The following is a 57671-nucleotide window of genomic DNA, read 5'->3' on the forward strand; positions in this document are numbered from 1 at the left end:
TCGCTTCGCTACACAATTTTAGCCAACCATTACTTAGCCTGTTATTTGGGCGTTAGCAGGCACCACTTAGTTCGAATTAATTATGTGGTTAGCTTTGCACTTCACATCAAAGGATTGGTGTTTGTTTCCCTTCCTTTTCGTGAAAATTATTTTAGTTTAATAAATTGCTAAGCATTCTATGTTATTGTTTATCAATCAAGTTTAGTGGGTAAGTGGCGCAGTAATTTAACTTCTCACTCCCACTAATTTAATTTTAGCGTTAGCCGTGGGTTTAGTGTTTTTAACTACCTGCTGCTAACAAGGTATTCAAACGGACACGTACAGTTTGCTCGCGCTCCGCGCAGTTTAGCAAAGTGTACTTAGCCGCTTAATATAAGCGTTAGAGGCTTTCGAAGTCGGAGCAAAATTTGGATCCTTATTATGAATTAGCATATGCTTTGGAATCAAAATCCTTATGTCTATTTGTAGGCACTGGATTTTCAATGCATATCACAAATGGAAAAGCACCTAACTGGTTAGAGTTACTCCAGAAATGCTGTAAAAAAATTGCAGATGGTGATGAATTATCGGAACAATTATTTCCTGATGGCAAACCCATAATGCCTTTAGAAGAATGCGCTAGTGTAATCAAAGTTAAAATGGATGTTCAAGGGAAATGCCTCCATACAGAAATATCTAAAATTATAAAAAAAGTAAAAGTTGGATCCAATGCCAAAGTAACTAAGGATTTTTTAAATAAATTTCCTTATTTAAAAGCTATAACAACAAACTATGATTTACTTTTTGAAAGCGAATTGCTTGATAAAGATATGTCTACCTCTTACTCAAGTGGTTATCCTGTTAGCAGACAACCAAAGGGAGTTGAGATCTACCATATGCATGGGTCTATCAAATACCCCTCTAAAATGGTAGTAACTGCGGAAGACTACTTCAGGTTTATTAATAAGCCAGATTATTTTTCAAGTAAAGTACAAACTTTAATTGAAGAAAATACAACAATCATAATGGGTTACTCTTTAGGTGATATAAATTTCAAGTCAATTCTTAACAAGCTACGTACAAACAGACAGCATGATATTAATAGGCAACACCTATTCTTCTTATCTAGATCCAAAGTTGATGGCCTTTTGAAAGATTATTATGATCGGACTTACGGTTTAAGAGTTATTGATGAAACTGATATCGATATATTTATTAAGAATATTTCTAAAAAGCATAAATTAATAAAAGATCGGGTTTCAAAATCTAGAGCTTTGTTAATTCCTGTTTTAGAAGGCACTCAAAAATTTACGGATTCTTATTTAAAGAAGAGAGAATCATTTTTCGAAATACTTTCAACACTTTCTTCAAATGGAATAATAGTTTCGCATTCGAATGTAGTAAATTTTCTTAAAGACGTACTGAAAAGGAAAAGAGGGTTTACCGGTGAAAGTGGTGCTTGGAACCAATATGTTCACCTAGCAAGCTGGTTAGTCCAATTAGGTGCGATTATGGATATTAGTGAGACCCCACTTGAAGAAATATATTTAGCTGCAGTTGAAAAGTCTTTTGATAACATGTCTAAAAGACAAGTTTTGGGACTGTCTTGGGAATCTTTTAATATTTGGAAGCAGGGGTGGCAGCATCTGACTTATCAAAATAGGGTTATGATCTGTAGCTATGTAAAAGACAAAAACCTGTCAGAAGATGTAGATGAAGTTATTGAACAATAGCCTCTAACAAGTTACTCAAACGGACGCTAAACTGTTGGCTAGCTTCGTTCCTCGCTATTTTAGCCAACAATTTCGCGCCGCTTAGTAAGGCGTTAGGTTACTAATATGCAGTGTCCATTTTGCACTTATCGGAGAAAGAAAAGCGATTCTAATCCTCATTGGCAATGTCCTAGTTGTGAAAAAGCATATAACAAAGTTCATACTAAAGATTTAAAAAACAATTCAAGGTTTGGAAGTAGCGTTACTTATAATGATAGGCTTAGTGATTTTATAACTAATTTTGTTCCGAATGTTAAAGGAATATTAACAATAGCCTTATCCATATTTTTTATATTTTGGGGCATTGAAGAGTTTCTAATAGAAGGCGTTTATTACACATCTAATTATTATCAGTATTTCCAAATGGTTCTAGGTAATGATTTATTTATACTTAGTGTTTTAGTGTTTTTCTTTCTATTTTTTATCGGTGCTGTTATTTTTATCGGGCGAAAAGTAATTGGTAGTGATTAAAACACGGTTAAGGTTTATGTAACCTAACAAGCTAATTAATAAGGACAAAAAACAGTTGGCTGTTTTCGTTCCTCAACATTTTAGCCAACAATTTTTTGCCCATTATTAGGGCGTTATGTTTAAATGGAGAATATTGAAATGGACGTTGTTACATCTGGTATGGGGGTATTCGCCGCCTTGTTTTATCTACTATTAATACTCTTATGGATTACAGTGCCTGTATTTGTTTTTTTAATATCCAAAAGGGTAAAACAGATGCTTACTGTTATAGAATCGTCTCAGTCTGAAATTAAAGAATTAAACGCAAGCATCAAGTATTTAAAACGTAAATATAATGAATCTAATGAGTAATTAAACATAACAAGCAATTCAACAGGACTAAAAACAGTGGGCTATCGCTTCGCTCATTTTAGCCCACAATTTTTAGCTCGTTAATTGGGCGTTAGCAGTACAAGGAAGTTATGAGCAAGCAAATCTGGGATATCACTCTTCAAGACTTATCAGATCATTCTGTTTGGCATTTTCCTATATGGAAAGACGATAGCTGTGATGAAACAATTATTTCCCCTGCAAATGAAAGTGATGCTTTAAACCCTAACTCAAACATCATCGTTAAAGCCCAATTTATTGATGCAGTCGGTTCTGAATTTGTAGGTTTTATATATTACGGTTTAACTGAAATTGGATATTCTCAACCATGTATGTTCGTAAAAAGTGAAATTGTAAATTTTTGGTTTGGTATTTCTAAACCAAACGAAGTTGGTTTAATTAAGCTTAACTTTCCAATAGTAGCCACATCAATTCCGGTTTATGGTTTAGAATCTAAATCAGTGAAGATTGATGGTTACGGTTATATAAATGAAGACTCTAGCACTTGCGTAATGCACTGCTAACAAGGCGTTCAAACGGACAAAAAACAGTTGGCTGTTTTCACTCCGTTCAACATTTTAGCCAACAATTTTTTGCCGCTTAACGTGGCGTTAGCATGAATACGCTTGATTTCGAGTCTTGCATTTCAATTTACTATTTAACCCATAAGGAAATACCGAATGTCAGAAACTATTAATGCTTTATCAAAAGAAATTGTTGATGTTTTAATAAAACATAACATTGTCCCTTCATCAACCGAGTACGATGCTGTTGAAAGTGTTTATGACGTCAGAGAGTTAATTGCTGAGCATGATTCAGATAAAATATTTGGCGTTTGGGTTGAAGACATTGGTACGGAAGATGACGCAGGAGAAGATTATGAAGAAATATTACAAATGTTCTCAAGTCGCTCAGATGGTAAAGTGACATTTGATAACTTACAGTCTCAAACTGATGGTGATAATGTCACACTCACTTTTTCCTTCAATGGACTTGAAAAAAAGTGGGAGTTTGAACAAGAATCTGATCATCTTAGCTCTGAATTTTTAAACAACCTTCTGAACATTCAAAAAGAAAATAATGATGGAATGTTTGTCTCTTTACTTAATGATGATATGCCAGAGTTTTACTTTGTTCCTAGCGAAGTCTTTGCCGTATTAACAAAGCACGAAGCCATCACTGTCCCATACGAATATTAGTGTTATTTCATGCTAACAAGCTATTAAACAAGGACAAAAAACAGTTTGCTGTTTTCGTTCCTCAACATTTTAGCAAACAATTTTTTGCCTGTTAATAGGGCGTTAGGTTAAATATGGATAATCTCCAAGTTTTATTATCAAATGTAACGATTTTGAGAACTGGACATGATGGTGGTCATTTATATTTAATGGGCAAAACTGATGTTCCTGCATACGGTAAAACGGATGCTTACTGTTATTTTGAGAGTAAAATCGCAGAGCGAGAATTCGAAAGCAATTGGAACAACTCTGATCTTGTTATCACTAGTTCAAGGTGGGAGTTTAATAAAGGTACAGGTTTAAGCCTTCATGAAATTTCGTGGTCTTTAACCTAACAAGGCGTTCAAACGGACAAAAAACAGTTGGCTGTTTCACTCCGTTCACAATTTTAGCCAACAATTTTTTGCCGCTTAACGTGGCGTTAGCAGGAAAAGGAATTATGCAGAAGTCTTCGATTATATTTGGTTTAATTATGTTTGTTACCGCATTTATCTTAACCTATTTCAAAATCTCTAAAGTTAATGGTACGGATATCGACTTAATATTGAACCTGCTAATAACATCAACTATTCTAGCGGTGCCGTCGGCTATTGCTTTCTTTTACGGAGTCAAGAAAAGCACTATAATCCCCACAATCAAACAAATAGTAATGGCAGTAGCATTTGCCTTTTTGCTCGGCAATACGACAGCTATGTTTTTTGGTTTAAGAGAAATTAGTTGGTTTTTATTTGCATTGGTAGTCATTATTCTTTCATATCTTGCGCCTATTCAATTTTTAAAACCAAAAGAGGCTGTTGGTGAATAACCTGCTAACAAGGCAATCAAACGGACACGTACAGTGTGCTCGCGCTCCGCGCAGTATAGCAAAGTGTACTTAGCCGCTTATCGCGGCGTTAGTTGCCGCAACTTGTTCGAGTAAATTTATTTATTTATTAAACGTGCGGTATTTCACATCAAAGGATTGGTGTTTTTCTCCTTCCTTTTTTTTTCAATTTTTAGTTTTTAAAAGTCGTTTTGTGTTCTTGGCTACACAGTTTTCGCCTTAGTTTTGCAAGGTAAAAACAATTAGCAAAAGGCGTAAACGGCTCAAAGTTCACGGTTTGTGGCAAAGTTGCGGGTTTGTATTTATTGCATCTTCCGCTTATCCCGTGAACATGGTAACTTACTGTTAGTTATGTGATTTAACGCGCAGCAACTAACAAGGCAATCAAACGGACAGTTGGCTCGGTTCCGCTTCGCTTCACATTTTAGCCAACAATACTTAGCCGCTTATTGTGGCGTTGGTATTTATTCGAGGCAAGGAGAGCTCAATGATTACATTTAAAAAACTATGGGATAATCACCCTACAAATACAGATATAGAAAACCCATGCACAACTAAAGGTAAGAAAAAATTTTCTAATCAATGCGCTATCCGTGTAGGCGTATCTTTAACAAAATGTGGAATAAAAACTACATCTATACCCGGAGCGACGCATTGTTGGCATGGACATGCAAAATCAGAGGGGCATGTAATAAGAGCTGAAGAATTGGCAAAAGGCTTAGATAAAATACAACTTTCAGGTTTAAGACCTGTGATCAAAATTGTTCCTAATGACTTCTCAAGTAAAATCAAAGGAAAAAAAGGGATAATATTCTTTAAAGACTATTGGCGAAGATCGCCATCAGGCAATAAAGAATCTTTTCGAAACCGTTCTGGTGATCACATTGATTTATGGAATGGAAGTAGTATGACGGATTCAACTTCTTGGGCCCGAATTAATCTTCGAATCGGTTCATTCGGATTGCACTCTATTACTGATGATTTTTCAGACTTTGAAGATTCAAAAGAAATATGGTTCTGGGAAACAATGCAATGAAGTATTTAACTGCATTAATATTTGGCTTTGTTTTTTTATTTGGTTTAAGTTTTTTAATCACACCATATCTTAACGAAATATATATTTATTATAACGATATACAGCCTGGACCTGATGGAGAAAGTGAGTTATTTAGCTTCTTTATGTATGTTCAATGGCCAGTGTTTTTCTTAATAGGACTTATCGTTGGCTACTTAATGCATATAAAATACCTATAAGAAATTAAACAAGGACAAAAACAGTTGGCTGTTTCACTCCGTTCACAATTTTAGCCAACAATTTTTTGCCGCTTAACGTGGCGTTAAGTTTCTCTAGTTGATGCGATCCATTGCCGCCTTATATACTTTTCCTTTATCGCGTTTTCCAACCGAGATCACGGTGACCGTAACTACACTATCATTTACTTCGTAAACTAACCGATAACCCGCTTGCCTAAGCTTAATTTTATATAATTCGTTACCGCCAGATAGCTTAGCGCTTTCAATATGTGGGTTGCTTAAAACATCGGTTAATTTTTTCTTAAACTGTGATTGAATTGTCGCACCTAACTTTTTCCACTCTTTAAGTGCAGACTTTTTAAATTCTAAATCATAGGTCATTTAAACTAACCTTTATACTTGCTTCGTTTTTGCGTTGTGCAACAATTGCAAGTAACTCTAAATCTTCAATATGATCCATCATAAACTCATAAGTCTCTGCTGGTATGCAATAAAATGCAGGTTCATTTCTATTCAATACAGCAATAGCTTCTCCGTGAGCACTCAATGCGACCTTCATAGGGTTTGCTTTAAGCTCACTAATACTTGCAGCTGCTTCAGTTAATATTCTAGTTGTCATGCTTTACTCAGTACGTTAAAGTGGTCTTTAATTAAGGCTAGTATAAACAACGAAACTTAACAAGTCACTCAAAAGGACAAATAACAGTTGGTTTTTGCTCCTTCGTCGCTTATTTTAACCAACTATTATTTGCCTCTTAGTGAGGCGTTGGCTGAATAAGGAGGCATCGGTGCTTATTATCAGAAAGTTTCAAAATGGTGATGAATTAGCTTTAAGAGAAATCTTTTTTAATACAATCCGAAACGTGAATATTAAAGACTATTCTGAAGTACAGGTTCAAGCTTGGGCTCCAGATGATTATAACCAATCTGAATGGTATAAACGTATTAGCTCTATTAATCCTTTTGTGGCTGTTTTAGATAGCGAAATTGTAGGTTATGCAGATATTCAAGATGATGGTTATATCGACCATTTTTTTTGTCATTGGAATCATCAAGGTAAAGGTATTGGTAAAGCCCTAATACACAAACTAATCGCTGCAGGGCAAAAGAAATGTATTAATCGTTTATATTCTCATGCAAGTATTACCGCAAAACCATTTTTTGAGCATTTCGGTTTCAAAGTGGTTAAAAAGCAACAAGTAAAAATTCGCGGTCAAGTGCTTACTAATTATGTACTGGAAAAATTTGTGTAAATTCAGCTATAAGAAATTAAACAAGGACAAATAACCGTTGGCTGTTTGCTCCTGCGTCGCTTATTTTAGCCAACAATTATTTGCCCATTAACGAGGGCGTTAGCTACTCCTCATTACTTTTGATTAAGGTGTTCGATTTTGGATATGAAAAAAATATTAATCTGTTTGTCTTTTATGATACCTAGTGTTGCATTTGGTTGTCCGTCATTAGAGGGGACTTGGTCATCTTCTATAGAAAAATTTGAAACCTTCAATAAACGATGGGCAAACATAGATAACAAAGCTTGGTCTTTTATGATCCAAACGCAAGGGCATGAAGTTATTACGTTCCAGAGCAACACAATGATGATTATTGCTACCCCTGAATTGGAACTCAAAATGGGTGAAAGAAAAATAAAGCGTGCACCTAAAGAAGAGCGTATAAACATCAATGTATTAGGCTGTACGGATAAGAATATCGTTTTGAAGTACGAAAGAAATGGTGTAGTAAAAATATCACAATTGCACTTTGAAAATGATGAAACCTTTTGGGAATATATGGGGGTTGCTGGTAGAAGCGGTAACGGACATATAAGAGAGTATTACACTAAAACTCAGTAAACGTAGCTATAAGCCAATAAAGCAGGTCTGCTAACAGTTTGCTCAGTTCCGCTTCGCTACACATTTTAGCAAACTATTAACAGCCCCTTATTGGGGAGTTAGCCCTTTTTCATAGTATGGAGACAAAATGAAATTTTTAGCATTAACCTCACTGTTATTCTCTTTTTCTTGTTTAGCGCAAGTACAAACAATCAATATTGGCGATTTTGATATTGAATATGAATTGTCAGGCTCAGGTAAACATATTGTTTTACTTGAAGCCGGAATGACACGTGACTTAAGTGACTGGGATACTATTATTCCAGATATATCAAAAATGGCACGAGTAATACGTTATTCAAGAGCTGGTAATGGAAACTCATCGAAAACCAATCAACAATTTAGTGCTGAGCAATATGTCAATCATACAAAAAGCTTACTAGACGCCTTAAAAATTAATGAACCCATTATTCATATTTCTCATTCATATGGTGGAATGTTAGCAAGAGCGTTTGCTGGTAAATATCCTAATTCAGTAAATGCTTTACTTTTAATAGACCCTTCCACGGAGCATGATTTAGATATAGTAAAAAAAATAGATCTCTCTAGAGCAATAAAAGAAACCAAATGGATGAAAAGTATAGGCATCAAAGATGGCATGGCTAATGAGTATTTAGATTATTGGGCAAAAAGACCAATGCCAAATTTCGATGAAATTGGTGATAAGCCATTAACAATAATTACTTCTATTAAAAAGTTTGAGAATCCAGTCGTACTGCAAATAACAGATTTAGGTAGAGAAAAAATGGCTAAAGCACTTAAGGTTTGGGCTGAAACTTTTCCACAAGGTAAAGCTGTTTTAACTAAAAAGAGTAATCACTTTATTCAAAAAGAAGAGCCTGAATTGGTTTTAAAAGAATTAGCTGAATTGATAGCTAAGTTGAAATAAAAGGTGTCCGTTTTATCGGGGGATAGATCATGTTGTGAATCGCAGGGCTATTATTGTTCTTTGAGCAGTTCACCTAATTCGATGGCTGCCTGACGCAATACTGATTCATACTCGAGTAACTCATCTAAACTTTTGCGGATAACCGGGGCATGAGTGAAAAGACAAGCAAACAACTTGCCGTCCTGATCTTTAATGGGTACCGCACAGGCAACCATACCATCGACAAATTCTTCGTTATCCGTTCCTAGCTCATTTGCCTCAATCTTTAATAGCTCGCTTTCTAATAACCCCGGCTCAGTCAATGTATTACGTGCCAACTTGTCCAGTGATAGTTTACTGACAATACGGTGACGACGCTCTTTGGGCAGAGAGCTTAAATAAAGTTTACCGCTGGCAGTACACCATACAGGCGTATGACTGCCGACAGGTAAATGGATCCGCAACGGCCAATTAGTTTGAACACGATCGTAATAGATCATATCAGTACCATCGGGAATCGAGATACCGCAAGTTTCACCAATGGTTTCCGCCAGGTTTTTTAATATAGCCTGACGCAACGCTTTAAAACGGCTGCTATGGAGCACCCCTAAAGCGATATTATGCATGCGGTCACCTGGAAGCAACAAGCCACGCATATTAATTTGTATATAATTATCAGCTTCAAGTTGCTGCAATAAACGATGTATACTCGGTTTTGGAATATCGAGTAAAAAGGCCAATTCAGCAGGTGACATAGGTCGCTCGGCACGAGAAATAGCCTCGATAATTTCGAGTACCCGAGTTATAGATGATCCTTTTTCTCTTCGCTGAGCTGTCATTTTATATCCTGTCATAAATTTCGTGTTCATTATAAGCAAGCCTGACATAGATAGGCAAGCAACAACAGTGTCAAGAACACTTCTCATAAATGATAAAGGCTAGCCTATCGATGATAAAGACTAGCCAATAGGAGCTCATGCACAACGCGCGAGCAATCTTAATTATGCTTGGTTAACTTAAGTTGGCATTGAAAACTGTGCACCTTCACGAACTCCGGCAGAAGGCCAACGCTGGGTAACCGTTTTACGTTTGGTGTAAAAGCGTACCGCATCTGGACCGTAGGCATGTAAATCACCAAACAAAGAACGCTTCCAACCACCAAAACTGTGATATGCAACAGGAACAGGCAGTGGCACGTTGATACCCACCATACCCACTTGTATGTTGTCAGAGAAATAACGCGCCGCTTCACCGTCACGGGTAAAGATACAAGTACCATTGCCATATTCGTGGGCATCAATTAAATCCATGGCTTCTTGCATTGTTTGTACCCTAACAACCTGTAATACCGGACCAAAAATCTCTTCTTTATAACTCACCATATCAGCCGTAACATTATCGATTAGCGTACCACCAACAAAGAAACCATCCGAATAACCTTCAACCTGTGGGTTTCGACCATCAACGACAATCGTTGCGCCCTGCTCCTGGGCATGATTAATATAACCAACCACTTTGTCACGATGTTGGGCGGTAATAACGGGGCCAAAATCATTGCTGCTTTCGCTAAATGCACCCACTTTAAGTCCTGCCATCGCCTTAGTCATTTTTTCAACTAAGGCATCACCAGCGACATCACCAACGGCAACAGCAACAGATAATGCCATGCAACGCTCACCAGAAGAGCCAAAGGCAGCACCCAGTAACTGATTAACTGCATTGTCCATATCAGCATCTGGCATCACGATGGCATGATTTTTAGCGCCACCTAATGCCTGACAACGTTTACCATTCGCGTTAGCGGTAGCATAAATATATTCAGCAATTGGTGTTGAGCCAACAAAGCTAACGGCTTTAACACGTTGATCAGACAACAACACATCAACTGCGACCTTGTCGCCATTAACTACATTCATCACACCATCGGGTAGTCCCGCTTCTTTTAATAACTGAGCAATAAATAATGTTGAGCTTGGATCGCGCTCTGACGGTTTCAAAATGAAACAATTACCACAAGCAATAGCCATTGGAAACATCCACAGTGGCACCATCGCAGGGAAATTAAATGGCGTGATACCAGCAACAACACCTAAAGGCTGAAATTCACTCCATGAATCAATATTTGGTCCAACATTTTTACTGTGCTCCCCTTTTAATAATTCTGGTGCGCCACAAGCATATTCAACATTCTCGATACCGCGTTGTAATTCGCCCGCAGCATCATGGGATATTTTACCGTGCTCTTCACCTATCATTTTGCAAATTTTATCGGCATTGGCTTCAAGCAATTCTTTAAAACGAAACATCACTCGCGCACGTTTGATCGGCGTCGTATTACGCCATGCAGGGAATGCAGCTTGAGCACAGCTAATTGCTTGCTCTACTGTTTCAACAGAAGCTAATGCCACTTGTCGAATCGCCTGACCCGTTGCTGGGTTAAATACATCTTGAGTGCGAGTAGCATCGGTGCTGATTTCACCGTTAATTAAGTGTCCAATAGTATTCATAAATAATTCCTAATATTAAAAAATAATAATTTAACTAGCAGGGTTTAATCCCACAGCCCTTGATAAATAGCGACCATATCGCTGATAGACGGTTCAATCGGGTTATTAGCTGGAGAGCCTGAAGCTAATGCTTGCTCGGCCATGGTTTGACAAACGTCGAAAAATTCATCGCGCTTAATACCAAATTGCTCTGGCGTTGGCACAGCTAATTCATCGTTCAATGCACGAAGTTCAATTAATAGTTTCTGATTAGCGATCTCATTGCTGTCTTGCGCGGTTGTGATACCCATAGCTCGCGCACAATCAGCATAGCGTTCTGCTGCCGCTGGCATTGAGTAAGCGGTAACACTTGGTAATAACATTGCATTTGAAAGGCCATGGGGCACATGAAAAAAAGCACCTATCGGGCGACTCATGCCATGCACTAAGGCCACTGATGCATTAGAAAACGCAACGCCAGCTAAGGTAGAACCAAGCATCATAGCTTCACGAGCACGTTGATCTTCACCATTGTGATAGGCTTTGCGCAAGTTTGGTCCAATCAATTTCATCGCAGCAATTGCCTGACTATCACTGTATGGATTGGCTTTTTTACTCACATAAGCTTCAATAGCATGGGTTAATGCATCAATGCCAGTATCGGCGGTTATTCTTGGCGGCAAACTGATGGTTAACTTATAATCCACCAACGCCGCAACGGGCATAAAACCAATGCCGACACAAAGCATTTTTTCATCAGTGGTTTCATCAGTGATGATGGTAAACCTTGTTACTTCAGAGCCAGTCCCAGCAGTGGTAGGTACTGCAATGACAGGCAAGCCTTGTTCCATGACCATGCGGGGAAAGCGATAATCTTGCATCACGCCGCCATGTTTGGCCAAAATCGCGATCGCCTTCGCACTATCAATCGGGCTTCCGCCACCTAGAGCAATAATACAGTCGTAATTACCCTTCTGTGCCTTTTCAACACCCGCTTGAATGGATTCTACCGTGGGCTCTGGCACAGTATCATCAAAGATAGGGGCAGAAATATTTTGTGCTCCTAAACTCATTTGAATACGACCGGCATATCCCAGTGCTACCATCATTTTGTCGGTAATGATCAAGGGGCGGTTGCAGCCAAGGCTAACTAATATATTAGGTATTTGCAGGATAGCATCTTCACCTACCTGCATAATACGTGGCAGAATAACTTGAGTAGACATATCAACTTCTCTCTATTTTTTAAACATAAGGGCTTGTGGTTTCTTCAATATCAAAGGTCTCACCACCACCCGCGAATTAGATTATTCTAACGATGACGAAAAACAGGTGCTCGCTTGGCGATAAACGCATGCATACCTTCTTTTTGCCCTTCTGTAGCAAAGGCTGCCTGAAATAACCGACGCTCATGACGCATTCCTTCAGTTAGGCTGGTCTCAAAGGCTACGTTTACCGCTTCTTTAGCCATACGTACCGCAGGACTGTTATACCCTGCAATAGTATGTGCTGCTTCTAGTGCGGTTTGTAACAGCTCTTTACCCGGCACAACTCTCGCTACTAGGCCAGCAGCTTTTGCTTCATGAACATCAATTGTTCGACCGGTTAAGACAAGGTCCATCGCCAGTGACTTACCGACTGCATTAGCCAAGCGTTGTGAGCCACCGATACCAGGTAAAATACCAAGCTTAATTTCTGGTTGTCCAAACTGGGCATCTTCAGAGGCAATGATAAAATCACACATCAACGCTAGCTCACAGCCCCCACCTAGCGCATAACCACTAACGGCAGCAATGATAGGTTTACTGATTGAACGCAATTCATCCCAGGGTGCAAAGATATCGTCACAATAAAATTCGGCGTAAGTCAGATTTGCCATTTCCTCAATATCTGCCCCAGCGGCAAATGCTCTAGCACTGCCGGTAATAACAATCGCGCCAATATTATCGTCGGCGTCAAAGGCCTTTAAGGTATCAACAACTTCTCTGGCAAGTTGTCTACTTAGGGCATTTAGGCTTTTAGGCCTATGAAGGGTGATCATACCTACCCGTTCACGGCGTTCGACCAATATGGTTTCCATCGCTGCTACCGTCGGTTGAGCGGCAATTACAGATTCGGCATTTTCTTTGCTTTCTCTACTTTGCTGCTCTGTGCTATCGGGTTTAGATTTAACACCTTTTTTACTGTTCATAATTCGATTCTCTCTTTTGGCATATGAAGGATTAAGTGGCAGAAGTGGCTTTGGAATGACTCTCTAGCTCACTATCACCCGAATTCTTTTGAGGTTGAGGGCTCGGCGCATACGCACCGTTGTTTGCCATCAATTCTGCTAAGATTGCCTCGCGGTGCTCGTTAAGCGCTGGGGACTTGAGCGGTACCTCGGGATCAATTTCTGATACTGAGCTCATCTTTATTGGGTTACCGGCCGTTCGTATTGCTCTCTCGTTTTCCCCTTTTACTTTAACGATCATGTTACGAGCTAGGAGTTGTGGGTGGGTAAATAATTTATCAATGCTATTTATCGGTGAGCAAGGTACTCCAGCTTCATTGAGGGCATCAATCCAATGCTGCATTGGCTCGCTGAGTGTTATTGCCTCAACATCTTTAACCAGTTGTTTACGGTTTTGCACACGTAAATCGTTGGTTAAGAATTGTTCTTCTAAGGCCATTTGAGGAGAGCCTAACGCATCCATCATGAGCAAGAATAACGTATCATTACCGGCACAGATCACGAACTTTCCATCCTTTGCGGCAAAGGTTTCAAAGGGTGCAAGCGATGGATGATTGTCACCGGTGCGTGTTGGCACAATCCCTTCCACGTCATATCTTGCTAGTGCCGTTTCCATCAACGCCGCCTGGCAATCTAGCATGCCTATATCGACTCGAGTTCCTTGAGCATCACGGGTTCGACTATAGAGTGCCGACAAGATACCAATAACACCAAAGAGTGCCGCACCTAAGTCACCAAAGCTGGTGCCAACGCGAGCAGGCTCTTCATCTGGCCAGCCCGTCAAACTCATCACCCCGCCCATGGCCTGTACCACCATATCGTAGCCTGGTAATTCACTAAATGGGCCGCTGTGACCAAAACCTGAAATCGACGTATAAATAATATGAGGATGCGTTTTTTCAAGGCGCTCAGGCCCGTAACCCAGACGTTCCATCACTCCAGGTCGAAAATTCTCTACCACCACATCACAACTGTCCAACAGGCGCTCTAGTAGTTCGCGGTCGCGTGGTGATTTAATATCCAGTGAAATACTTTCTTTACCACGATTGAAGCACATGAAATAGGCCGAATCAACGCCAACAAAAGGCCCAAATGCACGCGTATCATCGCCAGTGCCAAATCGTTCAATTTTAATAACCCGCGCACCAAGATCCGCCAAAACCATGGTGCAATAAGGTCCTGCTAGCACACGAGAGAAGTCCAACACGGTAACTCCAGACAAAGGGCCTGGCTTTTCATCTGTTTCACTTATTTGATTCATAATTGCTAATCCGAAGGTTGGTTAAAACTTACGAGCAGTCAAAATGAGACAGAACGTATCGAATTAACAACACTACAGAAAGTCACATAATGAGTCAATACGTATCAATATATACTTTAGTAGTAGGGTGTTATTAACAATAGATATAAGTGATATGGAAGACTGCACTATCAATCAAACAACAATATCGCTTATATTCAAACAGTTAGTAACATAAAGCCACTAAACCCAATTGACTAAGGCTAACTTACAGGATTTGTTCAAATGCAGTGGTACATATGATTCAAGAGAATAATTATTCAGCTTTAACACTCAGGAGCTAACTTTTATGAAGTATTTTGAAATCGGTTTATCGCTAATAAAAGTGTCATGAGTATTTTTATTAGCAAGGGATTTAGCAGACATGAGTACAATAGATTTAATACATAAGAAATCACGTAAATCGGTATTAATATAATGTCCGCTTTACGTATTTCAAATCAAATTTGAGTATTTATTTTTCAAGTTTCAAGATGAAGATTTAGAACACTTCATTATCTAATGTAGGGAAGATTTTGTCGGATCAGTTACCGTTAGATAAGCCAAGCGTAAGGTCCGCTATCGTCTCAAAGCAGTCATCGAACTAGCCCCTCGCTCTATCGCTTTGAGGAAATAGCCCCCTAAGTTTTCATTTTAATTTAGACTGCTATGTACAAAAAGGGGATATTATTCAGGCCTAATTTAGCTCCATCTGCTCAAGGTAACTTATGTTCAGTTTTATTAGCTTATTAGCTTTTTAAGCTTCTTTTTTAGTTTCTTAATTTTACTTTTTAAATCGTCATCTTCACCAACATTAATATTGGCAATATAGCTTTGGGCTTTATCTAACTCTTTATTGTGAATATAAAGTTGTACCAAACGATACTCTGCCCATGGCTTATATTGTTCATCGGCTAATGGTATCGCCTCAATAAGTGACTCAATGCCTAATTCAATTTCTTGTCTTGATTCGGCAGAAACCTTACCTTGTTGATATAAAGCACGACTTTTTTCTTCATTGTCTTTGGCATGTTTTATTGCAAGATTTAAATCAATACGGGCTTTTTTCCACGCTTCATCTTTAATATAAGCACTTGCTCTAGTCAAATATAATGCAGCGCTTTCAGGAAATTCTTTTAAACCTTCAAGCAACGTTTGCTCGGCTAAATCAGCTTTTTCAATTTGCCAATAAACATTGGCTAGTTGTTCATAACCTTGCTCTTTATTAAAGCTTTGCAGTTGCTTTGCATAGGTAAGCGCTTTATCTGTATCACCACCTGCAATGCTCGGCGCTCCTAAATGAAAACCAATCAAGGTATTTAACGCATCTTCATGAACGGGGTTTAATTTAATTGTTTTATCCATCGCTTCTAGAAAATCTTCGGCATAACCTAGCTTTGAAAAAATACTCGCTTTTTGTGCCATGATCACTGCGCTAACACCTAAGTAATAATTTACGTCAATGTTTTCGGTATGGTCATCGCGTAATTCTTCAAAATAATCAAACGCTTCTTCAGTTTTATCTTTTTGCAATAAAATTCTGCCACTTAATATTTTCCCTTCAATACTTTGCTTCTCTTCCAAGGACAGTTCATTAAAAGCAATTTTAGCAGCTTTTACATCATCATTTTCTAAAGCCGTAGCAACAAGGGTAGTATCTGCGTAGCTCGTAATGCTCATTGCTGCGGATAAAGCTAAAGCAATTAATTTTTTATTCATTTTACTTCCTGTAATTATTTTTATTATATAATTTATGCTATTTGCGTTATCTATATTGTACTTTTTTGGAATCTTTGGTTACTAACCAAATCACTCTGACCATAACAATATGAAGTGGTTCAATTATATTGGCCACAATTTAATAGTGTCTAACTCGCTTCAGGGACGGAAGCGAGATAAAAATTTATTCTAATGTCAGCTACCCTTGAAAATAGCTGACATAAAAATGGAGTTTGTTGTTCTAATTACTAAGACCGCTTTGTGGCAGCTACTGCCCTTAGCAATCATTCCAAGAACCCTTCAATTATTAAAATTCTTCAGAGATCACCTTCATGTCAAAAATGTGCCTTGAGTTCAATCGATGGACGCAACACACATGTTATTTAGGTCAACTGATAGCCAATAGGTGGCGTTAACTTTTCAGGAAATAACAGCAGAGCAGAGATTCTTAAGCTTCCTTTTTCATTTAAAACCCACATCCATTCACAACTAAAAATATAACTATTACTTTTGCATGGCGTTAGATCTTAAATCCCCAAAGCGGACATTGGAATTATTTAAGTTTTAAATAAATTTAGGGTATTAAGTCTATGGCGGTTTCGCCCCCATTGCGAGTTAACCTTCACTATTACCACATAGATCTAGATATTTTATCGTTTTTTGTTTTAATGCATACATTAGGTTCTCAATATTCTCACGCCTTCTTATCGCCTTGAATTCAACCGCTGGTGGCAATACATTGGATAAATTTAATTGTTGGTGTTGTACTTACTATTAACCTTCCATCATCTAACTACATTAGTCATTCGAATTAGTTGAGCAATCGTTGTTTAAATACTATTTGAATGAAATCTACAAATGCCTTCACTTTCGGCAAATTAAGTCTGTGTTTAGGATATAGCGCATATACATCTACATCTGTCATGCCCCAGTTTGGCATCAGCTGTACTAACTTGTTATTCGCTACTTCTTCCTCGCACATATAATCCGGAATAATTGCGATCCCTATCCCCTCCAAGATCATTTGTTTTAGTATCAAAAAATCATCAACAAGCACCCTCGGCTTAACTTTTAACTCCTGCTGCTTTTCTTTGGATGTTAATAATATACGACCGCTACCTTGAATACTGCTCATCAATAGAAAATCAGCATGGCTCAGTTGTTCTATTGATTTTATTTCTCCATGATGTTTCATATACTCTGGGCTAGCGAATATCTTTCTTCCCACCTTACCAAGTCGTTTAGCGACCAAACGTGAATCAGACAGTTCACCAATACGAATAACTAAATCATAACCTTCATCAATCAGATCAACATGACTATTTAATAAACTTAGCTGTAAGTTTATCGCTGAATGTTGACGCAAAAACTGCCCCAATACGGGTTTAATAATTTCATGGCCCATGCCAACTGAAACACCAATACGCAGTTGTCCTTTAATTTCGGTTAGGCTCTGAGTGATAGATACCTCGGCTAGCTCTATCTCCTGACTGATACGTCGGCAATGAGCCAGGTAATGATTTCCCGCTTCTGTAATATGCTGTGTTCGAGTCGTTCGCTCTAATAAAGTCACCCCTAATTGTTGCTCTAAACGTGAAATTTTTCGACTTAAATTTGCCTTAGGCATATTTAATCGCTCTGCTGCCAGCGTAAAACTACCTGCATCTATTACGGCGATAAATAACATCATGTCGTTGAGATCTCTTGTCTTTGCCACGAAACACCTATTGTTGTTTTAAATGGAATAATGATTTTAATTTATCGGTATTTATTAAACAATAGTTATTTCATAAAATGGTTTCATCAACTGAGAAAACAACAAAATAAACAAAATAAACAAAATAAACAAAATAAACAAAATAAACAAAAAAAGAGATCATAATTATGAACATAATATCAAGAAATTCAGTATCACTAGGCGGTTTTGCAGGTATTAAAGAGCACAGATTAGTAACTGATAGTCGTATTTTTGGCAACCGTAAAAAACCAGGAACTTCAGAAGGATTAGGCAATATGGTTTACCTAGCGGATGCTAAGTACAACCCTAATGGCAAGTCTGGCATGCATCCACATAGCGAAATTGATGTAATTTCAGTGATTATTGACGGTAGAGTCAGCCATGAAGGCTCAATGGAACATGGTAAAGATCTTGTCGCTGGAGATGTTCAGGTGCAACGTGCCGGTGGTGAAGGTTTTGAGCATAATGAAATCAATCCTGACAATCGAAAAAATAGAATGTTGCAAATATGGGCTTTGCCAGAAGTTAAAGGGCAGCCCGCTGCATATAAATCCTATACACCTAAATTGGATGGTGCTACGCGCATTTATGGCGGAAATAAAAGCCAATCAGAAACCTTTGATAGCCATACCTTAATTGACATAGTGCACTTAAAAGCTGGAAAAAGCCTTATCTTAGACCGTGGACAATTATCCTACGTAATTACAGGCGAAGCGGTAATTAGAGAACTTAAAAACACCAAAAAAAGTGGCTATTACAATGTCAAAGAAGGCGATTTGATCCGCAGTAGAGATGCAAAAATAACAGCCTTGGATAATTTACATATGCTACTGGTAAGTAAGCAAGGATAAAATCAGTCAGGATGTTATTGACCCCTGTCCTTAGTACACAAAGTGGGACACCCATACTTTATTGGTTAGCGATGACCATTTAGCTTTTTTAAAGTATGGGTGTCCTACTTTAGTTAATAATACCGTCTTCTATGAGGGGTCTTACTGGGGGGTGGGCTTAGTAACATCCTATTTTTAATAAACAAGTTGGTTACAGTGGTTTCTAATGCTTTGAATTTGTGGGATGAAAATTCAATTTAAAGTTATTGCATATTAATTCATAGTTTTACTTTCCCACAATACTTTTACATGGCGCTGCTAACAAGCGTTATTCTGAAATAAATAAAAGCTTTTTCGACGTAGCAGCGCTGAACTGATTGCGCTCCTTGCCATCAATGGCTCTGCACTTTACCGTTCATCCGAACCTATGCTTGCGCTCTAATTTGGGGGCGGCGTTTCAGTTAATTCAGAAAGAGATACACGGGTAACCAAAGGAACAAAGCCCTCACGACGAGAGTTTCCGTAGGTCATGTTGGCATTACTCTCTGATATGCAGTAATCAACGGTAAAGACAGGCACACCGAAATCAAGATAAACATGGTTTTGAGTGATTCTGCTGGCAGTAGAATATTCATCATTATGCCTTTCCCCTCCGGAAAGATCACCGGCATTGGAATCACCCCATTCAGCATCACCCTCACCATAAAACCAGGTATCTTCCAACGCGATAGCATCAATCATCGCCGCATAACGCACTGGGTCATGATCAAGTAGATAAGGCGCATTCTGAGCAATCACAATAAAATCGGAACGAATAGCTCGACCAGCAGCACCTATTTCTTCGATAAATAGCATCATTTCTTCTTCAGGATTTACACCTTCCTCTTGCGCATAAGCACGAACAGTATCATCATCATAGGCTTCTACCCAGTCTAAATAAATCCCATGAAATCCTGCATTTGCTAACTCGGCAACTATTCCGTCTGGTCCTAACCAAATATCTTTCCACTCATTCTGCCAGTATGCTACAGGATAGTTTCCAGTCCAGCCATCAGGGTCAATCGTAACCAAAAAGCTGGGAGAACCTGGAGCATTTTCCGTGGGAGCAACCCAGTCGGACTGCCAATAAGTACGATAATCTTCGGCCTCTCCGATATCGACATAGGCTAAAAGAATACGTTCATCACCGTTTGATTTACTTTCAAGCTGATTTACTAGGTAATCTGTGTCGTAGGAAAATCCAATAAAATTATGCCCGGGTTCCACCACTATCATGTCGTAATCTGTTACGGCTAAGGTGTCAATTTTAGTATTATCATCCAACCCCTGGATTTGATACATCCAGGTATCGATACTAACATCGTTGATAAGCACTGAAATGGGCTCCACGATATCGTCTGGGGCGACAATTTCAACAGGGTCTACAGTTACTCCAGGGTCATCTGAGCTATCAGAGCCACAAGCTGTTATACCCAAGACAAGAAATACAACCGATCCGAATAATGCAATTATTTTATGGTACATGGTCAACCCCTTTTTTAGTAAAATAGACTGTTAACGTGCTAAACCAAACACCCGCTTCGAAATTAAAATCAGCATAAATGAAAATAAAACTGTAATTTAATGTGTGACAACTGAGTTATCTCCACGAAAAAAAACAGCGTAATATATTGAAAAATAAAGAAGTGGTAGTCATTCATGCGGTAATAAAATATTTTAGACTAAAAACATTTTATTACCGCATGAATGAGAGTTAAGTATGGCATAAAACCTATTTCTTGCATGACCAGGAATCTATAAAAAATAACTAGGACACCCTGTGTTATTTTTCATTCACCCACCATAGAATCTACATAACAGGTTGCTTAATTTGCTCACTTATTCCCATTAGCAAAACATTACCGATACAAAATATAATCCGAATCAACTTTCCATTCTCATGGGATAATGTCCGTAAAGTGGCATCAAGTTGCCATTATTTTCTTGCTTTTTGTGACGTTTTTTATAGTTTTATCACTACTTTTGATGCAAGAATTTTAATTATTCTTCCCAATCTATCTCCGGCCCAGAAAATACGGTTCAAAAAACTTTTATAATTTGTGGCTATCCACAGACGCGGTAATGCACATATAAAAAAGCGCTAAGTAGGTTAACTACTTAGCGCTTTTTATTTATCAATTATTCAACCGTACAACGGCTAATTAATAGTAAATTTTGAACTAGTGATCGTGACCACAGCTACTATCAGCACTATGTACATGGCCGTGAGTAACTTCTTCTTCAGTCGCTTCACGTACGTCAACTATTTCAATATCAAAAGTCAGTACTTTACCCGCTAATGGTGGGTTGATATCAACAGTAACCATAAACTTACCGACTTTAACTACAGTAACTTGGCGTTGACCCGCGTCAGTTTGAACTGCAGCAGTCATACCTTTTTTCCATTTAGCATTCTTGCTTACTAAACCGTGTAAATGTTTAACAGGAACACGCTGCTCTAAGCCTTCTTGATAAGGACCGTAAGCTTCTTCAGGTTGTAAAGTTACTGAAAACTTCTCGCCTCTACTTTTACCTGTTAATGCTACTTCTAAGCCTGGTAAAGTGTTGTTAGCGCCATGTAAATAGGTTAGAGGCTCATGACCGTCTGATGATTCTATTTCTTCACCCGCTTCATTTTTAAGGGTGTAGTGAAAGTGAGCAACGGTTTTTTCAGCAATTTTCATAGTAATCTCTTCTTTAGTACTTTATTAATAATTAGGTTAATATTTAGATTCATACTCGCGTGAGTAAAAATAAACTTTAATGTTATGGTGTGCAGTTTACCTATCTTTACTCAGTAATCAAATGGATTTACCACCATACTTTACGACCAAAGTAATAAGATAACCACACTTAACACAATCAGGAACATGCCTAGGTATTCTTTTAAGGTAATAGTTTCTTTAAAGACGCGGTAAGTTAATGCCAATGTGATAAAGAATTCAACCTGTCCCAATGCTTTTACATAAGCAGCATTTTGATAACTCGCCGCCGTAAACCAACCAATAGAGCCTAATACACTAGTTATGCCAACAAATAAACATAACCGCCAGTGTTTAAACATAACGGGGAATTGTGATTTATCTTGAAGGTAAACGTAAATGAATGAGATCAACGATTGCACCGTGATCATAAACACTAAGGTAACGGCTGCACTGACCATTAAATCAGTATTAAGTGCTAAACTTGATTCTCGAATAAGTAAGGTGGTAATAGCTAAACCAAGACCTGCTGCTAAACCATAGCCCATACCAATAAGACTTTGTGAATCAGCCAATAAATCTCTGGGGTTAAACTTCACTTTAGAGACTAAAAATACGCCAACTACACCGACAACGACACTAAACCACCCTAAACCAGAAAGCGTAGCGCCAAAAAACAAAGCGCCAACGATGGCTACTTGAATCGCCTCCGTTTTAGCTAAACTGGTAGCGACGGCAAAGTTACGGTAACGAAAAGCCGCCACCAAACACGCGGTGCCCCAAATTTGCATCACACAAGCAATTAACGCGTATTGTAAAAAGTCGTTATTTAACGGGGGGACTGCTACTTCCCTAAAATCGAGCAACCACCAAAGATAGCCCCATGCAAAAGGTAAGGCAAAGAAATAACGTACTCCGGTAGTCGCCATTGAATTAAGCTTACCCGATAACTGCTTTTGTCCTGCTGTTCTTACCGCCTGCATAGTTGCAGCTAATAAAGTGAAATAAATCCAAATTTCCAAAGAAGTGCCCTTACCTGTTAATTAGTAATAATAAAAGATAGCTAGCATCGTGCTAGCTAACAGTCTCAGCATGAAATTCATACTGCTTATCTAAACTGCTAACACCTAGACCACTGAGTTTTTTAACTTTGATTTGCACGCCAATGCGTTCTTTTAGTGCTTCAACATGGCTGATCACACCAATCATTTTTCCACTGGCGTTTAAGTTATCGAGCGCATCAAGCGCCACTTCAAGGGTGTTGTTATCTAACGTACCAAAACCTTCATCAAGAAAGAGTGAGTCGATACTGGTTTTGTTACTTACTAAATCTGATAGAGCTAAAGCGAGCGCCAAACTAATTAAAAAGCTTTCACCGCCAGATAAGGTTTTAATATCGCGTGCAGTATCTCCTTGCCACGTATCAACGACTTCCAGCGCCAATGTATCACTTTGCTGACATTGCAGTTGATAGCGACCAAAGAGTCGCTCTAATTGCGCGTTAGCTAAATGCACTAAATTACTTAACGTTAGACCTTGCGCGAACTTTCTAAATTTAGCACCATCGGCAGAGCCAATCAGTGCATTAAGATGGCTAAGATCATCTAACGCAAGTTGCGCGTTTTTGATTTGTTCAAGCAGAGATTGTTGCTGGATTTTATTGGCTTTATCATGGCTAATTTGCTGACTGAATTGTCCTGTTTTTTGCTGGCACTGCTTCAGTAATTCTGACAGTTTAATTAGCGTGTTTGAAACAGATTCATCATCAAAATCTACAGCGCCATTTTCACTCAATTCAGCCTTTTTATTAGCTAACTCCAGCGCTACTTTTTCACCTTGAGCAATCAATACTTGCGCTTGTTTTTTGTTATCACTAATGTCACTAGCAAGTTTATGAAGTTGCTGTGCTTTTTCGGGACTAATCAATGCCAACAAGAACTGTGCTTCATCGATAAAGCTGCTGGTAGAGAAGTGTTTTTGCCAATCATCATTTACGGCATCATTTTGTTTCAACAAACTTTCTAACTGGGCAGTTGCCGTAGTTAATTGACCTTTATTAAGCTGGTGAACGGATAGCTTTTCTTTATGTTGATTATCAGCAATACTCAAAGAGTTTTCGTTATCGCCCCGTTGTTTGCTGATATCAGCCCTCAAAACAGTAGTATCTTGCCTACTAAGCTCATCAAAACCCAGTTCAACAAACAAACTAAGGCGTGAGTTATTATTAATGGCTAACTCACTTTCTTGCTGAGTTAACTGTGTTTTTTCTTGGTTTAGCTGATTTTGTTGCTGTTCCACTTGCTGCTTTAATAAAGCAAGATTGTTTTCAAGGGCTATTAACTGTGCTTGTGCGGTTTGGTGCGTGTTAACAATACCCTGATATTCTTGCCCTTGTTTGGAAACTGACGCCAGCCAGTTTTCATCAATACAGATATTTTGAGTTTGCTGGTCACTCTCACTCATTGGTAACGCTATCTTTTCTGCTATATGAGTGGCTGTGATATCTGTTAACAATTGCCCATTGTGCATAACAATAGCTTCTTGCTCAGAGGCTAAGTCGGTAACAATTTTTGTCTTAACATTGTGCTGCGCATTACCTTGCTCTTGCACCAATTGTAATTGGCTCTGACGAGCCGATAATTGCTTATCACAATGAATTATTTGTTCCGCGATTTGTTGCTGAGAATGGCTATTTTCTTGTAATTGTTGCTGCAAAGAAACTAACTCTTCAAGCTGATGTAAGGATTCGTTTAATTGGTTATTTAAGTCTTGTTCAGTATTCATGTTCTGTAATGAAAACTGCTGTTCAGGTTGGTTACAAAATTGGTTCACATTTAATGATTGCCAATGCTGCTCAATAGTATTTTGCTCATTCACTATGCCTTGCAAGCGATTTTGTTGAGCAGTTAGTTGCGCGGTAAATTGTGCTTGCACTTTATTGAGCTGTTTTCCTTGAATCTCTAAGGTCGCTAATTCATGTTTAAGCTGTGCTAAACGGTTTTGATGTTCATCACTATCCAAAGATTTATAGTCACTGATTGCTGGATGTTCAAGCGAGCCACACAAAGGACAAGCATCTTCAGGTTGAAGTTTTGCTCTATGCTCACTTAACGCCATAATAGTTTGTTGCTGAGCAAGTAATGTTTCTACATCTTTTTCCTGACGTTTGGTAGCACTATAAGTATGGCGTAACTGTGTTAGATCTTGCTCTGTTACATCGAGTTGTTGCTGGTCGTTTAGTTGTTGCAATGAAAGCGTTTGCTGCTCTTGCCCTAACACATGAAAACGTTGTGCTAGCTGTATAGCTTGCTTTAACGTTAACTGTTGGTTCTGCCTATCAACAACCGCTTGATTAAGCGCCGTAGCTACTGCGGTAATATTCAGCTCTGTTTCTTTTTCCGCGTCTTGAACAGCAACATTAACTAAGATCCCTTGAGCCACTTGGCTGTTTTGGACAAGTTGTTGTACTTGCTCAGACATCACTTGCTTTTGATTATTAAGTTGCTGTAATTGCCCTTCACTCTCAGCAATCTGTTGCTGTTGGACTTGCTGCTCTGACGTTAAGCCTAAAAGCGTTTTTTCAACATTGCTTTGCTCACTTAATAAGCGTCGCACACTCGCATGCTGCAACGTTAATTGTTGATATTGGTTTTGCCACAGTGGTAATTTTTCCGGCAATTGTTGTAACGATTGGCTGTTAGCTAAATACGCTTGTTGTTGCCCAACCGTTGATAATGCTTTTTGTTGCTCAACGCCAGCAACCTCAAGTTTATTGGTATCATCATTTAGTTTTTGGCTTTGTGTCGAAACATTGTTGCTTGTTGCTAACAAAATCGTTTTTTGATGGCTGATAGCATGCTCAAGTGGCTCAATCTTTTCATGTAAAACTTGCTCAACCACTTTACGCTGTGCTTCGGCTTCAAGCTGAGTAGTTTTTAATTGTGTTAAGGTTGCTTCACTGGCTACAACAGCTTGATCAAGTACAGATAACTGCTCTGTTTGACTGGTAACTTGCTGTAAGGTTTGTTGATATTGCTCACGGTAGTGCACCATTTTCTCATAAGGCGCGCGAAGTGGCTCTGCGATTGTAGATTGTGCGAGTAAACCAAGATCGCCTTCAGCGAGTTTCTCTTGCGCTTCTACCGCTGACAATTGCTGTTTGGCTGCAGTTTTCGTCTGTTCATTAGCGACAAAGTTTGAGCTCCAATTTTTTACTAATTGGGCTTGCTGCAATTGTTTATTTAACTGTTTTTCTTCATTAGTTGTGTGTTCAAGTTGCTGCTCAAGATCACTGACTTGCTCATCGTTAAGCAAGGTGACACCCTGACTTTTCGCTTGTAATAGTTTTAACTCGTCACTGGCACTACGGTGATTATCAAAAACTTGTTTTGATATATCGCCATACACTTCAGTGCCGGTAAGCTGTTCAAGTAATTGCGCGCGTTCATTAGCAGGCGCATTTAAAAAGGCGGCAAACTCTCCTTGAGAGAGCATCATAGATTTGGTAAAACGTGAAAAATTTAGCCCTGTTAATTCACTAATGTCAGTACGCACTGTTCTCAGTTTATCTGACACTATGGTGCCATCAAGTTTGGCTAACTCGGCAACAGGCTCTAATAAATTACCATCTAGCTTATTTCGTGCGCGTTTTTGGCTCCAAAAAGCTCTGTAGCCCTGTCCCTTCACCTCAAATTCAACCTCGCTCATACAATGGCTGGTATGGCGTGTCATTAATTCATTTTGCTTTTTAGAGACACTTAGTCGTGGTGTTTCATGATAAAGCGCTAAACAAATGGCATCGAGTATGGTGGTTTTACCTGCGCCCGTAGGACCTGTAATGGCGAACAAGCCATTGTTATCAAAGGGAGCTTCAGTAAAATCTATTTTCCAACTGCCTTTGAGTGAATTAATGTTCTCAAAGCGTAAACTTAATATTTTCATAAATTTTCTTGTCCAACTTCTTCAGTATTTACGCTTAGATCAGCTTCTTTTATTTTTATTGTCTCTATACTTTGCTCGGCAGGTAAATTAGCTGGTTTCTTCTCATCAGCTAACGCTACGGAAATCTCGGTAAATAACTGCTTCAATCGTGTTTTACGGGCGACTTCTTCATCGGTTTGCCAATCAAGTTGCGATAACCGCGAATCAAAGACTTCAGCTAAAGATAACTCACTTAATGTGCTGTTATCTTGTTGTGAAAGTTGTGCTTGTCTGCGTTGACGCGCCTTTTTACAACGACGTACCAGCAATACTTCAAAAGGCATATCAGCAGCTAACTCACTCACCCGTTGTGATAAGTCACTTAAATGGTCACCATTATCAATTTCGATATCAAGCCAGGCTTTAATATTTAAAGCAGAGCCAGCAGAAATCGCCGCAGTGAGCTCGGTAGAATCATCTGTTTTTGCTTGTTTCTCTTTAAACAGTTCAAACTCAGTCAAGGTCTCTTTCAAACTTGACTCAAGTTCATCTACCGATGTTTTCACCATATACAAGGGCTGAAAACACGGCACAATAAGATCTTCAACTTGATTTAACTTACCTGAAGTAAAATCAACCATCAGCACGCGTTTATCCTGCTTAGCTTCATCAAAACTTAATGGTATTGGCGAGCCGCAATAGCGTATATGGTCTGATTTAGCGACTTGCTGCGCTCGGTGAATATGGCCAAGGGCAATATAGTCCGCTGGCGGAAAAGCACTGGCTGGAAAGGCTTCTAATGAGCCAATATAAATATCTCTTACCGAATCGCTTTTACTATCACTTACCGAAACGCCAAGCGCCGTTAAGTGACCTGTTGCAATGATCGGCAGTTGCTCGTCCTCATCTAGTTCCTGCTTTTTAGCAATCTGCTTTGATAATTTTTTTGATAAGGAAAGCGCATGTTGATAAAGATATTGATAATGGTCACTGATCGCTTGTTGTAAGCTTTGTTGCTTATCCTTAGCTGACTGGCCTGCCCTGCTTTTAATAACATCACGGGGACGAACAAAAGGTATAGCGCAAAGGATGGCACTTGGCTGTCCGTTAGCATTGTACAATGGGAAGACTTGCTGATTTAGTGCAGTACTTCCAAGTGTACTTTCCAAATCACCTTCACCAATTGAGGCAGGAATAACTTGAGTAATAACACGGGTAGATAAACTGGCTAAAACAGCTTGGGACTCACTCAGCATAGCAACAGAGTCATGATTACCGGCCAAAATAACGAGCTGACATTGGGTCAGATGTAACTTAGCAATAAAATCAAAGTACATTTCACGGGCATAACTTGGCGGTGTTGAGGTATCAAAAATATCACCGGCAACAATAATTGCATCAATGTTATGGGTAGTAACTTGGGCTAATAACCAAGTAAGGAATTGCTGATGTTCATTGGCGCGGCTTTTGCCGTAAAAATATTGGCCAAGATGCCAATCTGAGGTATGGATAATGCGCATAAAACGGTAAGGGACTGTGCAATGAAGAAGTGCCCATAGTTTACCTGAACAGATAAACTAAGTGTAGTAACTCATCTGTTATCTACGCTGTTACTTTTACGTTTTTAATCTTGAAGGGGGCATCATTAAAATACTTCTATGGTGCTCTTAGCTACCAGCACCATAGGAAAGTTATAGGATCTATTTCATCTCCCAGATCTGCCACATAGGTAAGTGCTGCTTACTAGCCAATGCCATTGCTTGTTTTTGAGATGCCTTAGCTAGCTCAAATTGTCCTAACCCTGTGTGAGCTAAACTATATTGATGGTGCCACAAGGCTGTTTTTTCACCCTGTGCTTTAATGCGTTCTAGAATTTCTTTAGCTTTTTCAAACTGACTTTTCCTATTAAAACCTAACGCTAAGTAGTTAGTTACATTGACTATTGAGTCAGGAAAGCGTTTATTAATTTCAACGAGAATATCGTCTACTTTACCCGTTTGTTTTGAACCAAAAACATACTTTGAAAATTTATAAGCTTGTAACCACTCCACTCTAAAGCCATTATAGTCTTGCTTTTTCTTCTCAAATGTCGCTAAAACATCTGCAACATCGTTATGTTCACTTAGCTCATATCCGTCTTCGTAATAGCCTTCAAATAAAAAGCTTAACCCATCATGTATTGCCGGTAGTGCTGTGCTGAAGTGATTTTCATTAGGATATTGTTTATAAACTAACGTCCAATCCTTAATCTTGAGGTCGTTCAAGCTCTTATACACTTTATCCACCCCCATTCCTTGCTCATTTGCTACCGATAAAAATAATGGTGATGGCGGTGTTTTTTCATCTTTTGTTTTTCCATCAATAAATTTTGCAATAGACTTTTCTGCAGAATAATCATCGAACCAGTAACTAGGACTCATCGCTAAGTACGCATTAAACGGGGTACTTTTTTGTACCATTGCATAGGTTGTAAATAATCCACCTAAAGAGTATCCAGAAAGAATTCTATTATTATTAGTTCGGTAGTCTCGATCAATATGGGGAACCAGTTCTTGCTTGATATATTGATAAAATTCTGATGTTCCACCATAGTCAGGCTCATCATCAATTGCCCAAGTTGTTTGGTAAATATAATCGGCGTTACCTTGAGTAGCGATGCCAATCACTATCATTGGCGGTATTTTACCCATTCGAGTCATATTTTTAACAACCGCTGAAACATGGTGAAATTGAAAGTCACCATCTACGACATACAAAGTAGGATAATCACGTTCATTATCATGATAATTTTCAGGTAAATCGATCATAAAACGTCGTTCTTGCTTTAACACCGTAGAATGATGACTCATTATATGGCCTGAAATGATAGGCTCATTAGCTTGAGTATATGTAGTAAAAACTGTAATTATAATGAAGAGTAATCGAAGCACTTTATTTCCTTTATGGTAAATGTAATAAACTAAATTTTTAGCCATCACAATAATGACTATAGACGTTGAGTAACACTCATCCCTACATCGATGTTGTTATTTGGGTGCACTATAAGTTGCTCACCAACCGTTAAACCTGCGGTAATTTCGGCAAAGAAGTTATTTCGCTTTCCTACCATAACCTTTTGTAAGACAACTTTTCCATCAATAACTTTCAATACAGACCATTCACCCTGTTGACGAAATAATGCAGATAGTGGCACTTTATTAACCTTTTTAATATCGTCAATAACGATTTCAGCTTCGACTCTGAAAGCATCGCCTAAACTTTTCCATTTATCATAAGGGTCCGTTAACGTTAAAATTACATTAACCCTTTGCTCCTCCACACCCAGCGCTGAAATTTTAGTAAAACCTGATGGTTCAATAACCTTAACTATTGCCGCAAGATCTTCCATGCCTCCCCAACGTTTAATCAACGCTTTATCACCAACATTCACTTTGACGGCATTGGTCGATAGCATTTCAATATTGACTTCTAAATCTTTAGGGTCACCGATTTCAACCAACGCAGTACCAACAGGTATAATGCTTTCACTTTTATGTAATAGTCGTAATACATAGCCATCAATGGGCGAATAGATGCAAATTTGACAGCTATCACTTTGATTATTGCTAATAGAGGCAGGCTGCAACGACTTAGCGTGTGCTGCTCTTAATCGAGACGACATTAATGCTCTATTGGCTTTAGAAGTATCCTCTTCGGCTTCTTGCATCGTTAATTTAATTTCGGCACGTTCAAGTTCAGCCTTTGAAACCATCTTATTGTTAAATAGTTCTTGTGTACGCTTATATTCAGATTGATCAAATTTCAGCTGTGCTTGAGCTTGTCGCATTCTTGAACTTGCTAACTCAAGGGCGGCTTCTGCACCATTGATATCAGCTTTTGCTTGGATTTCTGAACGCTTATCTAAAAAGGCAGGATTTGCTGGGTACATGTTAGCAATAATGCTTTTACCCGCAATAACACTGTCTCCGGCAATACTTTCTATACGGGTTATTCTGCCCTCAATCGGGGTGTAAATCGTATAAATATCATGAATACGCGTTTTTCCTTCGCCCTCAACCGATATAATTAAGTCGCCATTTTCTACAGAAATCAGATCAACTTGTAATTTTTCAGGGATAAAAGCAAAAACTAATAAGGCAACCGCACTAATAACTAGGGTTATTTTAGCCACACGTTTTGTTCCTGCATATGGCATTGTATTTTTTAACACTATTCAACTCCTTTTTGAGCACTAACAAGATCTATGCTATCAACTTGTCGCCAGACCAAATAAAATGAAACGATGGCACTTAGCAGAACAATCAGCACAGCATAACCATAAGTACTATTTTTTATATAAACGGGGATACGAAATAATTCACTGTCCATAGATTCAGTCATGCCAACAGACATGCTATAGCCTAAAAATAGCCCTATCGGTAGAGAAAGTAAGGTGATTAAACCCAATTCACCAAATAATATATAAGCAACCTCAGCCCGAGTAAGGCCCAGCACTCGTAAACTAGCTAGCTCTCTGCCTCGCTCAGAAATGGTAATTCTCGCGGTATTATAAATAATACCGAAGCTGATAAAGCTGGCAAAAATAACATTCGTCGCCACCATTTTCAGTAAGTTCTCCGCCATAATATCTTCAAATATTTGCCGTAATACTGATGTGATATTCAAACCAACAATGGCAGGGATCGCTTTAAGTTTTTTATATAACAAAGCACTGTGGTTTTGGTCGACCAATAACGAGGCTCCGGTTATTTTTGGTGTGGAATCAAGCACTTTATTCAGTTGGTGTATATTCATAAATGCGCCTAAACCAATGAATTCCTGCGTAATTGCAGCAACAGAGATGGTTAAGGTTTGTCGTTTATCTTCAAGTATTTCTACTTCTACCGTGTCGCCTACTTTAAGCTGTAAAATACCCGCCAGTGTTTTATTCAGCACTATACCTTCATTTGGCATGGTAACAGCCGCCAAATTTTCATCAATGACTCGTCTTAATAGAGGATTACTGACTAATCCCATGATTGAACCACGCTTCTTAAAATGCTTATTTTTAAAGTAGACGGGTACATTTCTAAGGGGTTCAACCATTAACACACCGGGAATCGTCTTAATTTCTTCAAGGGCTTTGGCCGCTTTTGGCTCAACAAACCCTATGCTCACATCTTCACGTTGTGTTATGCCGTATTGCACATCCATTAAATACTCCATCGAGTCTTCCATGAAGAAACTAAAAACTAGAATGGACAGCGCAAACGCAATACCAACCGATGACATCACTGTTCTCACCGGGCGTCGTTCTATCTGCCTCATAATGATGCGGCTAGTAAATGATAAGTATTGATCAGCACCAATACGCTCAAGTAGTCCAACCTTAAATATTGCCGGGCTCTCAGGATGCATCGCTTCAGCAGGCGGAAGTTTCGCCGCTTTGTTAATAGCGAATAAAGTGCCTATCACCGCGGCTAATGTGCATGAAAACACAGCTAGAATCATAACTTCTAATGAAAAACTATATTTCAGTATGGGAAAGTGAAAAAACTGTGTATACATTTGAGTCATGCCTGAGCCCATCCAAGCACCCAGCGATAAGCCAATAATAGAACCTAAAACCGTTATCACTAAAACCATTTTTAAATAATGTAGCGAGACTTCTTTATTGCTATAACCTACCGCTTTGAGCATACCAATTTGTTCTCGTTGAGTGGCTATTTGTCTCGACATAACGACATTAATTAAAAAGGCAGCCACACTTAAAAAGATCACGGGAGCCAGTGATCCCATGCCCTCAAGTTGTTTTAATTCATTACTGACAAAAAAGTTGGATAGTTGGTCTTCTCGCGCAAATGATATTAAGCCGCCATAAGGTTTTAGAATTGAATCTACCTGTGACAATATTGCTTCAATGGGAACATTTCTTTCTGTTTTAATGGAAATATCATTAAAGGCACCTTTCATATTAACAGCAGCTTCAAGTGATCGACGACTCATCCAAAACACGCCAAAACGTTTACTGTCTGGCATTAATGCACCCGGTGCTATGCTGTACACATATTCAGGTGACAAAACTATGCCGACGATATGAAGCGTTCTTTTATAGCCGTTCATGATAACGGTTAAGTTATCACCCAAACTTAAATCATGTGCTTTAACAAAGCTTTCATCAGCTAAAATTGCATTTTCTTCATTAGGGAAAAGCATACGTCCTTCACGTAAATAAAGCTTATTTAGCAAAGACGGAGAGCTATCAGGTAATGAGATAATTCGACCCGTAGCAGGCTCTAACATAGACTCCATTTGTAAGGTAACACCGAATACAACACGGCTTTGTGCTACTGAAACACCAGGTATTTCACTTATTCTATCTTTTACCGCTTCAGGTGCTCTTTTTAATGAAGCAAATACATCCGCAAATTGGTAGCGGTCATAATAGGTATCTCGCGTTAATTTTAAGCTATCAAGTACACCAAACATAATGATAAATATAGCGATTCCAGCAGCCATCACTAACGTAATTGCAGCTACCTGACCTTTGATATTTAATAGGTCGCGAAATAATTTTTTATTTAACACACTCAAGAAGGGTGTCATTACCACGCGATCTCTTGAGGCGTTTTTCGTGTTTCGTTAATCTGTACATGATGAATCATACCATCAGAAAAATGAATAACACGGTGGGCTAACGATGCAATAGCAGCGTTATGCGTGATAATAATAGTGGTGGTAGCATATGCTTCATTGACTTTCATCAAGGCGGAAAGCACAACAATGCCCGTTTCACTGTCAAGTGCTCCGGTAGGCTCATCACACAAAAGTACTTCTGGGCGTTTTGCTAATGCTCTAGCTATAGCAACACGCTGTTGCTCACCACCTGACATTTGTGAAGGAAAATGATTAGCTCTGTTTTTAAGCCCTACTATTGCTAGCGCTTCTAAGGGGTCCATTGGATTGGGAGATATCTCAGTCACTAACGCTACATTTTCAAGTGCCGTTAAACTTGGCACTAAATTATAAGCTTGGAAAACAAAACCGACATGCTCTCTTCGATAATAGGTCAATTCATGATCACTCAAGTTAGCTAAGTTTTTTCCTTTAAAAAGCACTTTGCCTGATGCGGGTTGATCTAAACCACCTAAAATATTCAAAAAAGTCGATTTTCCGCTGCCTGACGGTCCCAACATAACCACTAACTCACCACTAGGTATCTCAGTTGTGACCCCTCTAAGGGCATGAATTTCAGTGTCACCGGTAACATAAGATTTTTTTAATTGTTCTGTTTTAAAAAGGCTTGTCATTAGTGTCCTATCGCTATAGTTGCATGCTGAAATTATTTTGGTAAATATTATAAACAAGGTTCTAAGAATTTAGATCAACTCATCTGTTTAATGAATCTCATCATCGAGTAATCACATTATTAAAGAAAGTATGTTAAATAAATGTACTAGGGATGAAATGGACTTATTAGGTGTCCAAATTAACTATAACATTACAAAATACAATCTTCGATGCCAAAGGTCTTGATTAACTACGGTAAAAACCAAAGTAGCATTAACTTTAGAATACTAGATTATAGAAAGTTAATTATGACATTTGTCATAATACTTTAGTGACAGAGGTTTCTATTTATACGCTGCATAATTCATCATGGTATGTCTTAATAAAATATCGTATGTATGTCGTTATTACTCCCTGCTTTTCGTGTACAGGCGAAGTTTTTGACCTAAGCGTAATTTGATAAGTAAATGTTAAGTTAACTAATTATTTGCGGTATTCATCACTTCGAACAGAAACGCTTTATTGGGGCAATCTATTTACAAGACCACGCATATACCTTATAAAGAAGAGCTATGCTTAAATTTTCCGATTAAGGATTATCGATGATAAATCGATTGTTTTTTTTAATAATAGTGCTTTCTTATTGCCTTGTTTCTCATCTTGAAGCCGCTGAATTATATCAGTGTGGTAACGATACCTATCAACAAGTGCCATGTAATGAAGGTGTCGAACAAAAAACGTTAAAGCCTGATATATCTAAGAAAGGTGTTCAATTTAGTAAGCCCAGCGTAATAATAGAACAAGCACCGCAAAGCAGCAGTGAGAAAAGAAACCTAAATTGGATTAATAACTTACAAAAAAAATATAATACAGCCCAAAAATTTTGTCGTTCAGACAGAAATGGATTAAAAAAAGCAAAGCAACGAATAATTGATACGTGTAAACAAAGACGCGATACCTATTGTCACGAAAGTGTAGAAAAGATTGCCGACAGAAATTATAACAAGGCAGCACGCAGTTCATCACGACCTGGATGGAGCCCTAATCATGAGCTGAATGGCTTTTCCTCAAACACACAATATTGTAAAGAAGCAAAACGTATTAAAAAACAACTTAAAGACAATTATGATGTCACCGTTTACTAAAAAATAAACAGTGTAATTTATATAGAAACTTGCTTCATCCCGATCTTAGCTAGCGCTTACATCTCACTTTATATTATTGAGTAGTAAGCCCTCGTATATCCATTTGTTAACATTCAAAGCATATTATTATATGTAAAATGGCAAGAATATGCCGACTATATTAAAAATAATCTAACTAAAAATATAGTAAGCTTCGGAAAAAACTTGAGGTCTATAACCCCAAGTTTTTCTATTTAGTCACGAAATTTATATTTTGTTTAATTCTAACCAGTTTAGCTTCCAGTTATTATCAAGTGATTGTAATACTAGCGTAATCTTGCCCTTGTTAAGGTGTAACATTCCACCTTGTTGAGTACTCCATTTATTATAGCCACCGGTCTTCATCACTTTTTCGATTGCCACTTCTTTACCATCAACCAACACCTTAAAACCTTTTGTATCTCTAGGTGCAGCAGCACGGTAATTAAGAGAATAATCGCCTGACTTTAATACATCTATTTGATATGTCATTTCTGCGCTATCTGCTATACCGCCAAATCCTGTCAGATTGTATTTACCCTCAACATCTGAAGTTCTTGTGACGTCTGCGCCTTCCAATTTAACAGCACCTTCCGCTTCTATTCGACCAGGCGCTCTAGCTATAGGAGCTTTAGTCGTGACCACATCACTATAATCACTTTGTTGATGCTGTCTTACGGCTACTACCGTGTATTCATATCTAAGGCCATCAACATTTGCATCTTTAAACGTTGTTTCTATTAAATTAGCTGCCATCAACTTAAAAGAACCACCGATACCGGCATTTCGATAGATACGATAACTATCAATCCCCTCTTGCAAGCTTTTATCCCATGTCAATGTCACTAAACCGCTCGCTTGGCTTAATGTTAAATTGGTTATTTTATCTGGATAAGGAAGCAGTGAATCACGTCTGCGTTGTTCATTTCGTTGAGCTGTTTGTAATTCTTTTGAGAAAGATTTTGTATTGTTTGATACTGAGTCAAGGCTGCCATCAAGTGCAACCCTAAAACCTTCAACTCCGCCGACAAAGGTTTCATTTATTTGTCCTCTTTGGCTAGTTGAAAATGTATTCCAATGCCAACTGCCACCGCGAGTGACACGATATTCACATACGTCATCAATAAGCGCGTCACTAGTATTGTGTGCATTCTTATAACTGTCTTGATAACAATCAGCAATATACTCAACAACATTACTTACCATATCATGTAGACCGAATGAATTAGCTTTATACATGCCGACAATACTTGAATAGGCCGAGTGATCTACACAACTGGATTTACCATTAAAAAAGTTTACATAACTGGTATTCGAATCACGCTGTAATATATTTTCACCCGTTAAATCTGCGGTGTTTTCATAATCACAGACCAAGGTTTGGTCGACATCATCGCCAAAGTAAAACTTGGTTTTTGTACCTGCTTTCGCTGCATATTCCCATTCTGCCTCACTAGGTAATCTATATGGTCGGCCAGTTTCTTTTGCTAGCCAATTGGTGTAGGCATTAGCAGCTTTCCAGCCAATACAATTCACCGGTTGATAATCATTCGTTGTCAATGAATTATTGTCCCAACTACCTGCAGTTTCACCATAATTAAACCAACCATTAAGTTGATGAATACACTGTGAGGGCATTTCATACCCTGTTGCTTCAACAAATTGCCTAAATTCTTTTCTGGTGATTTCGTATTTTCCTAAACTAAACTCTGCAACGTTTACGTTATGGATAGGTTGACTGTTTTTCTCGCTAGTATCCCCCATTGCAAAACTACCACTTGGTATTTCAACCATAATAGGCTCTATAGGTTCAACCGCATAAAGATGATAACTAGTTGCTGATAAGCAGAGGGTCAATACGAATTTATTTAATTTCATTTAGGCTTCCTTTTTTTAAGTGGGTTGATAATGAGCAGTAGACTATTAAAAGTCTTACTAAAAACCTAGGATGTATGAAAATAGAAAAATTATAGAAATAAATAAAGCTAACAAGCTGTAATAGTTGACTTTATCTATACCTCATAGATCGGCGACCAACTTTATTTTCTTTTTAATTTTTCTTGTATATCCAAATAAACTTCTGAACGTTTACTTTAACAAGCAAGTTTCGCGACAAAAATGAGTTAGGTAATTACTCTACAGCGTTTAATTTACTTGGGGTTTATGATTGCTTATTTACAGTAGTTAAATACTGCTTCATAAATAGGTGGCTTTATTTTTGTAAGATAAATAATAGAACAACAATAGATAAATTCTAAGACGTCTAAGCTCAAACCTCTTAATCTGAATAAAACTAAGAGGAACATACATGCGCAATAATTCATTTGTTTATACAATTTCAAATCTCGCGGTAAAAATACTGTTATTAAGTACAGCCTCCGCTTCAACAACCTGGGCTGAAGATTATATTGCTCCACCGATGGTTAACATTCCTGCCGGAAAATTTATGATGGGAACAGAAAGCGGAGCAGCATCTGCCAAACCAATACATTCAGTATCAATTGCAGCTTTTCAAATGGCGAAATATCCAGTTACCATGGCTGAGTTTAGAAAATTTTCTGAAGATACTGGATTTAATCCTGAAGCAGAATGTTTAGACCATTTAGATAAAAATTGGTTAAGCGGTCCTACAGATATAGGAAGCGCTAGCTGGGATAAACATAGGTATACCAACAGTGAGTATCTGCCTGTGACTTGTATGTTACGAAAAGATGCAAATGCTTATGCCGATTGGTTAACTGCTAAAACAGGGGTTCAATATCGTCTGCCGACCGAACAAGAGTGGGAGTATTCAGCAAAAGCTAACACAACAAGTCGTTACTTTTGGGGAGACGATCCTACAATGACCCAAGCCTGTTTATATGGAAACTTCGCCGACCAATCGGGTGAGTATATTGCATCTAAGCAATATGGGGCCAGTTATGTTGGCTTTTTAGGCTATGCAAATTGTGATGATGGCGAAGCCTATAACTCTATTGTTGGCTTGTATCGAGCAAACCCCTTTGGTTTGTATGATATGGTCGGAAACGTATCACAACATTTAGACACGTGTTATTACGAAGATGGCTACAAAGAACGTTCTAAAGACGACATGGATTTAAGTAAATGCGAATTTACCGCCACTAGAGGAAACACTTGGCACTATCCACCACAGCCTATAGCAAGCAGAGGTCGTAATAAAAAAACATGGAAACCCTTTTCTGGTTCCGGTTTTCGTTTGGCCGCTGATGGTCATAGCGATAAAGTTGACCCTTCAACAACAACGTTTGAAATAACCTTAAAAAGCGCCCAAAAACAACGTGTAGCCACTAGACCTAATTTACCCTCAGCTCCTAAAAACCTGCAATTAGTTAAGTTAAAAAATAATAACAGCAATAATACCTACGAGTTAAGTTGGCAACCAAGCAATGCCCTTCATGTACAAGGTTATGAAATATACAAATCAACTAGCCCATATGCGCATTTAAACGACGGGTTCTACCAAAATCATTACGTAAAAGTTCAAACAGTCAACGCAACGAAAAACTCAATTAAACTGAGCTTACCTGATGAAGGCGGGAGTTTTCGTGTAGTGACCAAAACAACTAAACTCACTAGCTTACCTAGTCAGCCTGCGGTAGATGTGAAAGCTAAGACGGTAAATATTCCAGGTCGAATTAATATGCAGGACAGTGTCGCTTTAGAAAATGTACATCTGGTCTATAGAAAAGCAAAAAACGATAAGCCCGAGTTATATTATTTATCAAAACTGAATAAATCCTTCGAGCAGCCTTTAGTCGCGACAACGTTTAATATAAATGTAGAAAAAACGGCTTGGTATAAATTAAATTATCGAGGAAAATCTTTTCACAACAGACCATTTTTTAAGTTATGGCAAAACAATACCTTAGTCGGTGATATTGATTACGATCCAAATATTGACGATAAAAGCTCAAATCGCCATAAAGTTTTCTTAAAAAAAGGCATACATACTATGCAATTAAGTATTATGCATGAAGGTTTTGATTACTGGTCAATGACTTGGCTTGAATTCATAGCAATAAAAAATTAATTATCAATAATATTTTTACTGATTTACCCCTAACTCTGTAACGTCGCGAACTTTAAACTCGTGAGCTTACAGAGTTTCATAGGACAGCTATTATTATGGCTGTCCAAATATTTTGCCTGTGACGGTTTATCTACTTTAGCCTATTTCGGATACGACTCAGCGCTATTGGGGTAATGCCAATATGTGAGGCGATCATTTTAAGTGGTATTTTGTCACGTATTAGTGGGTTCTTATCTAGAAACGTTAAATAACGCTGTTCAGCACTTTGTTGTACAAAAGCATATTCACGTTCTTCTTTTTTAATAAACATATTTTCAAGTAAACGATTGTAAGCCGCCATGAATCCGGGTTGTGATTTCATCTGTTCAAAAAACACTGGCCAATCAAATTCTAAACAAATCACATCGTCTAATGCTTCGATACTAAACAGTGAGTTTACATTTTTGGTCATCGCCCGCGTTGAACCACTAATACCTGGTGCATAAGCGAAAGATTGCGTAAATTCTTTGCCTTCAGCAGACACACTCAAATAACGAACAAATCCTTTAACTAGAAAAAAAAACGTCGGAGCTGGCTGTCCCTGAATAATCAACTGCTGACCTTTTTGATAATGTTTCACTTTAGGTTTTAAGCCAAATTTATCAAAATCAGCTTTATCAATATTAAGGTTGTTACCCAAAAAGTAGTGGACGAAGTCTTCCATAGGTATTTGCAGGCTCATTTGTTAATTATTTCCATATAGAGTTCCTATAAAATTACTGATACTTGGCGGATATCAGGTAAAGTGCTAAGAAGGTTAACATTATCCCAGGTAAAGCGCTGTATAATTGGGAGGAATTCGCTATCACCTGTGGTATCACTACCAGGCTAGGTATTAAATAAGTAAAGGCTAAAAGACGATTAGGCCCTACTTTTTTTAATAGATGTTGCTGTAATAAAAAAGTCGCTATCGTGGTAAATATCGTTAAATATAACAACGTCTGCCAGAAGGTCGTTTGCTGCCAAGCAATGTTAGCCAAGTCACCAAAAAGTATTAAAAATGGCAATAAAATTATACTGCCTAGTAGCATAATATAAAATGCCCCCGACATAGGCGGTACATCAGTTGTCCATTTCTTAATTAAAATCACGTGTAAAGCCAAACAACAACAAGCGGCTAAAAAAATACTATCGCCAAGTCGCCATTCTGACCATGCTAATTTTTCTTGGGTTACGCTCAATAAAACCCATACTGACCCTAGCGTTCCAACCAAAAAACCCGCTATTTGCCTATTCGCTGTTACCTGTTTTAAAGCGATATACGTTATTACCACACTCATTAACGGTAGCAAGGTATAAATGACCGAGGTTCTCATCGCATTAGTCGTTTTAAGTGCCTCAAATAGGCCAATAAAAAACAAAACTAAACATAAACTGATGACGCTATAGTGAAATAATATTTTATAGTTTAATTGTTGGATTGACGTTTTCCCTATAAAAGGCATCATCAACATTGTTGCTAAAATAAATCTTAATGCCGTACTCGCAATGGGATTAACAAAAGGTATTAATTGCTCTGAGACAACAAATGATGATGCCATTAAGCTAACCCAAAGCAGTAAAGTAAAATTATCAATAAGTACTGATTTCATCTGCTGTTATCCAAAATTTTATGCTGCTTTAGCCGTAACGAACTTATGAAATAAAAACGCTGAAATAGCAATATCAAGATCGAGTTCATATACCTCGATAAACAATTGATGTAATTGATTAATACTTGTTATTTTAGTTATTTTAGTTATTTTGTTAATACCGTCTTTGACGTGATGAAATTCATTATTTCGTAGTGATTGAATATCATTAAAGAACTTACGGCAAATCACTAAATTATTAACAAAAGCCGCGTTAGGGTGTTTATGTGAATAGAAGTGACCTAACAAACAATCTGATTCAGTATAGTGATGTAAATCAAACGTATATAGCGTGAAAAAGCCATCATCTTTAAATACTTGATAACAATAATCACCCCGACCATTTTTGATAATACGGTACTGAGCATCTCCCTGATCTTGTACCAAGCCAAGTGACACTTTTACCGGAAAACGCGCGCCTAAATGACCAAAACCAGCATCAACAATATAGTCTTCACCGGCTAAGGTAAGCAGTGTCACTCGATGCGTTCTTGCAACTTCAACATCTTGATTATAAATAACTTTAGATAACAATATCCGTACATCAAATTTCAGCTCAGATAAAACGGTAAAAACCAGTTTATTATGCTCAAAACAATAACCGCCGCGGCGTCGTTCAACTATTTTATTAAATAGCGATTCAATATCGAGGGGTAGTTCCTGCCCTAAAATTACCGCAAGATTATTAAAACTATATTGTGCAATGTGTTTGCTTTGTAATTCATTTAAAAAACCTATCTCTAATGAATTCCCTTTAATAGTTAAGTCGGCTAAATATGATTGAGCTATTTGGGCGTTGGTCACTTTGTCATTCCTTTATTTATTGCTTTGTTTATTTGATAAGGGCAGCTTAACCGAGAAATTCTCTACTGTAATTAACCTAGGTTTAGTGAATAAAGTTACTTAGTTATAAGTGAATTGCCTACGATAATTATTATTCAAATAATAAACCTAGGTTAATGTTGTTATCAAAACTTGTTTGTAGACTGGCGCTATCAAATCGATAACACACCAATTTTAAAAAGGCATTATAAATGAAAATAACAATTTTTGGCGCAACGGGTAATGTAGGTACTAGAGTTATAAAGGAAGCGTTATTACGAGGGCATGAGATAACTGCCGTTCTAAGAAATAATGCTCGGGCCAATGAATTTGATACTGCAGTAAATGTAGTTATTGGTCATGCTGACAATGTTGATGATGTTATAAAGTGGAGCGACGGACAAGATATCGTCATTAGCACAACTCGGCCCCCTCAGGGTCAAGAAAATCAACTAGTAGACACGGCTAAAGCTTTATTATCAGGATTAGAGCAAACCCAAGTGCGTTTATTATTGGTCGGCGGCGCCGCAAGTTTAACAGTACCAAATAGCCAGGGAATATTAGTGGTTGATGATGCAAATTTAGTGCAACCTGCATGGCGAGATATTGCGCTGGCATGTCTTGCTCAGCACAATCTTTGCCAAGAAAATGAGTCTGTCAACTGGAGTTACTTAAGTCCTCCAGCGATCATTAAGCCTGGAGAGCGTACCGGGATATTTAGAACAGGAACAGATGAGTTGTTAGTCGATGAACAAGGACAATCTACCATTTCATTTGAGGATTTTGCCATTGCATTATTAGACGAAGCTGAGTCCGAAAAGAATAGCAGAAAGCGCTTTACCGTTGCTTATTGATATTACTGAAATATCCGTAATGGAAATATTCAAGATTATTCCAGTAATTTCATCACATATTATTCAGCTTAGCCTGTTACTAAGTCGTCTCAGCAACAGGCTAAGCTGATGTGGCTCAGTTCGGGTCTAAAGACTACATAACTAATAGCTCTTTTTGGGTTACGAAATCTAAATTTTGATCGAGTGACTTTTATTTTTTTCTATCATTTCATCTCTATGTGCTTCAGTAACAATCAACGAAGTACATACTCTCCATTATGCGTTATAAAAAACTAACCGGTAATAAATGCACATTATAAGGGAGAAACATGCAACTATTACCGGTTAGGAAGCAGTTTTACTGAGCTAATTCATTAAACAGCTCGGTAAATGTCGCTAAACCTTCTTCGATAATTTCATTGCTAGCGGTTAACGCCGGTAAAAATCGAATAACATTACTATAAAAACCGCACGCTAATAAAATTAAGCCGTATTTAGCGGCGTTAGCAATAATAGCCTGGGTTAAGGCAGTGTTTGGTTGCTCGGCATCGCCATTTTGAACCAACTCCATGGCAATCATAGAACCTGAATTTCTGACATCTAAAATCAAATCAGGGTGTTGAGATTTAATAGCGCTTAATCGCTCATTAAATAAAGCACCTATTTCATTTGAACGCTGTACCAGGTTCTCTTCTTCGATGATCTCTAAAACCGCTAGTGCAGCAGCACATGCAACAGGAGAACCGCCGTAAGTTCCACCTAATCCACCGGGTAATGGTGCATCCATAATTTCGCTTTTACCAACAACCGCAGCAATGGGGAATCCGCCCGCGATACCTTTAGCCATGGTGATTAAATCGGGTTCAACCCCTGAATATTCAAAGTTAAACATTTTACCGGTACGGCCAAAACCTGTTTGAATTTCATCGGCAATTAAAACAATGCCATGTTGATCACAAATTTTACGTAATGCTTGTAAAAACTCAGCCGGTGCTTGATAAAAACCCCCTTCGCCCTGGACAGGCTCAACAATAATTGCGGCAACATCAGTAGGTGCAATATCTACTTTAAATAAATTCTCTACTGCTTTGAGAGATTCTTTAATGGTAATGTCATGACATTCTATAGGGAATGGTGCGTGGAAAATATCACCAGGGAAAGGACCGAATAAATTTTTATACGGGGTAATTTTACCTGTTAGTGCCATGGTTAAATTTGTGCGTCCGTGAAAACCACCGTTAAAAGCAATAACGCCACGACGCCCTGTGTGTGCACGCGCAATTTTAACGCAATTTTCTACCGCTTCTGCACCCGTAGAAACAAAGATCGCTTTTTTATCTGAATCACCCGGCGCAATGGCAGTTAACTTTTCAGCTAATTCTACTGCCACTTCATAAGGATTAACCATCACACAGGTATGGCTAAATTTATCAATTTGCGATTTTGCTGCGGCAACAACTTTAGGATGACAATGGCCGGTATTACAAACGGCGATGCCGGTACCAAAATCTATGTAACGTTTACCTTCAACATCCCAAACCTCAGAATTTTTAGCATGGTCAACATAAACTGGATATACGTTGCCTTGTCCGCGTGCGATAACTTTAGTTTTTCTCGTCTGTAATTGTTCGTTATTCATAATATGTCCTAATTCTTTATAATTTGGTATCGTTCTAGATGGAGATAGATTGCTTGTAACCATGTTGTTTCAGTTAATTTTTCTGACAAGCACGGCGTCATAAACTGAATAAGTACTCGTAACAATAAAGTTGGCTGAAACAACATAAACATTAACTATTTACGCAGTTACTTAGCTAAGCCGCCCATGCATAAATACTTAATTTCTAAGTAATCATCTAAACCGTATTTAGAGCCTTCTCGGCCATTACCTGATTGTTTGACGCCACCAAAAGGTGCTGCTGTATTAGAAATGATGCCTTCGTTAATGCCTACCATGCCAAATTCTAGGCCTTCAGCTACGCGCCAAATAGTGCCTATATCACGAGAATAAAAGTATGCCGCTAAGCCGTATTCGGTATTATTAGCCATTTCAATCACTTCATCTTCACTATCAAAAGCAATTATCGGTGCAACAGGACCAAAAATTTCATTCGCGGCAATAGGCATATCATTAGTGACATTAGTGAGAATAGTCGGTTGATAGAAGCTTGATCCCTCACTGTGTTTTTCACCACCCAGATGAACAATTGCGCCAGCGGCAACTGAATCAGCCACTAATTTTTCAACGTCGTTAACCGCAGTTTCAGAAATCATTGGGCCAAGCACCACACCATCAGTTAAGCCATTACCTACTGATAATGCCTTTACCGCGGCAGAAAACTTTTCAGTAAATTCTGCTAACACGCCCTTTTGAACAAAAATACGGTTAGTACAAACGCAGGTTTGACCAGCATTGCGGTATTTCGATACCATAGCGCCTTGAACAGCCGCCTCAATATCAGCATCATCAAAAACGATAAAAGGTGCATTACCGCCTAATTCCATCGAAACCTTTTTAACGGTTGTCGCACATTGTTGGATCAAGGTTTTACCCACAGCAGTTGAGCCGGTGAAGGTGAATTTTGCTACGTCTGGGTGTTGCGTTAAGACTTTACCCATGCCTCTTGCATCGTTACCGGCCACGACATTAAAGACGCCGGCAGGGATGCCTGCACGCTCTGCCAGTTCAGCCATTGCGAGTGCTGACAAAGGTGTTTGTGTTGCTGGACGAACAACAAAAGTACAACCCGCAGCTAATGCCGCTGCTGCTTTACGCGCAATCATGGCATTAGGAAAGTTCCATGGCGTTATTGAGGCAACAACGCCAACAGGTTGCTTAACAACGATTAGCCTTTTATCGCCCGATGGTGCAGGTATCACATCACCGTAAACGCGTTTACCTTCTTCAGCAAACCATTCAATAAAAGAAGCGCCATAACCTATTTCACCTTTGGCTTCTGCTAAAGGTTTACCTTGCTCGAGTGTTAATATACGACCAAGATCCTCTTGGTTTTCCATCATCAAGTTAAACCAGTTGCGCAAAAGATTAGCGCGCTCATTCGCTGATTTTGCCGACCACATTTTTAATGCAATTTTAGCTGATTTAACCGCCAGCTCTGTTTCAGCAATACCGGCGTTACTTACACTGACAATAAGCTCACCCGTTGCAGGATTGGTTACATCAAAAGTAGTTTCACTGCTGTGCCAACTGCCATTGATATAAGAAAAATTCTTCAGTAATTGCGTGTCTTTAATACCTTGCATGTTTATCTCCGATGATATTTCTATTGTTACGCTTGTTGCTATTGAAACTTAAAAACAACTCTGGTTAAATACAAAACATTAAACCTTTAGTTTTATGTAGGCCAAACATTGACTGACATCCTGAATAATAACTTAAGCAGTCCCCTAAATAGCACCTTAAGTAAAACATCAATTATTCCAAAACCTATTACCGAATACGATCTTCGGTTATTACGAATTTTTGTCTCTGTTGTTGAACATGGCGGCTTTTCCGCCGCTGAAAAGGGCTTAGGCATAACCCGATCTACCATCAGTGTGCATATGTCTAATTTAGAAACAAGAATGCAGCTAAAACTTTGTTTACGTGGCCGTGGGGGATTTTCACTTACGGAAGATGGCCAATCGGTTTATCGAGCAGTTATCAATTTATTTGATTCACTCAATGATTTTTCTTTGCACGTGGGTACCCTAGGCAAAGAATTAAGTGGTGAATTGGTCATACTATGTGCTGATCAGTTAGATAATAAAAAACAACAGAAATTGGCTCGGGTGATTGAGCTAGTCCATGAAACGGCCCCTAACCTACATATTGTTTTAGATGGGGATTCAATTTCAAACATTGAAAGATTATTGTTTAAAGATAAAGCTCATATAGGGATATTCCCAGGTTATCAGCAAGTTGAGGGACTAAATTATGTGCCTTTATCAAGTGAGCCCATTTACCTATGCTGTAGTAAAAAACACCATTTTTTCAATATAGTTGATGCTAAAATAACCAGTGAAGATTTTGCTTCAGTAGCTGCTATTCACCCAGGAATTGATATTGATTTTGCTGGCCGAGAACAACTGAAAAAGCTCAATTTAAATGCAAAGGCTTATCAATTTGATACGCGTAAGGCGATGATATTGTCTGGGAAATATATTGGTTATATGCCCCAAAGCTACATTCAACAAGAATTAAATGCCGGTGAAATCCGTATTATCCAGCCAAGTGTGCTTACCTATCAATTTAATTTATCTCTGGTAAACAAGAAATCACCAAGGGAAGTCCGTAAGGTTAAATTACTGCGCAATGCGTTTAGGTCGGCATTTAATTTGACCGATAAGTAATGTCTGTAAAAGCAGAGAGTAAGTTTCATGATATCCCATTTGTCTAATGATCATACTTTTTCATTACTTTGTGATCTTATTATGCCTAAGAATACAAATCATCTACCGTCCTGTCATTATCATTATCAGAACAAAGAAAAACAATAAAAATGCCTGTCAGCTATTAGCTAACAGGCATTAGGTATGAAAATCGCCTTTCCATACCTCATGTAAAATAAAATCACCTAATCAGTGCTTGTTACATAAACCGTTATAGGTGCTAGTTTTGTCTCAGGTGCAAGCATTGCAATATCACTGATAGTGACATTGGTTTCTACTTTATTTTTTCTATTACTAAAATGATTAATAAACTTAAAAGTTTCACTCGCATTATATTTATGAGCAAACTTTGCTAATCCTAGATCATTACAGAGGTAAACATTGGCAAGGCGTTTCTTATTAATATCAAATCTCCATATAATGTTTTTTAATTTCGATAAATTATTTGACCCGACTAAAACACAAACCTTAGTTTCAAGAGTATTATCATTAGCAACAAATCGATATTGTTGAGCATTAACATTTACGCATGCAATTGATAGAGCTACAGCAATTAAAATTGAGAATTTTTTAATCTTCATTGGAAATCTCCTTTATCAAATTATCCTAATTAACAGTGGAGGAAACACTCAAACAACGAGATAACGTCAATCCTGCTAAAACAATTCCTTTTGCTTAATTAATAATTTTAACCAATAATCGAAAATTTATAAGTAATCTTAAACAGCTAGATGTAACAAATCATGCCCAACATTATCGACCTATTCGTTATTATTTCATCAGCGTTGACTGAATAAATATAAAACTTAGCAACTTAACATCGCTATAAAATAATAAATCATAAAGTGAAATCATGTCATTTTATGTGAATTACAAATTTAGTAACAACTCTATAAGGCGAAGCTATAAATTGAGCTGTATTTCCCTATTAGCAGAAACAACAGTCATAAGAAATAATGTAGCTAGCCTTCAATGGATATAGATTATTTTTGTAACGTTAACTCAGCAGCTGCTACTGTCTGATAGATTAATGTGTTTATTGTCATTGGTCCAACACCACCAGGTACTGGGGTATATGCCTTAACTCGATTCACAAGCGGTGATAATTCAATGTCACCAACACCACCTTCATGATAGCCAGCATCGATTACAACAGCATCGTCTTTAATCCAATCGGCTTTTATAAATTCAGGTCTACCAACAGCGCCAACGATGATATCTGCATTACTTATAATTTTATCAAGGCCTATAGTTTTTGAATGACAAATAGTCACTGTACAATTTTTATTAAGTAGCATCATTGCCATTGGTTTGCCAAGAATAGGGCTTCTGCCTACAACAACGGCATGTTTGCCTTCTAGCTCTATATCATATGCTTCTAAAATTCGAATGATTCCTTTTGGTGTTGCACTGCCATAAGAGGTCTCATTCATTGCCATTCGACCGAAGCCCAAACAAGTTACCCCATCAACATCCTTAGATAAATCTATGGCATCAAAGCATTGTCTTTCATTAATTTGTGTTGGTACTGGGTGTTGTAAGAGAATGCCGTGTATGTTTGGATTGGCATTAAGTTTTTCAATTTCAGTCAGTAACTCTTCTGTCGTGGTGTGCTCTGACATTTCGACCTTCAACGAATCCATACCAATGCGAGTACAGGCGTTCGACTTCATTTTTACATAGGTTGCCGATGAAGGATCATTGCCTACGAGAATTGTCGCTAAAATAGGAACAACACCGTTACTCAGTGTCTTAATCTGTGCAACTCTTGTACGTAAATCTTCTTCAGATTTTTTGGCTACGCTTTTTCCATCTAAAATCAATGCTGACATTGAAATAATCCTTAACTGTTATGTATTTTTATTAAAGGGCTAACGCTACAAAAAGCGAAAATATGGTGGCTAAAATAGTAAAGATATTAAGGTGATGAAAAGTATCATTAATAAATAACTTGTCAATTTTTACTTTATTAAGTGATAGTATTTTTAAACATGAGTAATAAGGGTAACGTCTGGGATGTCTTTATTTGGACAAGCAGTAATACCAAGAGCTTTAACTTATACCAATCTCATTAAGTTTGTGATCTTGTTGTGCATAGTAAATATAAATCAGGGCAAGGCGCTTGATTGAGCAATAGCTGGCTATTGGGATTGAGAGCAACGCTGACATGGAGTATTTTAACCCGCACAAGTGGGCAATAAAAAAGGGTAACTTTCGTTACCCTTTCAATGGTTTACTTATGCTTAATTTATCAAGCTATTTCACAGGTTACTGTGGTGTAGCTTGCAAGTTTAACGTTACGCCTGATGCTGCTGAATAACCGTAGATATCAACATACCAAAGACCTTTAGCAGGAGCGGTAAAGTTACAGGTTTCATTGTTACCATTTTTATAAGGACGACAATCATAAGTAGAGGTTGTTGATTGCTTACCCTGTGTTACATATAAATCCGCATCACCAGTACCGCCTGATAACGTAACCGCTAAGTCAGCATAACCTTCAGCTAAATCAAGGGTATAACGAGTCCATGATCTACTTGCTACCGAAACATCATTCACTGTGCTATCAATTGGATTTACAGTACCGCCACCTGTGCTCGGCTCAGTATAGCTACCCGTTAAGGTAACATCTGCAAAATCACTATACGCTTTAACTCTTACGTAATAAGTGCCACCTTCTTGTGTGCTTGCACATGATTCAACATTACCTGATTTATATGGACGACAATCGTAAACACCGTCAGTTGGCTCTGCGCCAAACTTCACATATAAATCTGCATCACCACTACCGCCAGTAGTCGCAATATTAATATCTGTTGCGCCAGCAGGAACTTCCATCGTGAATACTAAGTCATTACCCGTGGAAGCTGTTAAACCACCTTTTACAACGCCATTTTCAAGTACAGTATCGCCTGGTGTTGTGCCGCCACCTGAGCCACTGCCATCACAACCGTTCGCGGTTATGTAATCAATCGCATCTTTAGTTTGCGCTAAGCCGTGACCAAATTTCACATCGCGACCTGTAGCACCAAGATCTTGTGCACTTGCGTTAAGTACATTACGGATCTCAACGTTAGTACAAGTTGGATGATGGCTCCAAACCAGGGCAGCAACACCAGCAACATGAGGAGATGCCATTGACGTACCACTCATTTTACCGTAGTTACCCGCGCCAATATTTACCGTAGCACTTAAACCAAGGTTAGCTAACATCGCAGCGCCATCGGTATCAGATACAGTAACACTAGGGATATTGGTTGCATTGGTATCGCCTAAAGTACCACCAAAGCTGCCTGCTGCATTGTTATAAAGAATAGCACCAACACCACCACTGTCTTGACAAGCTTTCACTTTATCATGGAAAGAAATGTTACCTCGCTGGATTAAACAAACATTGCCACTAGCGCCTGAATCTATAGCTTCACCTGTCGCAAAGTTATATAAAGAGCCTGTTGCGCTGCCTTGGTTTTCCATAGCATTGGCGGTATAACCTGTACCAGAAACTGATACTTCAACGACTGAGCCTAATCCTTCAGGATAAGTAGAATAAACATCAACACCTGGGCCTGATATTTCAACTTGACTATTTTTCTGTGAAAAATCAGCTAATACTTTAGCGCTATCAATTGCGGCTACTGACATTACTGAGTCGTATGATGCTGGAAAGCTTTCAACATCGGTTGTGCTTGTTGCAACACCATCGTTACCTGCAGCAGCGATAAGTAATACACCTGCATCATAAGCGGCTTGAATGCCATTTTTCTCACTAGTGCTTGAACCTGTACCACCTAAACTCATGTTAATAACATCTGATCCATTGCTCACACATTTATTTATAGCGCTAACTAAGTCAGAAGAGTAACCCCAACCAGCTTCATTAAAAACTTTAATGATATGTAAATTAGGGTCGGTACCAATTACGCCACGCACACCAATACCATTATTAAGTGCTGCAATAGTACCCGCTACGTGAGTACCGTGTGGTCCACCATGGTCAAACCAATTACCCGTGCCACTATCACTCGTACCATTAATAGTACCGCCTTGTGCGCCCATGTCTTCATGAGGTAAATTTAGACCTGAATCAATGATACAAATTTTCTTACCGCCAGCATTAGCTGATGCAACACTGTCATCAACTTGGTCGGCTTGCACCATACCAATACCGTAAGGTACGCTTTGTGCCATAAAACGACGTTGTAAATCTTCTTCTACGTATTCAACGTTTTCATCAGTTGCTAGACTCATTGCATCAGCAGCAGTTAACTGGGCACTGATCATATTCATTTCTGGGTATTCAGCTTTATCTTTAGCACCTAGGCTCTTTAACTTTCTTTTTACTTTTGCAAGACGAAGGTTAGCTTGAGGGCTAGCAAAATTACTGGTACTTGGAGCGTTATTCATCAGCGATTGGCTATTACCAGCTTGCTTATATTTAACAATAAAGCGTTTTGGTAAAGGGGAGCTCGCAACGGCAGATAATAAGTTATCTGTTGTTTGCACGCCCACTGGTTGCGCTGCATAAAGTGCCGTTGATATAGAGAGTGACAATACACTTGCTGTAGTTATTATTGCTGTTTTACTTATTATTAATTTGAATTTTTTATTATTATTTGACATCTTGTATCCTATTGGGTTAGTTATAATTATTATTTTTATGTTTGTTATATAAACTCCCTTTTATACAAACTCAGTACACAATGATTTTTATCAGAGCAAACAAAAGATAACATTAATGCCGTAAATGTTACAATAGTGTTACGCGTATGTAACAAAATAATTGCACTGCGATTTAATTAAGACGAAAAAGGCATAAGTACATGCCTCTATCAAAATAAATAATAATTTATAGGATTTTTCATGAGCCAATTTATAGGTGTTTTTGATAACGCTTTACCTGATGAACTGTGCGATAGACTAATGCAAGGCCATCAAAAAAGTGACAGAATAGTTAAAGGTCGTGTTGGTAGCGGCGTGAATACAGATCTAAAAGATAGCCATGATGTCACTATGGCTGAGAAAGACTGGCAAGCACTGCAACTTGAGCTTATTAATGCCAGCTACCCCCATGTAAAAGCTTATTTGACTGAGCATTATATGGCGTTAATTTCAGCATTGAACCCAACAGTCACAGATCCAGATACCGGTCTACCTATCTCAGTAACCAAAGAAAACTTTGAACGTTTAGGTCCTGTTTATCTTGACCAATTGATCCAATATGTTTTTTGTTACGATAATTTTACCGTTCAGCGCTATGAACAAGGGGTTGGTGGTTATCATTACTGGCATTCAGAAATCTATCCGCAACTACCGCATAATAAGCCTCTACATAGGGTACTCGCCTTTTTGTATTACTTAAATGATGTTGAAGAAGGCGGCGAAACTGAATTTCATTATCAGGATATGAAAGTTAAACCTAAAAAAGGTTCACTCGTTATTTTTCCTGCGGGGTTCACTCATACGCATAAAGGTCATGTTCCTTTATCAGATGAGAAATATGTAGTCACTTCATGGTTAATGTATAACAAAGCTGAGCAGCTTTATGGTAAGACATAACGGGTGATTATAATTCAAGGAAACTAAAGTTATTTATTTAATCCTATATTAGAGATATCCCGTACGACGAGTTAAGGCATTCCTGCTAGGGTGCTTTAGCTATCTGAATGGTCATTTGCATATAACAAATATAAAAAAGCTCAAGCAATAGCTTGAGCTTTTAACAGTATCTACTTGAAGCTAAATTATGCTTTACGGCGTGCCGCAGCTAAACCAAACAAAGCTAAAGCAAATACTGCGAGTGTAGTAGGCTCTGGTATTGCAGAGACATTGAACTGACCTTTGGTGTTCCACTCTTTAAAATTGTGCTGGGTGGCATTATTATTTTTATCAAAAGATAAAAATTGGTAGTTACCCCATAAACCTTTTTTATTAGTAATGGCGATATCTAAATTAAAGCTATTAGCATTATCTAGTTGAAAAATTAAACCATCTGTTCTTTTTGCAGACCAAGCCCAATTTACACCATTTTCTGTCCAGTCATCAGCTTCATCATCTTTGAAAATAATTTCACCCGATTGTGCTAAGTTATCAATCGTAAAAGTAGCAGAACCTTTATTTTTATTCCAAACGTTACCATCTCTATACTGGTCGCTGATCGCAAACAAAGCTACGTTGTCTTGATATTCAGCAAAAAACATAACTAACTTATTTTTTTGTTCATAGCCAGTATGAGCAGAATACTTACTGTAATTGTAAAAACTTTCAAAGCTCTCATCTAGAGAAAGTACGCCTAACTCGATGTCTGCTTTTAAAGAACTAGTACTTAGTTTGATAATACCTGCATTAGCGTTAGTTATAACACTTATTGAAAGTGTTAGTATTAATGCCAATTTGTTTAATAATTTCATCTTTTACCTTGTTAAATCTAATTTTAAATTAGTACAGCTTAACGGAGTTCGTTAAATACGCCGGCATTAAAGCAATGTTAGTGCCAACATTTACAACCCGTAGTAAAACAGCTAGTTACCAACCCATTATTTTGAGTGTTTACAAAAGCAATTCTGCGATGTAAAAATTACTGACAGAGGTTAACCAGTCACACCTAAAATACGCTACAAGCCAATTAAAACGGCACCTTATTGATTTAAATAAACTAACTAGTGTCAATAGAATTAATGTTTCAATACGTAACTTTTGAAGTGGTATAAATAACTCAATTAATTAACAAGAAGTTACGTTCTTTTATGGCTTCTGTAGGTGAAATGTATTCAATTCACCACATAAATGTTAGTTTCCACAGAACTAATCCCCCCCAAAGATTTGAAATACTAGCGTATGGGCTCTTCCTCCGTATATAATTGAGGCAACAATAGTGGTTGAATTTTTCAATTGTCTGCGTAGTTATTTCAAGGTGTATTTCGTGTCTGAGCATTTTAGTAAAAAACCCAAAAAAGCCGGTGGCCTATCATCATTAACTTCGACCTTAAAGCACATAATTCAAAGCCAACAACCACAAACTAATGTCAAAAATTTATTAAAGGCAAATAAAGATAAAGGTTTTGATTGTCCAGGTTGTGCTTGGGGTGATCAAAAAGAAGAATTACTGCAGTTTTGTGAGAATGGCGCTAAAGCTATTGCCTGGGAATCAACCAGCAAAAAAGTAGACGCCGCGTTTTTCGCCCAACATAGTGTCCGCCAATTACAAAAACAAAGTGATTATTGGTTAGAGTACCAAGGTCGGTTAACTGAGCCGATGAAATACAATACACAAACTGATCATTATGAACCTATTGACTGGCAAGAAGCCTATCAACTGATAGGCAATAAACTAAAAAGCTTAACCTCCCCCCACGAGGCTGAATTTTATACATCTGGCCGCGCGAGTAACGAAGCCTCTTTTCTTTATCAATTATTTGGCCGACTCTACGGCACTAATAACTTTCCTGACTGCTCAAATATGTGCCACGAAGCCAGTGGCGTAGCATTAAATGAATCAATTGGTATCGGTAAAGGCACAGTAATACTAGACGACTTTAATCACGCCGATGCGATATTTGTTTTTGGACAAAACCCAGGAACTAATCACCCAAGGATGATGAATGCCTTGCGTAAAGCCGCAAGAGGCGGTTGTAAAATAGTGAGTTTCAACAATTTAAAGGAAGTAGCACTCGAACGTTTTGCTAGCCCGCAAGATCCGATAGAACTCCTCACCACCAAAGCAACAACTATCAGCCATGCATATTTCACCCCTAAATTAGGCGGTGATATGGCTGCCATTCGTGGCATGGTAAAAATTATACTTAGCCGTAACGAAGAGCAGATAATCAATGGCAAGCCAGCGATAATCGACAATGGCTTTATCAAGCAACATTGCCAGAAATTTGACCAATATCAACAAGTGGTTAATGACACCTCATGGCAAAAAATTGAACAACAATCAGGGCTATCGTTTGAGCAATTATCACAAGCAACTGATGTTTTTTTAAATGCGGACAAAGTAATTTGTACCTGGGCAATGGGAATCACTCAACACAAACATTCTGTCGCTACCATTCAAGAAATTGTTAATTTACAGCTGCTGTCAGGCAATATAGGTAAAAAAGGCGCCGGTTTGTGCCCCGTTCGTGGTCATTCAAATGTGCAAGGTAATCGCACTATGGGCATCAATGAAAAACCTACTGCTGCTTTTATCGATAAACTGTCGCTAGCCGTTGATACCAAACTACCGAAAGAAAAAGGCCATAACGTTTATTATGCGTTAAATGCTTTGTTGGATAAAACCAGCAAGGTACTGATTTGTTTAGGCGGTAATATCGCACAAGCGGCACCAGATACAGAACAAACTCATCAAGCATTAAAAAGTACCGAATTGAATGTACAAATTAGTACTAAGCTCAACAGAAGTCATTTATGTATCGGTCAAGACGCCCTCATCCTTCCCTGTTTAGGACGTACGGAAATAGATAACCAAGACACTGGTGAGCAGTTTATTACAGTGGAAGATACTTTTAGCATGGTGCATGCATCACAAGGTAGCGTAGTTCCTCTTGCAAAGTCATTGCGGTCTGAAACCGCCATTGTCGCGGATATCGCTGATGCAACGCTAGCTAATATCAATACTAACTCCGCCATTAACTGGCAAGAGTTAAAAGGAAATTATGACCTGATTCGTGATTTGATCGAGCAAAGTATCCCAGGTTTTACCAACTTTAATCAACAGCTTGAACAACCGGGTGGCTTTCATCTTGGTAACAGTGCTGCACAACTTAAATGGTGCAATTTACCAGAAAAAGCATTATTTTCTGCCCATGATCTGCCAACAAGTATTATCAATATTTCTGAAGATAAACTCAACGATCTGCAAAACAAAAACCAGCCAATTTATACTTTACAATCACTACGTTCGCACGATCAATACAATACGACTATCTATGGTATGAACGATAGATACCGCGGTATTAGTAATGCGAGAAACGTGTTATTTATTAATAAAAAAGATGCGTTAAAACAAGGTTTTAAAAATGAAGATTATGTCGATATCACTTCTATATGGTCTGATAACAAAAATCGAACGGTAAATAATTTTATACTCTGTTTTTACGATATTCCAAGAAGTAATCTTGCTGCTTATTACCCGGAAACCAATCCTTTGGTACCACTGGATAGTTATGGTGATCGCTCTTATACACCAACCTCAAAATCGGTCGCGGTAATTATCAATAAAGCTAAAAATCCACCACTGATTTAACACCTTTTGTATGCTTAATTAATTAACTATTAGCCCTAATTAGTTAAGCGCCAATCACCATGATAAACATTAAAGCCTTTATTACTGGCAAAGCCTATCAAAGTTAGGTCAAATTGCTTGGCTGCTTGTATTGCGAGATCAGAAGGTGCTCCAACCCCAACTAAGACACTAATACCCGCCATAATGGCTTTTTGTACAATTTCAAAACTGATTCGACTACTAACCAGTAATATCCATAAAGGTGTAGCTTCGCTGAATTTATCCGACGCTAATAAAGCGCCTACCACTTTATCGACTGCGTTATGACGACCAATATCTTCATAGAGTTGCTGCATATTTAACTTACTATCAAACAATGCTGCGCCATGTACCCCACCTGTTTGGTCAAAGAGTCCTTGTTCGCTACGCATTTTATCTGACAATAACAGTATTGATTGCGCAGCAAGCCCATTTTTATGATCGCTATGCGATAAGTTTATGTCCGTCTTTAATTGCAGTGTTTTTAATGATGTAGTGCCACAAAGTCCACAACTAGAGTAGCTCATCATATATCGATCTAGTGATGATAAGTCGGGGATAAAACCCTTAGTGAACTTGACCAACCATTCATTATATTTACCTTCGCCAGCAACATCTTCTGATTCTAGTTTTATTGATTCAACATTCTTAAGTTGTTTTATTACCCCTTCACTATGCAACAAACCAATAATTAAAAAGTAATCATACCCGGGTGTACGCATAGTAATAGTAAACACTTTGTTTTTTACTATGCCTTGCTCTAACCAAGATAAAGTAATCTGCAAAGGTTGTTCAACAATAACAATATCTTCGCTGGCTTTTCTTCTCAACTTGGTTAGATTATTTGCTGACACGTCACCGGTATCTTCCCGGGAAAATTCATAGCTGACTTTGTTGATTTTTTTTGTTGAATAGTTAAATATTTCAGTATTTTGCATATAAAATGTATTACTAGTTTAAGGGGACTTAATGTTTGAAAGTTTACCGACTTACTTTCAAACTGGGAAGCTGCAGTTTCACTGTTTAATAAGTCAATAATTAAAATCTTGTACAATTTTTGTTGCAAATAAATTTATCAACATTAAATTGACACTAATCTCTCGATATTATTTTTTATTTGAAGTCTCCTTGAATAACATAGTACTGTTTACGCTGATCTGCGAGGTATAAGTTTCCCAATAGCTTACTATCCGCTGTAATTGATAATAATATTTATCAATATAAAGGCCCTTAAAGTTCTCATAAAGCGATCAATAACTTAGTCCGATTGGTATTATTGCTAATGCTGTATTACTTTTAAAGTAGCACCTATTTTAAAATTCTAATATCTCAATCCAATAAATTCACGTTAATTTAACTTTATTGCAGTTTTGACTCAGTTTTAATGCGCTTTTACTTTGATTTAGATACTTAAATAAGTTCACAGTCTTTAATGGATGGTTTTTCTATGAAAGTAGCGAAGGATAATCAACGAAGCAAAGGGTTTTATGCCTCTATTTTATTGGTATTTTTAACCTTAATCACCTTAGCCTTACTGCTTCTCAACTTAGAAAAGCATAAAATAATCAATTTAAATTCGGCTACTGTTAACGTTATC

Annotated in this window: 48 protein-coding genes (1 of these 48 running past the window's edge); 19 read left to right on the forward strand and 29 right to left on the reverse strand. The window is 38.1% G+C overall.

The window, feature by feature from the left end; genetic code table 11:
- Positions 1-407: 407 nt before the first annotated feature.
- From CXF85_RS12060 to CXF85_RS12100, 8 genes are all read left to right on the forward strand, one after another.
- A complete protein-coding gene (locus tag CXF85_RS12060; protein WP_232771173.1) occupies positions 408-1712 on the forward strand; it encodes an SIR2 family NAD-dependent protein deacylase in 1305 nt (434 codons plus the stop codon).
- A 105-nt stretch (positions 1713-1817) separates the two neighbouring features.
- Positions 1818-2222 carry a hypothetical protein gene (locus tag CXF85_RS12065; protein WP_101228810.1) on the forward strand — a complete coding sequence of 135 codons (405 nt, stop codon included), beginning with the start codon at positions 1818-1820 and terminating at the stop codon, positions 2220-2222.
- A 461-nt stretch (positions 2223-2683) separates the two neighbouring features.
- Complete coding sequence (locus CXF85_RS12075; RefSeq protein ID WP_101228812.1) at positions 2684-3115, forward strand: hypothetical protein; 432 nt, start codon at positions 2684-2686, stop codon at positions 3113-3115.
- 156 nt (positions 3116-3271) lie between these two features.
- Positions 3272-3790: a hypothetical protein gene (locus CXF85_RS12080; protein ID WP_101228814.1), complete on the forward strand. Its 519-nt coding sequence runs from the start codon at positions 3272-3274 to the stop codon at positions 3788-3790.
- 113 nt (positions 3791-3903) lie between these two features.
- Positions 3904-4164, forward strand: a complete 261-nt coding sequence (locus CXF85_RS12085; RefSeq protein WP_101228816.1) for a hypothetical protein — start codon at positions 3904-3906, stop codon at positions 4162-4164.
- 104 nt (positions 4165-4268) lie between these two features.
- Positions 4269-4634 carry a hypothetical protein gene (locus CXF85_RS12090; RefSeq protein WP_157829094.1) on the forward strand — a complete coding sequence of 122 codons (366 nt, stop codon included), beginning with the start codon at positions 4269-4271 and terminating at the stop codon, positions 4632-4634.
- Positions 4635-5139: 505 nt separating this feature from the next.
- The gene (locus tag CXF85_RS12095) at positions 5140-5688 is read left to right on the forward strand and encodes a type VI secretion system amidase effector protein Tae4 (protein ID WP_101228819.1); all 549 of its coding nucleotides are present in this window, start codon (positions 5140-5142) and stop codon (positions 5686-5688) included.
- On the forward strand, positions 5685-5906 hold the full coding sequence (locus CXF85_RS12100; protein ID WP_101228820.1) for a hypothetical protein: 222 nt from the start codon (positions 5685-5687) through the stop codon (positions 5904-5906). Before CXF85_RS12095 ends, CXF85_RS12100 begins: the two co-directional genes overlap by 4 nt.
- 93 nt (positions 5907-5999) lie before the next feature.
- Here the strand turns inward: CXF85_RS12100 and CXF85_RS12105 are convergent, their stop codons facing one another.
- Together CXF85_RS12105 and CXF85_RS12110 are read right to left on the reverse strand one after the other, a co-directional pair.
- On the reverse strand, positions 6000-6287 hold the full coding sequence (locus tag CXF85_RS12105) for a type II toxin-antitoxin system RelE family toxin (protein ID WP_101228821.1): 288 nt from the start codon (positions 6285-6287) through the stop codon (positions 6000-6002).
- Entirely contained in the window at positions 6277-6525 is a 249-nt protein-coding gene (locus tag CXF85_RS12110; RefSeq protein ID WP_101228823.1) for a type II toxin-antitoxin system Phd/YefM family antitoxin, read from the reverse strand. Before CXF85_RS12110 ends, CXF85_RS12105 begins: the two co-directional genes overlap by 11 nt.
- 169 nt (positions 6526-6694) lie before the next feature.
- On the opposite strand from CXF85_RS12110, the gene CXF85_RS12115 reads away from it, so the two are divergent.
- From CXF85_RS12115 to CXF85_RS12125, 3 genes are all read left to right on the forward strand, one after another.
- On the forward strand, positions 6695-7159 hold the full coding sequence (locus CXF85_RS12115) for a GNAT family N-acetyltransferase (protein ID WP_101228825.1): 465 nt from the start codon (positions 6695-6697) through the stop codon (positions 7157-7159).
- A 144-nt stretch (positions 7160-7303) separates the two neighbouring features.
- Positions 7304-7759: a hypothetical protein gene (locus tag CXF85_RS12120; protein WP_101228905.1), complete on the forward strand. Its 456-nt coding sequence runs from the start codon at positions 7304-7306 to the stop codon at positions 7757-7759.
- Between the two features lie 127 nt (positions 7760-7886).
- Positions 7887-8687: an alpha/beta fold hydrolase gene (locus CXF85_RS12125; protein ID WP_101228827.1), complete on the forward strand. Its 801-nt coding sequence runs from the start codon at positions 7887-7889 to the stop codon at positions 8685-8687.
- A gap of 50 nt (positions 8688-8737) precedes the next feature.
- Here the strand turns inward: CXF85_RS12125 and CXF85_RS12130 are convergent, their stop codons facing one another.
- The 7 genes from CXF85_RS12130 to CXF85_RS12160 form a co-directional block, all read right to left on the reverse strand.
- The gene (locus tag CXF85_RS12130) at positions 8738-9535 is read right to left on the reverse strand and encodes an IclR family transcriptional regulator (protein WP_232771174.1); all 798 of its coding nucleotides are present in this window, start codon (positions 9533-9535) and stop codon (positions 8738-8740) included.
- Between the two features lie 147 nt (positions 9536-9682).
- On the reverse strand, positions 9683-11173 hold the full coding sequence (locus CXF85_RS12135; RefSeq protein ID WP_101228831.1) for a CoA-acylating methylmalonate-semialdehyde dehydrogenase: 1491 nt from the start codon (positions 11171-11173) through the stop codon (positions 9683-9685).
- A 44-nt stretch (positions 11174-11217) separates the two neighbouring features.
- Positions 11218-12378: an iron-containing alcohol dehydrogenase gene (locus CXF85_RS12140; protein ID WP_101228833.1), complete on the reverse strand. Its 1161-nt coding sequence runs from the start codon at positions 12376-12378 to the stop codon at positions 11218-11220.
- Positions 12379-12464: 86 nt separating this feature from the next.
- Complete coding sequence (locus tag CXF85_RS12145) at positions 12465-13343, reverse strand: enoyl-CoA hydratase (RefSeq protein WP_101228835.1); 879 nt, start codon at positions 13341-13343, stop codon at positions 12465-12467.
- Positions 13344-13374: 31 nt separating this feature from the next.
- Complete coding sequence (locus tag CXF85_RS12150) at positions 13375-14643, reverse strand: CaiB/BaiF CoA transferase family protein (protein WP_101228837.1); 1269 nt, start codon at positions 14641-14643, stop codon at positions 13375-13377.
- Positions 14644-15402: 759 nt separating this feature from the next.
- Entirely contained in the window at positions 15403-16380 is a 978-nt protein-coding gene (locus CXF85_RS12155) for a tetratricopeptide repeat protein (protein WP_101228839.1), read from the reverse strand.
- Between the two features lie 811 nt (positions 16381-17191).
- Positions 17192-18097, reverse strand: a complete 906-nt coding sequence (locus CXF85_RS12160; protein ID WP_232771175.1) for a LysR family transcriptional regulator — start codon at positions 18095-18097, stop codon at positions 17192-17194.
- Between the two features lie 167 nt (positions 18098-18264).
- Here CXF85_RS12160 and CXF85_RS12165 point away from each other — a divergent pair, with 167 nt between their 5' ends.
- A complete protein-coding gene (locus tag CXF85_RS12165; protein WP_101228841.1) occupies positions 18265-18969 on the forward strand; it encodes a pirin family protein in 705 nt (234 codons plus the stop codon).
- Positions 18970-19386: 417 nt separating this feature from the next.
- On the opposite strand, the gene CXF85_RS12170 is transcribed toward CXF85_RS12165, so the two are convergent.
- From CXF85_RS12170 to CXF85_RS12210, 9 genes are all read right to left on the reverse strand, one after another.
- Positions 19387-20472, reverse strand: a complete 1086-nt coding sequence (locus CXF85_RS12170; protein WP_101228843.1) for an endo alpha-1,4 polygalactosaminidase — start codon at positions 20470-20472, stop codon at positions 19387-19389.
- Positions 20473-21167: 695 nt separating this feature from the next.
- On the reverse strand, positions 21168-21671 hold the full coding sequence (locus CXF85_RS12175) for an FKBP-type peptidyl-prolyl cis-trans isomerase (protein ID WP_101228845.1): 504 nt from the start codon (positions 21669-21671) through the stop codon (positions 21168-21170).
- A 140-nt stretch (positions 21672-21811) separates the two neighbouring features.
- Complete coding sequence (locus CXF85_RS12180; protein ID WP_101228847.1) at positions 21812-22711, reverse strand: DMT family transporter; 900 nt, start codon at positions 22709-22711, stop codon at positions 21812-21814.
- 52 nt (positions 22712-22763) lie between these two features.
- A complete protein-coding gene (locus CXF85_RS12185) occupies positions 22764-26630 on the reverse strand; it encodes an AAA family ATPase (RefSeq protein WP_101228848.1) in 3867 nt (1288 codons plus the stop codon).
- Complete coding sequence (gene sbcD / locus CXF85_RS12190; protein ID WP_101228849.1) at positions 26627-28129, reverse strand: exonuclease subunit SbcD; 1503 nt, start codon at positions 28127-28129, stop codon at positions 26627-26629. Before sbcD ends, CXF85_RS12185 begins: the two co-directional genes overlap by 4 nt.
- A 180-nt stretch (positions 28130-28309) precedes the next feature.
- Positions 28310-29458, reverse strand: coding sequence for an alpha/beta hydrolase-fold protein (locus CXF85_RS12195; RefSeq protein ID WP_157829095.1), 1149 nt, complete (start codon positions 29456-29458; stop codon positions 28310-28312).
- Positions 29459-29595: 137 nt separating this feature from the next.
- Entirely contained in the window at positions 29596-30819 is a 1224-nt protein-coding gene (locus tag CXF85_RS12200; RefSeq protein ID WP_101228853.1) for an efflux RND transporter periplasmic adaptor subunit, read from the reverse strand.
- Positions 30819-33194: an ABC transporter permease gene (locus CXF85_RS12205; protein WP_101228855.1), complete on the reverse strand. Its 2376-nt coding sequence runs from the start codon at positions 33192-33194 to the stop codon at positions 30819-30821. Before CXF85_RS12205 ends, CXF85_RS12200 begins: the two co-directional genes overlap by 1 nt.
- Positions 33194-33898, reverse strand: coding sequence for an ABC transporter ATP-binding protein (locus tag CXF85_RS12210; RefSeq protein WP_101228857.1), 705 nt, complete (start codon positions 33896-33898; stop codon positions 33194-33196). Before CXF85_RS12210 ends, CXF85_RS12205 begins: the two co-directional genes overlap by 1 nt.
- 582 nt (positions 33899-34480) lie before the next feature.
- On the opposite strand from CXF85_RS12210, the gene CXF85_RS12215 reads away from it, so the two are divergent.
- Positions 34481-35023, forward strand: coding sequence for a DUF4124 domain-containing protein (locus CXF85_RS12215; RefSeq protein ID WP_101228858.1), 543 nt, complete (start codon positions 34481-34483; stop codon positions 35021-35023).
- 246 nt (positions 35024-35269) lie between these two features.
- Here CXF85_RS12215 and CXF85_RS12220 read toward each other — a convergent pair whose 3' ends face one another.
- Positions 35270-36919 (reverse strand): SUMF1/EgtB/PvdO family nonheme iron enzyme, encoded by a 1650-nt coding sequence (locus CXF85_RS12220; RefSeq protein WP_101228860.1) that lies wholly within the window; start codon positions 36917-36919, stop codon positions 35270-35272.
- 430 nt (positions 36920-37349) lie between these two features.
- Between CXF85_RS12220 and CXF85_RS12225 the strand changes: the two genes are divergently transcribed.
- Positions 37350-39092 (forward strand): SUMF1/EgtB/PvdO family nonheme iron enzyme, encoded by a 1743-nt coding sequence (locus CXF85_RS12225; protein WP_101228863.1) that lies wholly within the window; start codon positions 37350-37352, stop codon positions 39090-39092.
- Between the two features lie 130 nt (positions 39093-39222).
- Here the strand turns inward: CXF85_RS12225 and CXF85_RS12230 are convergent, their stop codons facing one another.
- From CXF85_RS12230 to CXF85_RS12240, 3 genes are read right to left on the reverse strand one after another with little or no spacing between them, the layout of a single operon-like run.
- Positions 39223-39813: a Crp/Fnr family transcriptional regulator gene (locus CXF85_RS12230; protein ID WP_232771176.1), complete on the reverse strand. Its 591-nt coding sequence runs from the start codon at positions 39811-39813 to the stop codon at positions 39223-39225.
- 34 nt (positions 39814-39847) lie between these two features.
- Positions 39848-40723, reverse strand: coding sequence for a DMT family transporter (locus tag CXF85_RS12235; protein WP_101228865.1), 876 nt, complete (start codon positions 40721-40723; stop codon positions 39848-39850).
- An 18-nt stretch (positions 40724-40741) separates the two neighbouring features.
- Positions 40742-41566, reverse strand: coding sequence for an arylamine N-acetyltransferase family protein (locus tag CXF85_RS12240; RefSeq protein ID WP_101228867.1), 825 nt, complete (start codon positions 41564-41566; stop codon positions 40742-40744).
- A gap of 230 nt (positions 41567-41796) precedes the next feature.
- On the opposite strand from CXF85_RS12240, the gene CXF85_RS12245 reads away from it, so the two are divergent.
- Positions 41797-42438: an NAD(P)-dependent oxidoreductase gene (locus tag CXF85_RS12245; protein WP_101228869.1), complete on the forward strand. Its 642-nt coding sequence runs from the start codon at positions 41797-41799 to the stop codon at positions 42436-42438.
- 337 nt (positions 42439-42775) lie between these two features.
- On the opposite strand, the gene gabT is transcribed toward CXF85_RS12245, so the two are convergent.
- Positions 42776-44056 (reverse strand): 4-aminobutyrate--2-oxoglutarate transaminase, encoded by a 1281-nt coding sequence (gene gabT / locus CXF85_RS12250; RefSeq protein WP_101228871.1) that lies wholly within the window; start codon positions 44054-44056, stop codon positions 42776-42778.
- Positions 44057-44223: 167 nt separating this feature from the next.
- Positions 44224-45681: an NAD-dependent succinate-semialdehyde dehydrogenase gene (locus CXF85_RS12255; RefSeq protein ID WP_101228873.1), complete on the reverse strand. Its 1458-nt coding sequence runs from the start codon at positions 45679-45681 to the stop codon at positions 44224-44226.
- A 108-nt stretch (positions 45682-45789) separates the two neighbouring features.
- Between CXF85_RS12255 and CXF85_RS12260 the strand changes: the two genes are divergently transcribed.
- Positions 45790-46770, forward strand: a complete 981-nt coding sequence (locus tag CXF85_RS12260) for a LysR family transcriptional regulator (protein WP_232771177.1) — start codon at positions 45790-45792, stop codon at positions 46768-46770.
- A 224-nt stretch (positions 46771-46994) separates the two neighbouring features.
- On the opposite strand, the gene CXF85_RS12265 is transcribed toward CXF85_RS12260, so the two are convergent.
- The 3 genes from CXF85_RS12265 to CXF85_RS12275 form a co-directional block, all read right to left on the reverse strand.
- The gene (locus tag CXF85_RS12265; RefSeq protein WP_101228875.1) at positions 46995-47390 is read right to left on the reverse strand and encodes a DUF3718 domain-containing protein; all 396 of its coding nucleotides are present in this window, start codon (positions 47388-47390) and stop codon (positions 46995-46997) included.
- A 402-nt stretch (positions 47391-47792) separates the two neighbouring features.
- On the reverse strand, positions 47793-48641 hold the full coding sequence (gene folD / locus CXF85_RS12270) for a bifunctional methylenetetrahydrofolate dehydrogenase/methenyltetrahydrofolate cyclohydrolase FolD (protein ID WP_101228877.1): 849 nt from the start codon (positions 48639-48641) through the stop codon (positions 47793-47795).
- 436 nt (positions 48642-49077) lie between these two features.
- Positions 49078-51429: a S8 family serine peptidase gene (locus CXF85_RS12275; protein WP_101228878.1), complete on the reverse strand. Its 2352-nt coding sequence runs from the start codon at positions 51427-51429 to the stop codon at positions 49078-49080.
- Positions 51430-51669: 240 nt separating this feature from the next.
- Between CXF85_RS12275 and CXF85_RS12280 the strand changes: the two genes are divergently transcribed.
- Positions 51670-52365 (forward strand): 2OG-Fe(II) oxygenase, encoded by a 696-nt coding sequence (locus CXF85_RS12280; RefSeq protein ID WP_101228879.1) that lies wholly within the window; start codon positions 51670-51672, stop codon positions 52363-52365.
- A gap of 185 nt (positions 52366-52550) precedes the next feature.
- On the opposite strand, the gene CXF85_RS12285 is transcribed toward CXF85_RS12280, so the two are convergent.
- Complete coding sequence (locus tag CXF85_RS12285) at positions 52551-53216, reverse strand: PEP-CTERM sorting domain-containing protein (protein WP_101228881.1); 666 nt, start codon at positions 53214-53216, stop codon at positions 52551-52553.
- Between the two features lie 512 nt (positions 53217-53728).
- Here CXF85_RS12285 and CXF85_RS12290 point away from each other — a divergent pair.
- On the forward strand, positions 53729-56056 hold the full coding sequence (locus CXF85_RS12290; protein ID WP_101228882.1) for an FdhF/YdeP family oxidoreductase: 2328 nt from the start codon (positions 53729-53731) through the stop codon (positions 56054-56056).
- Positions 56057-56091: 35 nt separating this feature from the next.
- Here the strand turns inward: CXF85_RS12290 and CXF85_RS12295 are convergent, their stop codons facing one another.
- A complete protein-coding gene (locus CXF85_RS12295) occupies positions 56092-57012 on the reverse strand; it encodes a formate dehydrogenase accessory sulfurtransferase FdhD (protein WP_101228884.1) in 921 nt (306 codons plus the stop codon).
- 509 nt (positions 57013-57521) lie between these two features.
- Here CXF85_RS12295 and CXF85_RS12300 point away from each other — a divergent pair.
- Positions 57522-57671: the 5' portion of a GGDEF domain-containing protein gene (locus CXF85_RS12300; protein WP_101228913.1), read on the forward strand. 1119 nt of this gene lie beyond the right edge of the window; the window shows 150 of its 1269 coding nt (coding positions 1-150); it begins with the start codon at positions 57522-57524; its stop codon lies off the right edge, out of view.

Origin of the sequence: Colwellia sp. 75C3, assembly GCF_002836255.1 — a bacterium.
Taxonomy (GTDB): domain Bacteria; phylum Pseudomonadota; class Gammaproteobacteria; order Enterobacterales; family Alteromonadaceae; genus Colwellia.

Excerpts from the sequence above, each read along its gene's own strand:
- CXF85_RS12065 (WP_101228810.1), top strand. The coding sequence starts at position 1,818 with ATGCAGTGTCCATTTTGCACTTATCGGAGAAAGAAAAGCGATTCTAAT.
- CXF85_RS12075 (WP_101228812.1), top strand. The coding sequence starts at position 2,684 with ATGAGCAAGCAAATCTGGGATATCACTCTTCAAGACTTATCAGATCAT.
- CXF85_RS12080 (WP_101228814.1), top strand. The coding sequence starts at position 3,272 with ATGTCAGAAACTATTAATGCTTTATCAAAAGAAATTGTTGATGTTTTA.
- CXF85_RS12085 (WP_101228816.1), top strand. The coding sequence starts at position 3,904 with ATGGATAATCTCCAAGTTTTATTATCAAATGTAACGATTTTGAGAACT.
- CXF85_RS12090 (WP_157829094.1), top strand. The coding sequence starts at position 4,269 with ATGCAGAAGTCTTCGATTATATTTGGTTTAATTATGTTTGTTACCGCA.
- CXF85_RS12095 (WP_101228819.1), top strand. The coding sequence starts at position 5,140 with ATGATTACATTTAAAAAACTATGGGATAATCACCCTACAAATACAGAT.
- CXF85_RS12100 (WP_101228820.1), top strand. The coding sequence starts at position 5,685 with ATGAAGTATTTAACTGCATTAATATTTGGCTTTGTTTTTTTATTTGGT.
- CXF85_RS12105 (WP_101228821.1), bottom strand. The coding sequence starts at position 6,287 with ATGACCTATGATTTAGAATTTAAAAAGTCTGCACTTAAAGAGTGGAAA.
- CXF85_RS12110 (WP_101228823.1), bottom strand. The coding sequence starts at position 6,525 with ATGACAACTAGAATATTAACTGAAGCAGCTGCAAGTATTAGTGAGCTT.
- CXF85_RS12120 (WP_101228905.1), top strand. The coding sequence starts at position 7,304 with ATGAAAAAAATATTAATCTGTTTGTCTTTTATGATACCTAGTGTTGCA.
- CXF85_RS12125 (WP_101228827.1), top strand. The coding sequence starts at position 7,887 with ATGAAATTTTTAGCATTAACCTCACTGTTATTCTCTTTTTCTTGTTTA.
- CXF85_RS12130 (WP_232771174.1), bottom strand. The coding sequence starts at position 9,535 with ATGAACACGAAATTTATGACAGGATATAAAATGACAGCTCAGCGAAGA.
- CXF85_RS12135 (WP_101228831.1), bottom strand. The coding sequence starts at position 11,173 with ATGAATACTATTGGACACTTAATTAACGGTGAAATCAGCACCGATGCT.
- CXF85_RS12140 (WP_101228833.1), bottom strand. The coding sequence starts at position 12,378 with ATGTCTACTCAAGTTATTCTGCCACGTATTATGCAGGTAGGTGAAGAT.
- CXF85_RS12145 (WP_101228835.1), bottom strand. The coding sequence starts at position 13,343 with ATGAACAGTAAAAAAGGTGTTAAATCTAAACCCGATAGCACAGAGCAG.
- CXF85_RS12150 (WP_101228837.1), bottom strand. The coding sequence starts at position 14,643 with ATGAATCAAATAAGTGAAACAGATGAAAAGCCAGGCCCTTTGTCTGGA.
- CXF85_RS12155 (WP_101228839.1), bottom strand. The coding sequence starts at position 16,380 with ATGAATAAAAAATTAATTGCTTTAGCTTTATCCGCAGCAATGAGCATT.
- CXF85_RS12165 (WP_101228841.1), top strand. The coding sequence starts at position 18,265 with ATGAACATAATATCAAGAAATTCAGTATCACTAGGCGGTTTTGCAGGT.
- CXF85_RS12170 (WP_101228843.1), bottom strand. The coding sequence starts at position 20,472 with ATGTACCATAAAATAATTGCATTATTCGGATCGGTTGTATTTCTTGTC.
- CXF85_RS12175 (WP_101228845.1), bottom strand. The coding sequence starts at position 21,671 with ATGAAAATTGCTGAAAAAACCGTTGCTCACTTTCACTACACCCTTAAA.
- CXF85_RS12185 (WP_101228848.1), bottom strand. The coding sequence starts at position 26,630 with ATGAAAATATTAAGTTTACGCTTTGAGAACATTAATTCACTCAAAGGC.
- sbcD (WP_101228849.1), bottom strand. The coding sequence starts at position 28,129 with ATGCGCATTATCCATACCTCAGATTGGCATCTTGGCCAATATTTTTAC.
- CXF85_RS12195 (WP_157829095.1), bottom strand. The coding sequence starts at position 29,458 with ATGAGTCATCATTCTACGGTGTTAAAGCAAGAACGACGTTTTATGATC.
- CXF85_RS12205 (WP_101228855.1), bottom strand. The coding sequence starts at position 33,194 with ATGACACCCTTCTTGAGTGTGTTAAATAAAAAATTATTTCGCGACCTA.
- CXF85_RS12210 (WP_101228857.1), bottom strand. The coding sequence starts at position 33,898 with ATGACAAGCCTTTTTAAAACAGAACAATTAAAAAAATCTTATGTTACC.
- CXF85_RS12215 (WP_101228858.1), top strand. The coding sequence starts at position 34,481 with ATGATAAATCGATTGTTTTTTTTAATAATAGTGCTTTCTTATTGCCTT.
- CXF85_RS12220 (WP_101228860.1), bottom strand. The coding sequence starts at position 36,919 with ATGAAATTAAATAAATTCGTATTGACCCTCTGCTTATCAGCAACTAGT.
- CXF85_RS12225 (WP_101228863.1), top strand. The coding sequence starts at position 37,350 with ATGCGCAATAATTCATTTGTTTATACAATTTCAAATCTCGCGGTAAAA.
- CXF85_RS12230 (WP_232771176.1), bottom strand. The coding sequence starts at position 39,813 with ATGAGCCTGCAAATACCTATGGAAGACTTCGTCCACTACTTTTTGGGT.
- CXF85_RS12235 (WP_101228865.1), bottom strand. The coding sequence starts at position 40,723 with ATGAAATCAGTACTTATTGATAATTTTACTTTACTGCTTTGGGTTAGC.
- CXF85_RS12245 (WP_101228869.1), top strand. The coding sequence starts at position 41,797 with ATGAAAATAACAATTTTTGGCGCAACGGGTAATGTAGGTACTAGAGTT.
- gabT (WP_101228871.1), bottom strand. The coding sequence starts at position 44,056 with ATGAATAACGAACAATTACAGACGAGAAAAACTAAAGTTATCGCACGC.
- CXF85_RS12255 (WP_101228873.1), bottom strand. The coding sequence starts at position 45,681 with ATGCAAGGTATTAAAGACACGCAATTACTGAAGAATTTTTCTTATATC.
- CXF85_RS12265 (WP_101228875.1), bottom strand. The coding sequence starts at position 47,390 with ATGAAGATTAAAAAATTCTCAATTTTAATTGCTGTAGCTCTATCAATT.
- folD (WP_101228877.1), bottom strand. The coding sequence starts at position 48,641 with ATGTCAGCATTGATTTTAGATGGAAAAAGCGTAGCCAAAAAATCTGAA.
- CXF85_RS12275 (WP_101228878.1), bottom strand. The coding sequence starts at position 51,429 with ATGTCAAATAATAATAAAAAATTCAAATTAATAATAAGTAAAACAGCA.
- CXF85_RS12280 (WP_101228879.1), top strand. The coding sequence starts at position 51,670 with ATGAGCCAATTTATAGGTGTTTTTGATAACGCTTTACCTGATGAACTG.
- CXF85_RS12285 (WP_101228881.1), bottom strand. The coding sequence starts at position 53,216 with ATGAAATTATTAAACAAATTGGCATTAATACTAACACTTTCAATAAGT.
- CXF85_RS12295 (WP_101228884.1), bottom strand. The coding sequence starts at position 57,012 with ATGCAAAATACTGAAATATTTAACTATTCAACAAAAAAAATCAACAAA.